This is a genomic window from Candidatus Neomarinimicrobiota bacterium (genome assembly GCA_017656425.1).
GTDB lineage: Bacteria > Fidelibacterota > UBA2242 > UBA2242 > B5-G15 > JACDNV01.
Window position 1 is genome coordinate 1 of the sequence record JACDNV010000011.1, and the last position, 57,671, is coordinate 57,671.

Here is a 57,671-nt window from a genome sequence, read left to right on the forward strand (position 1 = left end):
AACAAAATCATAATTGATAAAAGTAGAAAGTTCAACGTTAGGAAAGTTCAATGTTAAGAGAGTTCAATGTTAAATAGTTCAACGTTAAAAAAGTTCAATGTTCAACGTTAAAGAGTTCAACGTTCGACGTTTTAGAGTTCAATGTTACTACCTGCACAAATTTAGAACGTAAAACCCCGAACCTTGAAACCAGATCCTTGCTTGCAACAACCCCCGCGTGTCATTGCGAGGAGTCCCATTGGGACGACGAAGCAATCTGCTTCAAAAGAAGCCTGGCACTCAAAACATACCATAACCACCTCAACCAGGAGAGATTGCCACGCTTCGCTCACGCTCGCTCGCAACGACAGGATGGGATGATTTCTCCTTCATTCATCACCTATCAAAATCTCAATAGAAAATTTAACAGAACCAGGAGTTCGAGGTTAAAAGAGTTCAACGTTCGACGTTTTAGAGTTCAATGTTACTACCTGCACAAATTTAGAACGTAAAACCCCGAACCTTAAACATAGAACTTTGAACTTTGAACCATCTTCTGGTCATCTCCATCTTTCATTTCTCGTCGCGTCCCTGGCGGGAGGTACTAAGCCATATTCTCAGACTTCTAATTCACCCCATTAATACCTCTACAGGAATTCTTATATCCTCCCGGGTGGGATCGCTGATAAAATTCAATATCTCGAAACCTATCACCCTCCCATTTTTGTCTTTTACCAAAATCACTTCTGCTTCTGTTTCTTCTGAAAACATCTCTTTCTCAGGATCATCAAACCATACATTGAGAGTATTCCCTTTATGATCATAAAATATTCTTATTTTCTCCATAACTCCTCCCCAACTTTTATTTTATTAGTCAAATACGTTGTTATCACAAATCCTGTCGAATTTTCTATTTTCACCACAACGCATAAAAAATGTTTTACCAACCTTTTATAATAAAGTTGCACTGATTTGTCCCATTTACTTAGTCGCACCATATCCGGGTCCTTTCCTTTAAAGTATCTTTTATCTCTTGAAAATAATCGGCCATCACTGGATGTTTTTCGCTAATTATTCTATTCCATTGATTACTATCCAGTCTTACAGCCTTGTTCAGAGGGGTTTTTACTCTAAAAACTAACAAATAATCAATCCCGTTTTTATACTCTACATTTACAATTAGTGCTACTGGCGGGATTACCTAGATGTTAAGGAAAGTTCAACATCAAGAGAGTTCAACATTAAAAAGTTCAACGTTCAACGTTAGGAAGTTCAATGTTTTAAGAGTTCGACGTTCGACGTTTGAGAGTTCAATGTTACTACCTGCGCAAACTTAGAACGTAAAACCTTGAACCTTGAACTTTGGAACCTTGAACTTTGAACTTTGAACTTTGAACCTTGAACTTCGAACTTTGAACTTTGCACTTTGAACCTTGAACTTCGAACCTCGAACCTTGAAGAATCTGACCAATACTTTCCTAAATATTCCTTATTTTAAAGAAAATTTTATACCATATTTTCCTTATGAAAAGGAAATTTATGATAAAAGCCATTTCAACACAGAGACTACCTTTACCTTCTTATCTCCAATAATTTCCTCCGCTTCCCCATCTAAACTCACAATTAGCCCCTCTTTGATTCCAAATACATTCATCGTTTTCAATAACCCTGAAATCTCTCTTTCTCTAATATCCGGATTCCAGCTAAGCGTAACCTGCACCGGAACAAGTCGCTTAAACTCCTCAACCAGAAAATCACATTCAAAATTATTCTTATAGAAGTACACTTTCCCCCCTCTTCTGCAAAGCTCAGTAAAAACCATATTCTCGAGCAATTTACCTTTTTCATCTTCCAGAGAAATAGAATTTGCCGTATATAGACCATTATCATAAAAATAAATTTTTTTGTTGCTCATTTCCTGTTTAACAACTGAAGGCTCATATTTTCCTACCACTGCGGCAACATAGTTATCTGCTATATACTCTATAAACTCATAAAGAATATTTTTACCTATAGAAATTCCCCGAGATTTCAACTCATTAAAAATCTTATTCACCGAAAACTCTCTGGTAAAATTGCCAAACAACCTCTTAATCATATATTTCAGGATATAACTATTTCTGATCCGATACTTCTCTATTATATCCCTGTAGAGCATTAAGTTAAGATACTCCTGCAATACCCTCAGCTTCAAACTCTTATCAAAATTCACTATTTCCGGATATCCACCCCATAAAAGGTATTCCTCAAACATCCTGTTTACCTCTGAAATACCTTTACTCGAATATAAATCCACCTCAACTCCTTTAAATGTCAAAAACTCTCTGAAAGAGAGAGGCAGATTTTCAATCGTTATTGCTCTCCCCCTTAAGGACGCTGATATTTCTCTACTTAAAACTCTCGAATTTGAGCCCGTGATAAAAATATTCTTTGTTCTGGTATCATACACCCTTCGGACAAATTTTTCCCAGTTCTTCAGGTTCTGAATCTCATCGAAGAAAACAAAAATCTCAGCATCCTTTACATCATGATACAACTCTTTGTACGCGATAAAAATATCATCGTAATCAAAACTCTCAAGCAATAACCTCTCATCTTCAAAGTTTATATAAAGTATCCGTTTCTTCTCTATACCCCTACTTATCAAGTCCCTCATCGTCTGGAACAAAAGGTATGTCTTACCCGATCTTCTTGGCCCCGTTATTGAAATAATCTTACCTGTATCCACCGGTACAGCAACTTTTCTTCTTTTCAGCTCAGGAAAATCACCTACGTGAAACTCTCTGATTATTCTCTTCAAAATCTCTCTCATGGGGCTACCCCGTTTAAAGAGTTCGACGTTAGAAAAGTTCAACGTTCAACGTTATGAAGTTCAATGTTACTACCTGCGCAAATTTAGAACGTAAAACCCCGAACCTTGAACCCAGATCCTTGTTTGCAATAACCCCCGCGTGTCATTGCGAGGAGTCCCATTGGGACGACGAAGCAATCTACTTCAAAAGAAGCCTGGCACTCAAAACATACCATAACCACCTCAACCAGGAGAGATTGCCACGCTTCGCTCACGCTCGCTCGCAATGACAGGATGGGATGATTTCTCTTTCATTCATCACCTATCAAAATCTCAACACAAAATTTAACAGACCCAGGAGATCGAGGTTAAAAGAGTTCAACGTTCGACGTTTGAGAGTTCAATGTTAGATAGTTCGACGTTAGAAAAGTTCAACGTTCAACGTTATGAAGTTCAATGTTACTACCTGCACAAATTTAAAACCTTGAACCTTGAACTCAGCTGTGGCGTCACACCGTCCTCCACAATGGCGTGTTAAGCAGCTTTTTGAGTTATTAATTCTTTTTCAAATTCAACTGAATAAGATAGTACCGTCTTTAAATCCATTCTTTTCGAAGCGTTGAGAATTTCAATACCTACAATTCTATTGTCAGAGGTTGTATCTATATTGATACCCTCATCAATTTCTATAACCCCTTCTGGAGTTTCATCACTCAGCTTCAGATACAATGCATCTACTTCATCATCGTAGTATACTTTCATTTCTTTCTCCCTTTCTTTACAGGATAACTTGTTATTACAGTTACTATATCATCTTCCACAGAAACGACAATTTTCAATGGATATTTGAACCCTCGAACATATTCCACAATCTCTTGATTGCCCTGAATCAATTTCTTTTTCTCGAGAATTTCTTTGATTGTTCTTTCTGAAATCTTATACAATTTCCCCCTTCTCTTCGCATGACGAGAAAATTTAATCTTCACAAAGTACTATATCCCTCTTACTTTCTGTTCAACACTACTTTCAGAGTTCGATGTTTTAAAAGTTCAACGTTCAACGTTATGAAGTTCAATGTTACTACCTGCGCAAACTTAGAACGTAAAACATCAAACCTTTACTTTGAACTTCGGAACTTTGATCTTGGACCTTGAACTTTAAACTTTGTAACTTTGAACTCCGAGCTCAGGCATGGAACAAAACAGCAGTTATTCAGCGTCTTGATAAGTAAGCAATATATCAGTTTTATAAAAGTTGCTTGAACTCTTCAACAGTTAATCCAGCTCGTTTTATGATCTTTCGCAATGTACCCTTTGCTAACTCATGATGATCTGGAACAACAACTCGTCTATGCGGATACACAACTTGTCGTAAAACACTATGCGGCTGCCTTTTTGTCTATCTTTTTCATAACCTATCTTCCGCAAAGCTGCCACCACTTCACGTCCTGATATCCGCGGAAGCGTACTCATACAATAACATCTACAATTTCTTCATCTATGGGAGGTGGGATAGGTTCATCATGAGCCTTCAGACTTTCAATATAGACTTCTATCGCTTCTTGAATATTTTCCAAAACCTCTGCACGTGTCTTCCCTTGAGAAATACAGCCAGGTAGAGAAGTGACCTCCGCTACAAACATTCCATCTTCGTCCTGCTCAATAATGACTCGATACTTCATAACTTCCCTCTACTTATTACTATTGTCAGCAACCATACCCACCCGCCCTCTGAAGTATCTGCCTGCCAACAGACAGGTCAGCGGAGCAGATGGTTATGTATTTAAGCCTGTTTAACGTTACTGAGTTCAACGTTCGAGATTTTTTCCGCTTGCCCCGAAGGTTCGTAGAACTCCTTTGGAGGGTCTCTTTTCCAGAGGGATCTCTTTCCCATAGGGATCACTTTGAGATGAGATGAGATGAGACAGGCTTGCAGGCTGATAGGCTTGCTAGCTTGCTCTCTGGCTCGCTTGCCGGCTGAGCGTGGCAGAAACTTGAACTTCGAACATTGAACATCGAACACATAGAGTCACAATTTCCTTATAAACTTATCAACCGAAAGTCTTGCTTGTTTTAATATATGTGCTAATGTAGACCTCTTTATAGGCTTATGAGCAGGAACGATTAATTTTAATACTTTACTCCCTTCGCGTTTCTGCAGCCTAATATGATAACTCCTCCTCCGAACTATAACCCAACCATCTCTCTGTAACGCCTTTATAACTTTATCATAATTAAGACTTGGAACCTTGCTCATATAGCTAATTCCAATTCCTCGGCCCCCGAAACAGTTAATACATCATCCTCTACCGATTCCAGATATAGCTCGATTGCTTCTTTTATGTTTTTTATAGCTTCCTCTCTTGTGTCTCCCTCAGAAATACATCCGGGCAAAGAGGGCACTATCACAGTGTATCCACCATCCTCACTTGGCTCTAAATAAACTTTTATTTTCATCCTCTCCTCCTTTTAGCCCGATAAAACATCACAAGGAATTCGTTTTGAAAAAAGTTCAACGTCCGACATTATGAGAGTTCGAGATTCTTTCCGCAAGTCCCGAAGGTCCGTAGAACTCATTTTGAGGATCTCTTTTCCAGAGGGATCTCTTTCCCATAGGGATCTCTTTGAGATGAGATGAGATGAGATGAAACAGGCTTGCAGGCTTGTTCAACTAACTTCAACCTTATATTCTTAATTCTCAATTCTACATTCTCAATCATTTCACGCTGTTTGATGTTGTTTTTACTATTGATGACAATATCATACAGAGTTCCTCAACTCTTTCAAAAATTTCTGAACCATCAATATATCCAGAATCTTTCAATAACCTCAGCCAGTATCTAGTTTCTTTTGCTTCCTTTAATGCTATATTCATTTTAGCTAAAAAATCTCTCTTACTCTGCGCTGACTCAGCTTCCTCAACATTCGCACCTATTGATGTTCCAGACCTCAAAAGCTGCTTTGAAAGTACAAACTCTCTTCTATTCTCAACCAAAAATTTATAAACCCTTATCACCTCCAATGCAAACTCATAACTCTTATTCACTACCAGATTATCTCTCAACTACCTTCTTCCCCTAATTCTCAATTCTCAATTCTACATTTTACATTATCTTTTACGGCTTCGCCACCTCAGTCACAGGTGACTCAATTCAATTTAAACTATTTATCCCTTACAAACTTACCGCTTCTAAATCCTGCTCTATTTATCAATTACGACAATAATTTAATACCATATTCTCGTAAAAAAAATGTTGATTTTATATTTTTAGTCTGGGAAGATCAAAGCTGTGATTTATATCAAATAATTACACATTTTGTGATCTAAAATGAATTTTAATATATATTAAGACATTATAACTATATTGAAATAATTTCAAATATGAAAGAAAACCAAATAAATTCATTTTATAACAAGAATTTTCCTTACTACACTTATACCTTCTAAATCAATTCTTAATAAATACACCCCTGATTGCAAATAACCACAATCGAATCTAAATGTATTGGTATAAGAGGATAACTCCGTATTCGTAAGAAGTCTTATCAGACATCCTCTAATATCATATATTGAAATTGATACTCGTGACTGTCTTTCTAATTTTATATTCAAATTAAAAAATATATTTGCTGGATTGGGATATATTTCTATATTATATGAATTATCTATTGTGTTCGTATCATTGGATGGAACTACAATAGTTCGAACTATATCAATATACTTTGTTTCTTTGCCATCGTAATCAACACTGCTTAAAAGATAACTGTATGTACTACCTTTTGTAACATTTCTGTCAGTAAAAGTATAGTTATTTGGATATGAGCACGTACCATGTCCAGTAAGCTCATCATAATCAGCAAAACTTGCCATCATTTTAAATTCAGAATCATTTATACTCCTGTAAATTTTAAATCCTAAATTATCAATTTCTGACTCAGTTATCCATTCCAGTTTAATATCAGGTTCAATATATTTCACATTAAAATATGAGATCATTACAGGCAATGAACCGTCGGTATATATGAAATTTGCATAATAAATATCATCCAGATGAATACACGCTTTATTACCTTCACTACTTCCTCCATAAAACATCCATGAATCTATACTTGCACCATCTAAGAGCCCACCCTTAGGTAAGTCATCCCCGATAAGCTCGCCATTTACCCATAAATCATATTTATTAGGTGCAACAGCTTGTACTCCATTGTAGTTATAATTTTTTGTGCTGGATGAATTATTTCCCCATATTTCTATTACATAATTCGTATTTTGATTTAACGTTACCCCACTCAATTTTTTCCAGCTATCACTATCTCTGTAATATACACATACAGTACTATCAGTTATATAATCAAAACGAAGACCTGTAAAAACCATATCAGTAGAGAAACTGCTATTATTTGAATAACAATTTCCATCCCCCTGAAAAAAATACCACTTCCCACCGGTTCCACCACTGAAACGAATCAAAAATTTGATTGTGAAGCTATTCCCTGGTGAATAATTATAAACACTGAATTTGTTGTATGATGTAGAGCTGGAAGCTACCCCCTTTAGCTCGGATTCGGAGCCAAATCCTGCTATACCTGGATTTTCAAGATAAAATCCACCTCCACCACTACCAACTCTGACTCTCTCTGTTCCGCCATTTGCCCCGGGTGATGGTAAAAACGTGGTGTCTTCACCAGAAGTAAAACTTCCTGTATCAACTCCAAAACTATAATACCACACTTGAGCATGTAATAGTTGTAAAAATGAAGCATAAACAAACAATCCAATGATAATGAATCTTAAATATTTAACCATTTAATTAGCCGCTTTATCTTTATTCGCTAGTAAATTATTTAATGAATTTATTATAGTCAATTATTTTTTTTAATTCTTAAAAATAAAAAATAATTAATTATCTATGTTCTAAATCTGACTTCTTCAACTTTTGTATTTTCATCTATTTTTACTAGCTCAATACCCGCTATCTCAACAAAATCCTCTAAGTAGTTAATGTCAATTGCCTGACTGAAAACCGTATGGTGAGCTCCACCAGCGTAGATCCATGCGGTAGCAGCTGTCTTCAAATCCGGTTTTGGTATCCAGAATACCCTTGCCACAGGTAACCTAGGCATTGGTCTTGGCGGTTTTATTGTCTTTACTTCATTCACTATCAACCTGAATTTATCGCCTATGTCTATTAATGATGCATTAATAGCTTCACCCTCATCAGCATCAAAAATCAATCTTGGTGGATCATCCTTTCCTCCAATAGAAAGCGGATAAATCTCTATTCGAGGCTTTTCACTGGCAATTGATTCACATACCTCCAGCATGTGTGCTCCAAGAACAATCATATTCCCCGGCTCTAAGTGATACGTATAGTCCTCCATAAATGTTGTACCTCCGTTTAGACCATCTGACATCACTTTTACAGCTCTTACCATAGCCGCTGTCTTCCAATCTCCTTCTGCACCAAACCCATATCCCTTCGCCATTAATCGCTGGACTGCAAGTCCGGGTAATTGCTTAAGCCCATGCAAATTTTCAAATGTTGTTGTAAACGCTTTAAAATTACCATCTTTTAAAAACCTTTCCAGTCCTATCTCAATTCGAGCTGCATCTTTCAAATTCTGATACTTCTCTCCCCCTTCCAGAAGTTTTTGATCTATCTCGTACTGTTCTTTATACTCTTCAATTAGGTTCAGAATCTCTTTCTCATCTACATTATTAACATATTCTACCAGATCACCAACACCGTATCCATTTACCGAAATACCAAATACCTTCTCTGCTTCTACCTTGTCACCTTCTGTTACAGCCACATCTCTCATATTATCACCAAATCTTGCTATTTTCATCCCCTGCATGTCAGCCCAGGCAACGGCTACCCTCATCCAGATAGCAATCTTCCCCAGGGTCTCATCATCCTGCCAGTGACCGGTTACAACCTTCCTTCTTATTCCCATTCTTGTACAGATATATCCAAACTCTCTATCACCATGGGCAGATTGATTCAGGTTCATAAAATCCATATCTATCGTATCCCAGGGGATATCCCTGTTGAATTGCGTATGAAAATGAAGCATAGGTTTTTTTAGAATATTTAGTCCCCTTATCCACATTTTTGCAGGTGAAAATGTGTGCATCCAGAAAATTACCCCAACACACTCTTTTTGACTATTCACATCATGACATACCTTTTCTATAGCATCAGAAGTTGTAACTACCGACTTAAACAAAAGCTCAACAGGTAGTTTACTAGATTTATTTAACTCATTTACCATACTTTGCGAATGCTCTTCAACTTTCCTTAATGTTTCCTCACCGTATAAATGTTGACTACCTGTAACAAACCAAACTTTGAAATTCTTATAATCAATCATATCAAACCCCTATCATTTATCTATTTTTTTGACCATAATAAGAATCAGGACCATGTTTTCTTAAATAATGTTTTTTTATTACATATTCTGGTAAATCTTTTACATCTGGATTTAATAACATAGTTTTAAAAGCCATCTCAGCAATCTTTTCCAGTATTAAACTATTTTTAACGGATTCAATAGGTGTTTTACCCCATGTAAATGGGCCATGACCTGCGACAAGTATTCCTGGATTCGAATGTAAATCATACTTTTTCATTGTTTCGACAATTACCTTTCCTGTATTTCTTTCATAATCTTCAAAAACCTCTGCTTCGGTAAGATATCTGGTTAATGGGACTGAACCAAAAAAATTATCCGCATGAGTAGTGCCAAGGCATGGTATTTCCATATTTGCCTGAGCAAATACTACTGCATAAGTACTATGAGTGTGTGTAACGCCACCTATTTCTGGAAAAGATTTGTACAACTCAATATGAGTCTTTAAATCAGTGGAAGGATTTAATTTTCCCTCGACAACCCTTGCATCAAGAGAGACCACTACCAGATCATCAACTGTTAAATCATCATAGTCCACACCGCTTGGCTTTATGACAATCATGTTTTTTTCTCTATCAATACCACTAACGTTTCCCCATGTAAGGATTGCAAGATTATATTCTTTTATCAGTTTATTAGCTTTTAACACTTCTTCTTTTAACTTTTCAAGCATCGTTTACCTTCCTTATTGAGTCCCTTATTTCTAGAAGTTCCTTCATAATGCTATACAGATTACCTTCAAATTCTTTTGTACCAAACGCATCATGCAATTGACAATAGAGCTTATACAGCCTTTTATAAACTTTATTATTATCCACATCGGGATGATATACTTTACTAGTACCTGACATTTTACTCTGCGCTTCAAAGACAGAGTCATATCCACCCGCCTCGCTACCGGCTGCCACAGCACCAAAAATCGCAGCACCAAGGGCACAGGTTTGTTCGCTTCTCGTAACCTTCATTGGTCGACCAATAATGTCTGCATATATCTGCATTAAAAGTGGATTCTTAAATGCCAATCCTCCACAATTTATCACATCTTTAACTCCAACTCCATACTCTTCAAGCCTATCAATAATCCTCAATGCACCAAATCCAGTAGCTTCTATCAGCGCTCTATAAATTTCGTGAGGTTTAGTATGAAGAGTCTGTCCCACAAGGAGACCGGTGAGCCGAGCATCAACCAGTATAGTCCTGTTTCCATTATTCCAGTCAAGAGCAAGTAAGCCACTTTCACCAGGTTTTATCTTTTCCGCCATCATACTAAGAGTCTTGAATTTTTCAGCAGTTGTAGATCCATAACTCTCCGGGACCAGATTGTTTACAAACCATAAAAAGATATCACCAACACCTGACTGCCCGGCTTCTATTCCATAATATCTCTCTATTACAGAACCGTCAACAATACCACAAACGCCGGGAATATCAGCGAGCTCTCTATTTTTAGGATAAATCATAATATCACAGGTACTGGTTCCAATTATCTTTACTAAAGTTTCTTCTTTTATTCCAGCTCCCACAGCTCCCATATGAGCATCAAAAGCACCAACTGCTACAGTTACATTTTCACTTAGTCCTAATTTTTCCACCCAGTAACCTGACAGATTACCTATTCTATTATTCGATGTACACGCTTCTTCATAAAGGTTATCTCTTAATTTCTCAAGCCCGGGCGATAAGATCTTTAAAAATTCCTTATCAGGCAATCCTCCCCATTCCTTATTGTACATCGCTTTATGTCCAGCAGCACATACACTCCTTTTTATATTTCCTGGCTTTGTATCACCAACAAGATTGGCAGGTATCCAGTCACATATCTCCACCCAGCTATACGCAGCATCAAAAACCTCAGGATCAATGTTCTTGCAGTGTAAAATCTTGCTCCAGAACCATTCTGATGAGTACACACCCCCTATCTTGGCAAGATACTGAGGTCTATACTTTCTGGCAGTTTCTGTGATATAACCGGCCTCTCTATGACTTGTATGATCTTTCCATAACCAGACATATGCGTTGGGATTATTTTTAAACTTCTCATAATAACAAAGGGGGGCCCCATCTTCATCCACTGGCATTGGACTGCTACCGGTTGTATCAACACCTATACCTATAACATCTTCATTTTTAAAATTTTTATCATTTTCCTTGGCTATTTTTAAACTTTCTTTTATGGTATCCTCAATTCCTTTTAAATAATCATCGGGGTTTTGACGTGCAAGTTCAGGATTTTTTGAATCGATAATAACTCCATTTTCTCCAGATGGGTAATCATAAACGTATGTCGCTACCTCTTCGCCGTCATTGATGTTTACAATGACAGACCTGACCGAATTAGTGCCAAAATCCAGTCCGATTGAATACTTTGGCATTTTTATTCCTCTCCATCTTTATAAAAATATCAATTTATCCTCTAAAATAGAGATAAACCGCAAGTATAATTACTAATACCAACGCTGAAGCCAATACATCGCCCCATTTCCAGCTAGAACGAGACTCTTTTTTATGTTCTTCCGTCACAGTAGCATATGTTAGACCAGTTATTTTGCTTTCATTTGGTTTTTCCGTCAAATAACTTACCACAATCATTACTATCAAACTGACTAAAAAAATGAATAAGCTATAATATTGAAAGAATATATTATTAATAATCCATAAAAAGGAGCCCTCAGGGTATTCAAAACCAGGGATTAATTTTACTGGAGTATCAATTGCAAGTCGAAACAGACCAAGAAAAAATCCTACCCCAAGAGCGGCCAGGCAACCTTTAGCATTTAATCTTTTACTAAATATTCCCATAAAAAATACTACAAAAATAGGAGGTGCAAGATATGCTTGTACACCCTGCAAATAATCATAAAGTCCCTTGCTACCCTTTATAACAGGAAGCCATAATATACCTATCAATACCATAATTGTCGTTGCTATCCTACCAACCCATACAAGTCTCTCCTGAGATACTCCTCTTCTTATCCTTGAATAAAAATCCATCGTAAATAATGTTGAGCTGGCATTAAATACACCTGCGAGCGAACTCATCAAGGCTGCAAGAAGCCCGGCGACAACAATTCCTCTCACACCAACAGGTAAAATATTCGCTACCATTAATGGAAAAGCTTCTTGAGCCCTGTCCCTTATAATGTTTCCATTAGCATCAATTAAGTGCTGCTGAAATGCCGGAATTTTACCACTAACAGCTATAGCATAGCAGATAATACCCGGTATGATAAAAATGAAAACAGGTAAAAGTTTAAAAAACGCAGCAGCAATTGATCCACGTCTTGCAACCTTTTCATTTGGTGCAGTCAAAACTCTCTGTACAATATACTGATCTGTTGTCCAGTACCACAGACCAACAATGGGTGCACAGAAAAGCATACCAACCCATGGATAATTATCGTTAAAATACCATGCCATCCTTGTTACCTCTTTTACAGGTGCCCATGTAGCCTGCACACCATCAGGAACAATCGGTTTCCATAAATTGAACATCTCAGAACCGGCTATAGCTTTCATCTCTCCCCATCCACCAAGAAACTTCAAACCAAAAATTGTTACGAGTGCTGAACCAATTATCAGTATTATAGTCTGTATCGCTTCAGTATATGCTACAGCTCTCATACCACCTAAAACTGTATATAATCCAGTAATCAATATCACAAGAAGCGAACCAATATAAAAACTATCCAATCCAAGGAATCTTATTTCAGGCAATAAGACAGAAAATACAATACCTCCTGCAAAAATACCCACAGCTATTTTAGTCAATATATAAGCAATAAGAGAGATACCCGATAATACTGTTCGTGCAGTAGGAGAAAACCTTTTCTCAAGAAACTCAGGTGTTGTAAAGACCTTTGATCTCATATAAAAAGGAACCATAACCCATGCAAGAACCAGAAGACACCATGCATGTAACTCATAATGTGCCATTGCAACCCCATCGGTCGCACCAGTACCAGCCAGACCAACTATGTGTTCAGAGCCAATATTGGAGGCAAATATGGAAGCTCCTATTATGAACCAACCGAGGTGTCTACCGGCTAAGAAATAGTCATCGGCAGTTTTTTTCTGCCTTTTCATTACTACCCATGCTATACCAAGGATAAATGCAAAATAGGCAAATATAATTAACCAGTCAATGGGATATAACGCCTTCACTGTACACCTCCAGGTTTTTTTATGTTTTATAAACTACTTTACAGAAAATTTAAATATGGTTGTGTGAGTATATGTCTCTCCTGGTCTTAATACAGCTGATGGAAAATTTGGATGGTTAGGTGCATCAGGAAAATTCTGGGGCTCCAGACATAATGATGTTCTAAAATTATACTTCACACCACCTTTGCCTTTCTTCGTACCGTCCAGAAAATTTCCTGAATAAAACTGAATTCCAGGCTGGTCTGTCAACAACTCCATGTTAATTCCACTCTCAGGAGAATAAAGCTCGACTACTTTTCTTATCTGTCCGTTATAACTATTTAAAACCCAATTATGATCATATCCACCAGCAAATTTCAACGGTTCATAATCTTTATCAATATCCTGCCCGATTTGTTTTGGCTTTCTGAAATCCATCGGTGTCCCGGTAACATCTCTTAACTCACCCGTGGGTATAAGTTCCTTATTAGTTGGAGTAAAATAATCTGCATCTATCATCAATTGATGGTTTAGGATTGTATTATCAAACGAACCGCTTAAATTGAAGTACCCGTGACTTGTCATATTTACAATAGTAGGTTTATCTGTCGTTGCTTTAAATGATATTTTCAATTCATTCCGATCTTTAAAAAGAGAATATGTAACCTTCGCATGAAGATTCCCTGGATACCCCTCTTCGCCATCAGGACTATCGAGAGATAAAACCAAAGAGACACAGGAATCATCAGATACTGTTCTGGCATCCCATAACTTTTTCCCAAAATGATTTTTACCTCCATGCAAATGATTTTCACCATTATTTATTGTTAATTGATACTCTTTTCCATCAAGGGTAAACCGTCCTTTTTTAATTCTATTTGCAAATCTGCCAACTACGATTCCAAAAAATGAATCATCTGCTATATAATCATCCAATGAATCAAAACCCGCAAGAACATCTACCAACTTCCCATTTTTATCGGGAACAAAAATTGAAACGAGAATACCACCATAATTTGTAATCTTAACAGCCATATCATTGTTATTTTTCAAGGTATAAAGGAAAACATCTTTACCATTGAATGTCCCAAATTTCTCTTTCATAATATGCCTCCTATTTTTTTGACAACCAGTATAGAGTATCATAACTATTATAATAACAAAAAAATTGCATAACAAATAAATTTCCTTTCTCATTTTTCACCTCATTTATTATTCCCCACAAAAGCTCTGCATTTTTTCTTTAAAATAAGCAATTTTTCATGCACCGTAAAAATAAACATTTTGAATCTACCAAAGCAATGTTTTTTAAGTTACATAACAATATCTTTATAGTATGCTTGTTAACAGTTTATATTTACTCACTTTAATTTCCACAAAAATATCATTTTAAAATACTATGCGTTGCGGTTATAAATCTAACAAATCGAACTAACAATCTTTAAGGTTAATAAATACATAACCAGAACCCAGAGAAAACTCAAAAGCGTACCAATTAGAAAATACTCAGTCAGCCTCATCTTTGTTCTATTATCACCAGAAATATCTCCGAACCTATAGATTGCCTTCATTGTTAGCAAAAACCCTATCAGCGACCGCTCTCCCATTACTAAAAGAATAAAAATTAGAGTTCTTTCTATTATACCAATATACTTTCCCGCACTATCAAATCCCTTTGGTAGATCATTTATTTTAAATGGCCTCATTACTGTCTTCACAAAAAAAGAGCCTGCAAACGCTACTAGAAGCCATGCAACAGAATATATAAAATATTTTATTACCTGATCAGACATACTGCAACGCGTAAATTCAATCCAGCTTATCTTTTATCAATATAGTTTCTTTAAGTATCTCATATATTTCAACCCTATATGGTTAATAATACAATACTTAACCTTATATGGTTGAATTATTTAATAATCACATTGTCAATTGTAAATATTGAATCTATAATCTGCCTTATTGAATAGTTATTGATGTACTTATTTATTGATTCGGGGGACACTCTCTCAACATCAGCGACTTTTGTTATACTTCTTAATTGTTTATACAATACAAACCTTCGAAAGGTCAATTCGTCCCATCTCCTCAATATCTGAGACATCAATACAAGATTATTATTTATAAGGTCAATAAATTCCTCTTTAAAATCACCTTTAATTCTAAAATAACAATTTTTCTTTTTTATCTCATCTAAAGCTCTGCGAGCATATTCAAAGGCAGAACCCATCATCTCGCCAGGGTTTTCCCTGATTTCTGTATCAATCTGTCCTATACCAATTCCAAAGCGAAACACCAATGGATAAGTCTCAGCCAGTATGGTAAATGCTAATTCAATGGGACATGACATCAATACTCCCTGTATTTCATCACCCCTTGTTACCACAAAACCAGATATCGGTTTTATCTTCTTATTTATACTCTTTATCTTTCGCGGTAAATTTTTAATATAGTTCTGGTTTCCCTCATCACGAGATTTAATCACATCAGCAGTGATAACTATATACTTTCCTTTTATCGCCATAAAATAAATATCCTAATTTTCATTTACCTGTAGCCATTCATAATATTTCTTGATACCCTGTTCTAAAGGAGTAAATTTATCCTGATAACCAGCCTCTCTTAAATTAGTTAAATCTGCCTTTGTAAAACTCTGGTATTTTTCCTTTAGCCCTGGAGGAAATGGAACGTATTCTACTTCACCTTTACCCAATATGTTTTTCCAAATATTGAAAACCTCATTAAAACTCCTTGCTATACCAGTACCCACATTAAAAATACCTTTATACTTTTTGTTAGAATTTATTGCAAAAAATAGATTCACCTTTGCAACATCTTCAACATATACAAAATCCCTCAATTGTTCACCTGGGTCATACCCATCGGAACCTTCAAATAACCTCACTACCCCTTCCCCTTTTAACTGATTGTATATCTGGTATACCATCGACGACATTTCACCCTTATGTCTTTCTCCTGGGCCATATACATTAAAGTATCTCAACCCAACTAAGGTTATATCGACATTTTTAATGATCCTGCGCACATAATTATCGAACAAAAGCTTCGAAAATCCATAAATATTTACAGGAACTTCATTAACCCTATCTATTCTAGAATCTCTATTCTTTCCGTATACTGCAGCACTTGAAGCATATATAAAATCGATGCCTCTTGAAATTGCATAGTTTAATAACTTTTTCGAATAATTATAATTGTTATCTAACATATATTTTCCATTATATTCGGTTGTATCGGTACAAGCCCCCTGATGAAAGATTACTTTTATCTGATTGCCAGCTTTTTCTTTCTCAATGCACTCTATAAATTCGTCTTTGTCCATATAATCGAAAAATCTTGCCGTCCTTATATTCTCAAATTTAGATCCATCTTTTAAATCATCAACTATAATTATATTATCGATTCCCTCATTGTTTAGCAGTTTAACTATATTACTGCCTATAAATCCTGCCCCACCTGTTACTACATACATATATAGCCCTCCAGCGCATCAAGTTACATCTTTAAGTGCACCATTTTTCATCTCATTCATCAACTCGAATTGATTGACAGTTGCTGTACCTATTTTTCCAACTACTATACCAGATGCAAGGTTCGCTATTTCACCTGATATAAAACAGTCGCCAGTAATGGCGAAAACCGCCGAAAATGTACCAATAAAGGTATCTCCGGCCCCACTGACATCATACACTTCCTTTGCACGGGTTGGTATTCTCTTATACTCCCCATCTTTTTTCTGTATGAAGACACCATTTTCTCCAAGGGTTACAACTAATCCATCAAGCTCATATTTGTCTATTAATGACGTAGAAAACTTCTTAATATCATTAATAGTCAGATCAAGCTTCGAAACAGCCCACTTAAACTCATTAAAATTAGGCTTTATGATCGTAGCTCCAGTGTACTTGTTATAATTGTCACCCTTGGGATCTATCACAACCGGTACTTTGCCTCTTAACATCGAAATAATTTCTTTTGTGAGCTCAGGAGCCATTAATCCCTTTGCATAATCGGAAATAACAGCTACATCATGACCACCACTTATATCCTTAATAAACTTAATTATGTCATTTTGAATTTTATCTTCAACATAACGAACTTCTTCCTCATCGATACGCACCACTTGTTGCTTATGTGCTATAACCCTCGTCTTAACCGTTGTAATCCTTTTATCTCTAAATATTTTTGTCTTTATACCAGCTCTATCAAAAAGCTTCTTTAATATTTTTGAATTTTCATCATGACCTGCCAATCCTATACACATTACATTACAACCAAGTGCTCTCATATTCAAAGCAACATTACCCGCTCCACCCGGTCTATACTCAATACTCTCTACTTTAACAATAGGTACAGGTGCCTCAGGAGAAATTCTACTTACACTGCCCCAGATATATTTATCAAGTATAAAATCACCAATTATAAGTGCATTAACTTTTTCAAAATTTTTAACGATTTCTAAAAAATCCATCTTACTTGATCAACTTATCTATTAATGGATGGTCAAAACTTTTATCAACCCCCTCTGCTTTGGCGTTCCTTATTTGATAAACAAGCTCAATCGAAGGTCTTACACTATCAACACCAGGTCCTTCACCTTTTAGTATTTTCTCGTACATTATTGTATGTAAATCTTCAAAACCTGAAGAAAATTCTAATTCCTTTCCATCTATCTCAATTGATCTAAAACTCCTAATACCATCCCTCCTGACCACTTCAGGCAAGTCATTATAATCCAGAGAAAGAAACCATTTTACTCTCGCTCTTTCAAGTTCAAGAATCCCGACACATTTCTTCTCATTTGAAAGGAGCACTACTGTGTTTTCTGCTTTGCCAAAAATCCACAATAACATATCAAAAAAATGTATCCCGATATTCGTAGCCACACCTCCAGATTTTGATAAATCGCCCTTCCATGAGTAAAAATACCATCTACCTCTTGGTGTAATATATGTTAGATTAATATCGTGTTTTTTAATACCGCCACCCTGCTTTAACAAAGATGATTCAGAATCAATACGTTTTTTTAAATCTTTAATAGTTTTATGTTCTCTCAGCTGCAGAATTCCCCATACTTTTCTACCATATTCTTTTTCAAGCTCCTTTAAAGCATCGAGATTCCAGGGGTTCATAACCATGGGTTTTTCGCAGATCGCATCAGCACCGACACGAAGAGCAAAACGAATATGTGCATCATGCAAATAATTCGGTGAACATATACTGACGTAATGTATTCTTTTATCTTTTCCCAACCTTCTCAACTTTTCGACATGGCGATCAAATCTTTCAAACTCTGTAAAAAAATCCACATCAAAAAAATACCTATCCATTACACCAACTGCATCGTGAGGATCCAAAGCTGCAACGAGTCTGTTTCCCGTTTCCTTTATAGCTTTCATATGCCTTGGTGCTATATAACCCGCTGCCCCGATAAGTGCAAAATTCTTCATATTCACCTCAACCAAAAATCACAAAACATAAGGTTCTTTCCAAATTTCAATATTATCTAACATTTTTCAAAATTTTATAAGCTTCAGCATCAAGCATAATACCTGCTCTTATTATATTGTCAAAGGTACCGTATGGCCTATCTGTTAATAAAGAACAAACAGCTTCCCTGAATCTTAATAGTTCTTTTAACCTATCCCTCCACTTGACATCTTCTATCATATAATCCAGCAATACCAATGCTCCATATATATGCCTTTTTACCAAATTTAAATCTTTTTCTACAAAACGACTGGCTTTAATCAAATCACTTATTACATTAAGAATCTGAGATGCAGAGTCAAGCTGTTTATATCTATCCCCAATTCCCTCATACCAGTATTTCATCATCACCCAAAACATATTCATTGACAATATTCTTGATTTTCCTTTTTATCTCTTTATCGGCTATCTCCATACTTAAATTATTTAATTCAGGCTTTATATTAATCAAAGCGACATACTCTATCCTTTCCTCTGCTTTTCTAAAGGGATAGATATTTATTCCCCATATATTTCTATAATCTGAACCCTTCTCTATTAAAATCTCCTCAGAGTCAGAGTGCAAATATCCTCCAAGTGCTATGACGCCTTTTTCTATATCAACCGAAGCCTTTACCATATCGGAAAAATACATCCTACAATATTTTTTTAGTTCATCGGTGCTAACTTTCTTATTCAATATCTTTATTCCGGAATTACCCATTCTTAAATACTATAAATTGATTAACTTTTCACCATTATATTTATATTTCAATCCACATTTTGAACATGTATAGTTCTTAACCTCATCTGGTTTTTCCTTTTTCATAACCGATTCCTCAGGAAACTTCTCAAGAATATTACCACATTCGCAAACCCAACCCCTAATTCTTGATGGAACCCCTATCACAAATGCATAATCAGGTACATCCTTTGTCACAACAGCTCCAGCTGCAATAAACGCGTGTCGACCAATAGTTACCCCACAGATTATTGTAGCATTAGCACCAATAGAAGCTCCCTCCTTTACCAGCGTCTTAACATAATATTCAGAACCCCTTTGAGGATATTTACATCTGGGAAATTTTATATTTGTAAAAACCATACTTGGTCCACAAAAGACATAATCTTCCAGTTTCACACCCTCATATATTGATACATTGTTTTGAATTTTACAGTAATTACCTATTACAACATTCGGCCCAATATTCACATTTTGACCTAACGTGCAGTATTTCCCTATCTTCGCATTTCTCTGTACATGGGAAAAATGCCATATCCTAGTTCCTTCACCAATCTCAACGCCGTCATCAATATAACTCGACTCGTGGACGAAAAACTTTCCCTCTTTTTCCATACTTACCTCAATACATATTATTAGTTATCATAAAATTCATAAATCTTTTCCACTATATAATTTTGCTGCTCCCTTGTCAGACCTGGGAAAATCGGTATTGCCAGTGAATGTTTTGCCAGGTATTCAGATACTGGAAAATCTCCCTCCCTATAACCAAGATATTTAAAGCACTCCTGTAAATGAAAAGGTATGGGGTAATAGATTTCACACCCAATTTTATTATTTAATAGATAATCTTTCAATTCGTCTCTTCTATCGGGAACAACGATCACATATTGATTAAAAATATGAAAAGAAAAATCATAAACGACGGTTGGCGTTCTAATACAGCTGTTTTTAAATTTTTCATTATAGTATTTTGCATTCTCCTGCCTTATCCTGTGCCACTCATCCAGTTTTTTTAATTTAATTCTCAAAATTCCAGCCTGAATTTCATCAAGTCTAAAATTACCCCCAACCATAGTATGATAATATTTGGGATGAGCACCATGGTTTCTCAACTTTTTTATCCTATCTGCTAAGTCTCCATCGTTCGTCGTAACCAAACCACCATCACCCATACAGCCGAGATTTTTACTTGGGAAAAAGGAAAAACACCCTATAAGCCCAATAGAACCAGCTCTTCTAATACCATACTTAGATGGATATCTCGCACCTATTGATTGAGCAGCATCTTCTATAACAGGTATTCCATACTCTGATGCTATATCAAGAACCTCATCCATTTTACAACATTGACCAAAGAGATGTACGACGATAATAGCCTTTACTTTTTTTATTTTATCACTATTTTTCTCAAACCATTCCTTTAATTTTTCTGGATCAATGTTAAACGTATCTTTTTCTACATCGATAAATACCGGAGTCGCCGATAATCTTGCAATTACACCCGCTGTAGCAAAGAATGAATAGTTGCTGGTAATCACAATGTCACCATGACCCACATCAAGAGCCATAAGTGAAACTAAAAGAGCATCAGAACCAGAAGAGACACCAATAGCATATTTTGCTTCGCAGTAGTTCGCTATTTCTTTTTCGAACTCTTCAACTTCGGGACCTAAAATATAACGGCATGAATCAACTATTTTGGTTATCTTCTCCAAAAGTTGATCCCTTATCGGCTCGTTCTGAAATCTCAAATCCAATAAAGGTACCTTCATCTCTACCTCATAGTGTATAAAAAGCTTACAAATCCGATAAAAAATTTAATATAACAACATCATCCAAAATTGATGATTTACATATAGAATAGTAACCATGCTATAATTGTTACTGCAATACCGACAAAAATATTCATTAAAACGCCAATTTTTATAAAATCCATGAACTTATATCCACCAGGTCCATACACCATAAGATTTGTTTGGTATCCAATAGGAGTTGCAAAACTGGCTGACGCAGCAATAGCAAGAACAATGAAAAGAGGTCTTGGATTCATGCCGGCAATAGTCGCCGTCGAGTATGCTATTGGGAACATGATTGCAGCCGCGGCATTGTTCGTAATAAGCTCTGTATATATACTTGTCAGAAAAAATATTCCAGCTATAACACCAACTTCACCAAAAATTTGCAAATTTCCAATAATGCCCTTTGCAATGAGTTGTGCCAATCCAGAGTTTTCCAGCGCCTTCCCTATACCAAAAGAGCTTGCAATAATCAGTAGAACATTTAAATCCACAGAGTCCTTTGCTCTATCTAAACTGATAACTCCCACGCCAACCAGTAATACTGCAGCTAATGAAGCAGCCAGAATAAGCGGCAGGATTTTTAAACTCGCAACGATTATCATTAAAACAAATACAACCGCGGAAAAAATAATTTTCCACTTTGGTTTTGAATAAACATCAACACTTTTCGAAACCAGAGAAAAATCTGATTTATTATACCATTTCTTGTCAAAACCATCTTTGGCAAGAAGAAGTAAAGTATCACCGGCTCTTACTACAATATCACCAACCTTCTGCTTGATTCTCTCCCCGCTTCTATGAATTGCAAGTATTACAGCATCATAGACACTTCTGAAGTTACTTTCTCTTATATTTTTCCCAACAAGATTGGAAGATTGAGAAACCACTGCTTCATAAAGTTTTAACACATCGGAATCATAATTCGAAAGGTCAAACTCACTATCCTTCACAACTTCCAAACCAGGTATTTTCTGCAAATCAACAATAGTCTCAGGAAGCCCTGTGAAAAATAACCTATCTCCTTCATATATTTTTTCATCCGGTGATACAGGGGCAATTATTTCTCCCTGTCTTTCAATCTGAAATAAAAATAATCCCTTAAGATGACGTAATCCAGCGGCATGAATTGTCTTTCCGATATGTGGAAATTGAGAATTTACCTTCATTTCAGTAACAAATTCTCTGGCATTTTGGCCAAGGTTCTGAATTATATCTTTACGATCAGGAAGTACTCTTTTCCCAATGAATGCAACCCATAGAATACCCAATAATGCAATCGGCAACCCAATCTTGGTAATTTCAAAAAATCCAAAACCTTCTATTCCTCTTTGAATCATCATACCATGAACTACTAAATTTGTACTTGTCCCTATAAGTGTACATACACCACCTAAAATTGCTGCATATGAAATAGGTATTAAAATTCTGGATGGAGCAATATCATTTTTCCTTGCCCACCTTTTAACAGCAGGTATTAAAGCTGCAACAACAGGAGTATTATTTATAAAGGCTGAAATAAAAGAAACAGGGAACATAAATCTGATATATGTTCTGACTCCGATACCACCTCTGCCTTTTAATAAAATATTAATTATGTTATCTATAAGTCCAGATGCTTGTAGGGATGTACTGATTACATATAAAATAGCGACAGTGAGCATCCCTGTATTTGAAAAACCTGCAAAAGCTTCTCTTATATTAATTACACCACCTAAGGTTAATAAGATAAGGGCAGTAAATACCGTGTATGAAGGCTTAAAATATTCCTTTATAAGAAAAAATGACATTAAGATTAAAATTGTAGCTGTATAAATCAACTGGAAATTCATATTAGAACTGGTCAGGGTTTATAATCATATTGGCTTTTAGATAATCAATAATTTTCTTAACAGATTCGTTTACATCTAACCTATCAGTTTCGATTACTATTTCAGGGTTATCAGGTTCTTCATAAGGAGCTGATATCCCTGTAAATTCTTTTATCTCTCCCAATCTGGCTTTTTTATATAATCCCTTTACGTCTCTTTTTTCACATATCTCAAGCGGAGCTTTTACATACACTTCAATAAACTCACCTTCTTTTAAAAGATTTCTTGCTCTTTGTCTATCTTTTTTATATGGAGATATAAAAGAGGTAATGACAATAAATCCGGCGTCAGCAAAAAGTTTTGCTACCTCCCCAATTCTGCGGATATTTTCTTCTCTATCCTCAGGTGAAAAACCGAGGTCACTATTTAGCCCATGTCTTATATTATCACCATCAAGAATATAAACATTACATCCAGCATCAAAAAGTCTCCTTTGCAACTCAGTAGCAATGGTCGACTTTCCACTCCCCGAAAGACCTGTCAACCATATTACAACTGCCCTATGTCCGTTCCTTTTTTCCCTATCCTCCTTCATTATTTTGGTATCATGCCAAATCACAATCTTTTCATCTTTATTATTATTTTTCTGGTAATAATCCATCAAAATATCAGCCACCTCTTTTCTCATAACCCGTTCATCAATGGGTTTCCCTTCCTGCAATCTTTTACGAAGCTCCTTCCCAGATATTGAAATGATTTTATAACCTTTATCCTTGTATTCGTCAACAAGCCTCACCTTTCCCAGTTCTTCAAAATACGCAGCATATCCAACTCTAAAAGGTTTTATTTCAAGTTTTCCACGTAATTTATCAAACTTCTCTTGAGCCTCAAAGTCACCCCATATTGGAGTCCCATCGTCAAAGGGAGCGTCAGCATGTTTCCTCCCAATTATGATATCCGTAAACCCATAATTCTGCCTATAAATTGCATGCATAATTGCTTCTTTGGGACCAGCATAAAACATTTTCATATCCATTGCAATCAATATCACCTGATCCGTTAGATCATAGCCAACCTTTTTCCATAGCTCATCATCCTTGTCTCCAAGACCAAGTAATTTATTCTCTATTAAGGTAATATATGTTTCCATTCGTACTTCAGCTGGGACATCGTCACTTTTTGTTGCTCCTATCAGTGGGTTCAGTGCAGCTCCCGCAAAATATCCTTGTCTTGTAAGTTGCTCAAGCGCATATACTATTGTGTATTCATGTGCTCTGTGCAATGCATTTCTTGTCTGAAATGCTACAATCCTATCCCACCCTCTCTTTTTGAATAAATTCCTTGTCTGACGAGGTGACATCAAATATTTTTCATATTTATTTGATCTTGGCCTTCGGAACGCCCATATTTTTCCACCTATAAGGTAATCCCTTGGATCATCATTAAATATTCTTGCCCCTGGATGGTCAGTTCTTTCTGTTTGATAGACAATACAATTGTATTTCCTTTTATCAAAATAAAAAATGTCTTCAATTTTCAATAGACCTATTATTTCTCCTTTTTCTGTCCTTACCAGGACAGTATCCCCCTCCTGAAAATTTTCTATCTCTTCTGTCGAAGTAGGGAACGATATAGGAATTGTCCATGCGTATCTCTGTCCATTCCTTACTATCACCTCCTCATCTAAAACTCTATTAAACTCTTCAGAATTCATTGGTCCTTCAAGAGGTGATAAAACACCATCCGCAATTCTATAAAATATAGAAACATCAGCATCCGATATACTGTAAATCTTAAAATCTTTAGAATTTTTAATAATATAATCTTTCTCATAATCTGGCAGGAATCTATCTACAAGGCCACATCCTCCATGTGGTTTTGGTATCGTCTTGTATTCACGAAGTCGCCGAAGGCGATTTCCCGAAGGGCAAGCGAAGCGCAGAGTGAATACTTTGTTAGGAGCTGTGGCGTTCCTTCGTGAATACAACATTGCAAAATGAAGATTGCAATGTGCAAATTGCAAAGTCATTTTCCCCCTCCTTTCGCAGTGATTACCGATTTTGCAACAATTTTGATCAATTCGTTTGATTCAGCCAATAATGGTTGTAGCTCATTGCCAGAAATTAAGTCGCTTCTCTCCACCAGTTTCAGCCAATATAAAGACTCTCGTAATTCCTTCAAGACGAGTTGCATCTTATCTATAAAATCGGCTCTACTTTCTGCTCCACATGCCTCTTCATAATTTGCCCCAGAAGACGAAGCAGCTCGCATTAGCTGATTTGCTATGTACCGTCCCACAGCAGTCCTTTTAAGTCTAACTGTCAATTTAATGCTACTTGCTGCGAACTCTAATAGCCGTTCTGATAAATCGCTTCTATTTTTGCATTTTTCAATTTGCATTCTGCATTCTGCATTGAGACATTGCGCTTAACGACATTAAACTCCTCCGTCTATACAAAATAAGTTGTCTACAGTAAAGTATTTTAATTTCTTGTTAGGGTTTGTTATAGATCTATATAGCAAAATATAACTATACTACCTTTTGCTTTATCGAATCTTCGACCTAAATATATTCCTGGTTAGCTCACTGCCTGTCTTCTTCTTTCTTTTCTTTTTCTTTCCCCCGTCGCCATAGTAATGGTAGTAATAATAGTAGTAACTACCATATCCAGCCGAAACACTCACCTCATTCAATACTGCCCCTATGACATTACAATTAACGTGTGATAGTAATTCCATGGTACGTTGTAACGCTGCCGAATCAGTTTTGTTTGCCCTGACAACAAGTACAATACCATCTGTTATTTTCGCCAGAACGGTCGCATCGGTTACCGCTATTACTGGAGGTGTATCAAATATTATAATATCATATGTCTTTTTCAATTCTTCTAAAATCACCAGCATTCTATTTGAGGCAAGTAATTCAGATGGGTTTGGCGGTGTCTCACCACATGGAACTAAATAAAGATTATCTATTTCTGTTTCACTAATTACATTATTTAAAGGCACCATATCAAGAATTGCATGTGCTATTCCGGGTTCCTTCGATATACCAAACACCTTATGGAGTATTGGCTTTCTAAGGTCTGAATCAATCAATATTGTTTTTCTACCCAAATTGGCAAAAGTAATTGCTAAATTAGCTGCTGTTGTTGACTTTCCTTCACCGGGACCGGAACTCGACACAATCATCGTCTGAACGGGCTTGTCCGGGCTTGAGAATTGAATGTTTGTTCGCAGTGTTCTGTATGACTCAGCAACAGAGGATTTTGGATCGTAGTGCGTCACTAGCCTGGCTTTCAAACTCTCTCCACTTTCATAATCCTGCGATACCTTCTGAAATTTATCTAAAGCAGTTCTGACATCTATCTCAGGCACAATCCCTATCGCTGATAAACCATAATTTTGTAACTCCTCTGCGGTCTTTATAGATCTATCAAAATATTCCCTAACAAAGGCAAAACCAACACCTAAAAATACACCTACAAGTAACCCAAGTATAAGGTTTAATTTTTTATTGGGCTTTACAGGCTTTTCCGGTGGTATAGCAGGGTCAACTATTCTCACATTACTCATCTTACTTGCTTCAGTAATTCTTGATTCCTGATACTTTGTCTTTAGTAGCATATATAACTTATCATTTACCTGTCTTTCTCTATCAAGGCGAGCATACATTAAACTCTTCTCAGGGAGTTTATTAAATTCTTTGTTATATCTATCTACCATATTTTTATATTCTTTGGACTTTGTTTCAAGCTCAATTAACGCTACCTGATTAAAAAAAACATCCCTCACTAATTCCATCGATATTTTAGACTGGTCTTCGGTAGTTATACCATAATTGGTCATTCTCTGTGCTTCAGCAACTAATTTCTCTTTTAACTGATTTATCCTTTTGTCATATTCTCTTATCACATCACTATTTGGTTCATACCCGTGAGTAACAATTGCAGCTGCTTTCTCGGCTTCCACTTCCGCTATCACTTTTTTTAATTGCTCTATAAGAGGATTAGAAATATTTATTGCTTCCTGTACAATCCACTTCTCTCTTTCGTTCAATAGTCTTTGTTGATTATCTAATTTTTTTCTCAAAGCCTGAACCTGGGCTACAGTAGCATAGTATTCCGCTTCAATTGAGGTCATCTGGTCTATTAATGTCTTCGCAGCCTCCTCAAGTGCAAAGACACCCTGCTTTTCTTGAAATTCTTTTAACCTTTCCTCAGCTCTTTGCAAATCCCTTTCAACTTTTTTTAGTTGCTCTTCAAGAAAATTCTTGGTTTCTACTACCTCGCTCCTGTTAAACTCAAGGTCCATTTCATAATATTCCTGAGCAATCGTATTGGCGATTAGCGACGCCTCCACCGGATCAAAAGAACGCACTATAATGCGAATTGCCTCTGTCTCTCTAATAGGCTCTATCTTCATAGATTCGTGAAGCTTCTTTACAAAATATCTATCTAAGGTATCCTCTTCAGCTAGCTCTTCCCCAGCACCAAATATTCTTTTTACTGCATCTTTTAGACCAGCTAATCTTTCCATTATATTCAAGCCAGGTGTTTTAAGCTCTCTTGTTTCAAGAAGGTACAGACTATCAGAATATGGTGAATTCTTTAAAGATTTTATTACTCTTCTTCCAAGAGCAAAACTTTTCAATACCTCCACTTCATTATTTACCTTCAAATATTGACTGGGCATAAATGGTGATGTGAAAAGAGTAGCCTGCCCCTGAGGGGAAACAAGCATCACAAGAGCCTTCGCTTCATATTGAGGTGGAGCGGTAAATGTAAAATAAACAGTAGCAGCTAGAACAATTAATATTATCGTTATGATAATCCATCTATTCCTATATAAGACACTAATATAGTCCCTCAGACTTATCTCTTTCTCATCAAAACCATTCTGTGATTTTATATTTAAATTATCACCATTCATTTATATCCACCATAAATTTCCACATTTCTTAACCTTACGTTTAACTTAATAAAATAATACAATCCAAGCAACGTTAATGTGACAAATCCCACACCATGTAATACAATAGAAAATCCCTGGGAAACATCTCTCGAATAACCTAAATATAACATCACTCCTATTACTCCTGCATGAAAAGTACCAATATATCCGGGAGCAGATGGTATAGAAACTGCGATAGAAGATGCAAAAAACAATAAAATAATTTCTTTAAATCCAATATATATATTATACGATAAACCAATGGTATATATAAACAAAATACTCAGAAACCAAACCAAAAAGGAAAAAAAGGCTAAACTCACCTTTCTTTTAACCATAATCAACGATCTCAAACCACCCAATAATTTTAAAATTCTTTCCCCAATCCCTTTATCCAATTTATTGATTTGATTTACAATCATTGAGTAATTCTTCTCTCTTATAAACAAAAAAATATAACCTAAAACTAACAAAAACACAAATAATATCAATCCGTATATAGCAATAGTATTTATCCACACAGGTATATCATGTATTAACAGTAAAGCAAGTAAGAATATAGTTATAAACACTATCGTATCAATCGTTCTTTCTACAATAACCGTCCCGAATATCGACATTTTAGACGTATTTTCATTATCACCCAATACGTATGCGCGTAATATTTCACCCATTCTGAAAGGAAACACATTATTCCCAAAATAACCTATGGCAGTAGCACCAAAAACCTTACGCAAATCTATTACCTTGACTTCATCCAGAATTATCTTCCATCTTACTGCCCTAAAAAATATATTCACAATTTGTAATATTATAGAAAGTACAAGCATAAAAATATTTACATCTGATAAACTTTTAGCAAACTGTGAAAAGTCAAAATTCTTGAAACCCAGGTAAATCCCAAGAGCACTTATCATCAAACCGACTATAGTCCTAACAAAATTTTTGCTAATCTTTAACCTCTTAAATCAACAAGAGTTTTTATAAATAGATTTTTTGTATCGAATAAATCTTCAGGAACATTTGTAAATTGGGTTTTGTATATTTTCATAACATATCTTACATGTTCTATATCTATGTAGCTGATTTCCCGAATCTCGCTACTACCTTCATCAATCAAAACTTTTATGTCTTTAAAATATAGCTCACCATACCTATAGCTTAAATTTAAAACCCTATTATGTTTCATCTCTTCGATAGAAAGCAATCTAAAATTTCTATAGTTTCCGATAAATATATCATGCACAAGTCTTAATGCTGATGTGGTATCGAAATTTTCCACAACTAGTTGACTATCGTTATATGTGTAGGTATATAAATATTTACCATTACAAATAATTACCTGATCAGGAAAATCGATACGAAACTTATTCCGATTGATATACAGTAAGCACCTCTCAACAGAACTCGTATCATCGTTGTCTATTTGTATTGCCTCAATATCTAACTTCACATTGTTTTGAACAAAATACTTATTCCTAATTGACGAAAATTCCTTCTCCAATAGCTGAGATTGAGCAGATATCAAAGATACCATTAGAATAAAATATAAAAATACATATCCTTTTATAAAAAATTTGCCAATCATCTTATATCTAATATTTTATTAAAAATTATTTTCTTCTTTATCTTCGTTATCTAATCCTTCAAGATAATCCTCTCCTACAAGAACATCCCGTGGTTTACTACCAATCGCAGGTCCTACTATACCAGCCATCTCAAGCTGATCCATAATGCGCGCTGCCCTTGCAAAACCAATTTTCAATCTTCTTTGTAACAACGAAATCGAACCTTGCTGATGCATTATGACCAACTTCATTGCTTTCTCAAAGAGAGGGTCTCTCTCTCCGCCACCATAAAATTCTTCCTGTTCCTGATAATCGGGATTCTTCAGCTCCATTTCTTCAGGTTGAGGCTGCTTTATAATATGAGCAAGTATTCTTTCAACCTCATCAAGAGAGATAAAAGCGTTGTGGAGGCGCTGAGGTTCAGGATTTGTACTCGTAACAATCAACATGTCACCTCTACCAAGCAATTTCTCTGCACCATTTGCATCAATTATTGTTCGAGAGTCAACCTTCGATGCTACCTGAAAAGCAATCCTCGATGGAAAATTAGCCTTAATCAATCCAGTGATTACATCAACTGAGGGTCTCTGAGTTGCAATAACAAGGTGTATTCCAACAGCCCTTGACATTTGTGCCAATCTTGTTATCGGATCTTCCACCTCCTTTGATGACATTAGCATTAAGTCAGCCAGTTCATCTATTATTACAACAATATAGGGTAATAGTTCACCATCAAATTGCCCCAATTTTACTTTGTTATTGTACTCCTCTATATTTCGAACAACTGCATTGGCTAAAATATCATACCTTCTTTCCATTTCCGCTTCTACTGCACGCAATGCCACCAAAGCATTATCTGCACGCGTTATCACATCTTCATCAATATACTCGCAGGTCAACAAATGATAGCCCTTAAGAGCCCTGTATAATGATAACTCTAATTTCTTGGGATCTATCAGTAAAAATTTCACCTCATTAGGATAAGCTTTAAACAGAATTGAAGCTATTATTGTGTTTATACACACACTCTTACCAGATCCCGTAGCACCTGCAATCAATAAATGTGGCATTGTCGCTAAATCAAAAACACAAACATCTCCGGAAGTGGTTTTACCAAGTGCAATTGTAACTTTAGATTTTGCTTTTTGAAATTTTTCTGAGCTGATTATCTCACGTAAATAGACCAGAGCTGGTTTCCGATTTGGAATTTCCACTCCAACCACTGAAGTCCCAGGAATTGGTGCTACTATCCTTATTCGCTTTGCTTTTAAAACTCTTGCTAAATCATCTGCAAGAGCAGCTATCCTGCCTACACGAACTCCCGATGCAGGCTCTACTTCATATCTCGTAATGATAGGACCAGGGGACACATTTACTACCTTACCACTAAGGCCAAAAGTCTCTAAGGTTTCTTCAAGTATTCTTGAATTTTCTGTTATTTCTTCTTTTGAAATTAATTTTTCTTCTCCCTTAGGCTCATTTAAAAGTTCTATCGGTGGTAATTTATAATTTGCTTTAGTTTCATCACTTCTTACAGCTTCTATGTCTTTCTTGTGCTCAGCTACTACTTTTGGTTCATATTTTTCAACTATCTTTTCATTTTCTTTGGATATTAATTGCTCAATAGTTTCACTTCTTTTCACATCAACATCTTTGTTGATTATTTGATCCTTAAACTCAGTTTTTCTGACCTTTTTTTCTTCTCTAATCTTTTTCAATTTTGCTGGTCTTTCGTACCTCCTCCAGAAAATTAACTTTTCAATTGGACTATAAAAACTCCAGCTAAAATATCCTCTTATATCAACAAGTACAACAATCACAAGAAATATTATAGTGCCTATAAAACCAAGAAAATCATATATCATTCGACAAAGCATTCCTCCCAATAATCCACTATATCTAAAACCAACAAGCCCATATATTCCACTCCTAACAGATGGTAAGGACAAAAATATTGATGTGACAAGCGCTAATATCAAGATATAAACTGTAAATCTTAGAAGGCTTTTAAAATTTCTATTCGCAAAGACCCACCATCCCCACAGTATGAGCAACAATGGTATTACATAACTCGCTACACCTATAGTATACTTAATAAGGTAATGTGAAACATAGACACCAAGTATCCCCATCCAATTGTGTATCCTTACGTCTTTTGGAATTGATGGTTCTTCTAAAGGATCATACGAAATAAGACTAAGGAAAAGGAAAATCCCGAGTGCTATTAAAAGAATTCCTAATATTTCCTGTCTTCTTCTATCCATATGTCCGGGGCTTCATAAAAGGCGGTTTAACCACCTCCATCTCTAACCTTTTACCCCGGTAATCTATATAAATTTTATTTCCAATTCCACTATATTCTTTTAAAACATAACCAAGTCCTATTGGCTTATTCAAAACCGGCGATATGCTACCACTTGTCACAAAGCCAATTTCTCTATCATCTATATAAATCTTATAACCGTGTCTTGGAATACCTTTATCTTTTACTACAAAGGCAACCAGTTTCCTCTTTGGACCATTTTCCTTCTCTTTTATGAGAATTTTTCTCCCAATAAAATCTCCTTTATTAAAATCAACAATCCATCCGAGTCCAGCTTCTATAGGATTGGTATTCTCATCTATATCATTACCGTAAAGGCAGTATTTCATTTCTAATCGAAGTGTATCTCTGGCACCAAGTCCTGCCGGTTTCAGACCATATTTTTCCCCTACATCAAGCAGCACATCCCATATCTTACAACTGTCCTCAATATTATGAAAAATCTCATAACCTACCTCTCCCGTATAACCCGTTCTTGAGATTATTACATCCACACCGGCAACCCTGCCATTACAGAAATGGTAATAATTCAGTTCCTCAAGATTTATATCGCTAATTTCCCCAAGTATATACGTTGATTTTGGACCCTGAACAGCTATTAAGCCTGCCTTATCGGATATATTTTTTAATTCAACCCCACTTATCAAATTTTTTTGAAGCCATAAGAAGTCTTTATCTATATTAGAAGCATTAACCACCATTAAAAAATAATCATTAAATCTGTATACAATAATATCGTCAACGATTCCAGAGTTCTCATAACACATTGCACTGTATTGAGCCTGACCAGGGATTAATTTAGAAACATTATTGACAGTAATATAATTTAAAAATTCCTCACTCTTTTCACCCGAAATATAAAATTCTCCCATATGAGATACATCAAATAAACCTGCATTATTTCTCACATTTAAATGTTCATCAACAATACTTGTATACTGAAGGGGCATCAAAAATCCGGCAAAGGGGATCACTTTAGCTCCCAGTTCAACATGCCTATCGTAAAGAGCTGTTTTCTTTAACTCTTCTATCATAGCAGCCCTAATTTTCAAGCCATTCTTTTAGTCTATTCAATCCCTCTCTTATTTCATCTTTTGTAACACCTGAATATGCAATTCGAATATAGTATCTTTTTTCATCAGGTAATCTTCTTCCAAAATGTGACCTCGTTGTAAATGCCACACCGGTATCGGCTATAGCCCTGAATACAAGTTCATCGAGAGATTTGATACCCTTCTTATCCATTGCTTCGGTAACGTCAGGAAAAAGATAAAATGTCGTATCTGGTTTATATACCCTAACTCCATTAATTGAATTTAATATATCACATGCTATATTGCGTCTTTCTTCTAATTCTTGAATCATGTTTTTATAATCTTTATCAGGGCCTTTAATTGCAGAAATTCCAGCATATTGAACGAAATGGTTTGTACATGATTCTATATTAACATTCAATTTATTTATAACGTCAATTATCCTTTTTGGACCTATCGCAGCACCAAGTCTCCAGCCTGTCATAGCGTACTTCTTAGAAAAGGTATACAAAATAATTGTCCTATTTTTTAAGCCAGAGAATGAAACGATGCTGCGAGTTTTACCCCTATATCTAATATCAAAATATGCTTCATCAGAAAGAACATATAAATCATTTTTTAAAATTAATTCAGAGAGTGCTTCCATTTCACCATCTGAAGATTCTACACCAAGTGGATTATGACAATTATTATAAATTATTGCTTTTGTTTTTTTGGTAATCAGAGACTCAAGATTTCCTATATCAATTTTAAATCCTTCGTTGGTTTCTAAAAATCTATAAGGCTTCGGTATACCTCCGAAATATTCAATCTGAGATTCATATATTGGATAGCCAGGTGACGGATATAGAACCTCATCCCCTGGATTTATCACTGCCTGTATAAACTTACCAATAACCGGTTTACCTCCGGGTTGTATAGATACCTCATTATAGTCATATTTAACTCCTCTTGAATTCGTAACATCTTCAGCAATAGCATCCCTTAATGCTAATATGCCTGGACTTGGCGAATACCCTGTTTTCCCATCTTTTATAGCTTTAAATGCAATATCTACAATATGTTCTGGAGTTGGGAAATTCAAATCACCGATATGAAAGGGATAAATTTTATATCCTTTGTTCTTCCATTCAAAAGTCAGTTCCGATATTTTAAAAGCAGTCTCCGTACCGAGATTTTTAAGCCTTTTTGCCAAACTCATCATTTCCTCTTATAGACTTTTTAACGCTTCCTTTATCAATTCCTCGACGTTTGCCCCACTCCCAAGTTTTTTATATGCCTTAAAAACCAAATTTTTCGCCTCATTCTTTTTATATCCAAGCGTCATTAATGCAATAACTGCCTCTTCAATTTTCCCAGAAATGAAAAAATTTAAGTCTTCAATATCCGCTTCTTTATGAAGTGAAGCAAACTTTTCCCTCAATTCTACAATAATTCTATTTGCAGTTTTTATGCCAATTCCGGGTATCATCGTAAGCGCTGATATATCCCCAGCACCTATCCTTTCCTTAAACTGCTCAGGTGAAGTACCTGACAATATAGTTATAGCCATTTTGGGTCCTATGCCAGAGATACTTATTAATTGTAAAAATAGTTCTCTTTCCTCTTTTGTATAAAAACCATATAGAGATCTTACATCATCGCGTACATACAGATGAATAAAAAGCTTTACAATTTCACCAGTTGAAGGAAGTCTTTCGTAAGTAGATATCGGTATGGATATCTTATAACCCAAGCCATTTACATCGATTACAACCTCTGTTGGTCTTTTTTCAATCAACTTACCAGTTATATAATCATACATTTATCCCTCTCTCCATTTATTTTGATTAAAATAACATATAGCTATTGCCAGCGCATCACTTTCATCATAATCGAGCTTACTTTTTTCAAGATCAAGAATTCTCTTAACCATAAAATTAACCTGGTCCTTAGTAGCAGAACCGTTCCCTACAACTGATACCTTTATTTTAGCAGGGGAAAATTCCTCTATAGCAAGTCCATGCAATTTACCTGCAAGAAGCACAATCCCTCTTGCCTGACCCATTTTCAATGCTGTCTGAATATTTTGTGCATATATAGCCTGCTCTACAGCCATTACATTCGGCTTCCACTTCTTTATTACTTCTGTTAAACCATTAAAAATTGTCTTTAATCTATCCGGGAAAGAGTATTTTGATGATGTTATAATCTGTCCTGAAGTTATATATTGAAGTCTGTTTTCTCTAACTTGGAGAATCCCATATCCAGTTTTAAAAACCCCTGGATCAACACCAATAATCTTAATAGAATTACCCATTAAAAAGAACTGGTTACTTTCTTAAGAATCTCTTCATCTATATCAAAATTTGCATAGACTTTCTGAACATCATCATGATCTTCGAGTGTCTCCACAAGACTCAGTATCTTTTGCGCATTGTTTTCATCTACATTAACGGTATTTTTTGGAATCATGGATATCGCAGATTCAAGTATTGGAACATTTTTTTCTTCGAAGGCTTTTTTCACACTTTCTAAATTTGAAGGATCAGTCGTTATTTCATATGCGTCCTCAGTTATATTTATATCTTCAGCACCGGACTCAGTGGCAATTATCAAAATATCATCTTCAGAAAATGCATTTTTTTTAACTGTTATAGTACCTTTTTTTTCGAACATCCACGAAACGCTGCCTGAAGTTGCCAAATTACCGCCATACTTTGATAAAATATGCCTTATTTCAGATACCGTTCTATTTTTATTATCAGTCAAGACCTCAATATAAATGGCAACTCCGGCAGGACCATATGCCTCGTAAACCACCTCTTCATAATTAACACCTTCAATTTCACCACAACCTTTAGCAATAGCCTTCTCTATATTTGACATAGGCATATTATGTGCCTTTGCTTGCTGAATAGCCTGCCTTAATCTTGGGTTTGAATCCTCGTCTGGACCACCCAATTTAGCCGCTACCTGTATTTCCCTTATTAATTTGGTAAAAATCTTGCCTCTTCTTGCATCATTTACAGCTTTCTTTCTTTTTATTTGTGCCCATTTGCTATGTCCAGCCATTAATCACTCCTACTTAATATTTCTTTATATTTTCTTTTACTTCTATTCTTGTTCTTATTATCCAAGCATCTTTCAATCCCGATTCTATCGCAATTTTTAACAATCGCTCCGCTTCTTCTCGAGTCAGGCAATTACCTACTCTTATTTTATAATAAGGAGAATTGAATACTTTTTCAACCTCTTCATTTGGAAACAATTCTTTGCAGTATCTAAATAGCGAATCAGCAAGATAAAAATCATCAGCAGAGAATACCTGAACCTTATACCCAACTGTCTCTCTGACTCTCACACTATCGACTCTAATCTCCCCTTCATTAGTTCCCGTAAATATCTCATAAATCATTACTCCATCAAAAATTGAAATTGGTGGCTCATTAAGTTTCACTGGATCAAATGATTCATCTTGGACTATAGTAGAATCAGGCAGACCAGTAGCAAATTGAAATAAAATCACTAATAAAGTTAAACTATATAACATCTTTCGCATAATCACAACTCATTATATTAAATTTAAAGACATTTATATTCAATTAAAACGCTATTATTAAATAATACCAATAGTATTCTCTCTTACCCACCCCTGCTTTCCATCGGGTAGTTCAATCCTCAACCATTGGTCTTCTTTATAAAGCACTCTGACTTTTAGCCCTTCATGAATAATAAACAAAACTACACTACCTTCCTGAGGTGCTGATAAACATTCAAGTGATGGAATCAAAACTATACCATAATTATTTGTATTCTCATCACAAAACTTATCTATCAATAAAACTAAATTAATCAACAACAAAATCGCAACTACAGCGATTATAAATTTTAAAACCCTCTTAATTACAGTAGAACTGATAAAATTATAACCAACAAATATAAATGATAACAATAGCATCCAGAAAGATAAAATTTTAGCCCAACCACTTGAAGAATATATATTTTTTAGATTTCTGTACCATTCTATTAAGAAAAATGGAGGTGGTACTTCTATTCTGTCCTTAATCCTCAGATTAGCTAACTTCAGATTGAACCTAGCATCACCATTTTTAGGATTCAATTTTAACGCTTTTTCATAATAAAGAATTGAATATCCCAGCTTTCCCATTCGATAATAGGCATTCCCTATATTATAATATATTTTATCGGACTCATAATCATTATCAATAATTTTCTTATAAATCTCTATACTTCCAGGATAATCACCAGAAATGTATTTTTTATTAGCATCTTCATATAGCTTTTGAACACTCAATACATCTGGCAACACAACTTCTACTAATAATAATATGATAATCAATTCTGACAAATGCCTCATATGGTCTCCGAAAGTAGCGTCAACACCCTCTCCGTCTCGTTAACTAACTCTCTTATATTTTTACCTAATGAAATTGGTGAAAAACGCATCTCATTTAATTGGGATAAAAGCTCAATAACTGTCTTCACATCCTCTTCTCTCAATCTCCCATTTATCGCATTTAAAATAACTTCAATGTCTGGTATTCTATTTTCAAGGAGTAATCGATCAGATACAAAGCGGGCAATTACCATATATAGTTCTGTAGCTATTAGCTTTTCTGTCCCTGTCTCTAACTTAGTTTTTATCTCTTCCAGCCTCTTTTTAGCAACCTGGAGTGCCTTTCTTCTACGTAAAACTTTTTCATTTTTAAAAATATTTATTTTATAATACTTGAGTCCATAAGAAATGGTGATATTGAATATTGAAATACCGAGAATAAGCCAGAACCATAAACTTTTTATAAATGACTCACCTACTCTCTTTAAATGTATATTACCTGTATATATAAACCTAATATCTTCACTTAATAGCATTACTTCATCTTTCGACATACTTGCATATGAATCTGTTAAAACTCCAGAAGTAGGGACAACCTTTACCCAATGAGACATACTTTCAGTTACTTCATATTTTTTTGTCACAGGATTAAAATAATGCAGTTTGATAGAGGGAATGTAGAAATCTTTACCAGCTCTTGGGATCAGCACATACTCATAAACAACTCTGCCTCTAATCCCGTCTCCGCTATTGTCGGTGGAACGTTCAACCTCTGGCTCAAAAATATCAACATAATCAGGCAGGTTTGGTGGATTCAATTTTACAAGATTGATATTACCAATTCCATCCACGATATATCTAAGAGTAACGGCTTGATTCTGCTTCATGATGTTGGAATCTACCATCGAATATATTTTGAATTTACCAACAGCTCCGGAGAAATCGGCTGGTTTACCAGCTTCCGGCAATGGTTTGACATTGATTTTTATAGGCTTTGAAGATACTGATATCACTTTTGTCTGCGTGAAAAATGGGCTATCAAAAAAAGGATCATTAAAAAAATCATCAAATATTGACCCTGACCTTTTTCGCGGAACAACTACCTCACAACTGATGACCATGGGATCTATTGTTAGCTCACCTGATATTGTCGGAAAATAAGCAATCCTCTGTAGCTCCGCTTTTTTATATCTGACGCCTTCGATTATTTCTGATTCTATTTCTGGATTGTTACTAGCAGGAAAAGCCTCCGCCCAAAAACCTCTTGCATCAGGTAGTTTATCTCTTGAAAATGTTCTTATGCTTGTTCTAAAATACAGTACAAAAGAAACATTAACTTCCTCACCGATATAAGCTTCTTCTTTGCTAGGAATAGCTTTTAAAAACACAGTCATGGACTCAGTTAACTGCTGCTGGCTCTTATCTGCAGGTTTTTTAGCAGTTCCTGATCTTGCAAGAACTTTCACTGTAACTTTATTAGTCGAATACGCTCGTCTACCTATTTTTATAGTAATTGGTTTTATTGTAATCTCGCCTATTTTGGTAGGAGCTAATCTCCAAGTCACAGATTTATATGAGCTCACTTTCCCATTGATAATTTGAATCTGACTGGATTGTGACGGACCTGATATAACTACATAATCATTTGATCTTGGTAAATTTATTTCAGGAAAATAGTTCGCCCCTTCTAATTCTACAGTAAAATCAAAAACTTCATCTTCGTATATAGTATTCTTATCAACATACGCTTTTATCTTTACCTGTGCAGAAAAGGAAAGTGAAAAAATTAATAGGTTTAATAGTAATGCCCTTTTCATATGTCCCCTACCAGTCTTTATCTCTTTTTATGCCTGGTGCTCTCATCCTTAACTTTTCTTTTAAATATTCCTTTTCCTTTTCACCCAATGCATCAAGAATTGGTTTGTACTGTTCCTTTTTATTCTCTTTTTTCCGTTCGTTTTTACTTAATTGTTCTGATACAGATTGTTTCTGGTCTTTCTTCTTATCCTTCTGATTTTGTTGCTGACTTTTATCTGTTTGCTGCTTCTGCTTTTTTTTATTTTTATCCTCTTTATTATTTTCCTTTCGGGACTTTTTCTGCTGATTTTTCATTAATAAGCTGTTAACCAATTCATAGTTATGCTTGGCATCATAGTCCATTGGATTTAAGAGTATTGCCTTTCTATAAAACTGCAAACTTTCCTGAAGTTTACCAGATTTAAAAAGAGTGTTCCCTATATTATAATAAACTGCAGATTTTTTTATGGAATCCTTAATAGTAATCGATTTTTCAAATTCTCGCAATGCATCATTATATTCACCCATCTTATAAAGCACATCTCCCTTCCCGAAATGGGCCTCTTCCATATCGGAATTTTTATTTAACACAATTTCATATTTTTTTAAAAGATCTTTATATTTGCCCTTTTTATAGAGATTTATTTCACCTTTGGCAAATAAAAATTCTATTAAAAGAATGATCACAATAAGCGTTAGAATTAATTTGCCCCTTCTCACCTCGATACCTTTTTCTCCAGTATAAAAAACTCGCTTAATATCAATAACAATCCTATTATAAGGAAAATCTGATACCTGTGCTTAAACCCAGAATATTCATGCGTCCACAATTCTTTCTTATCAAGTTTAAAAATATCATCATAAATATTATTAAAAACAGTAGCTTCTGTTCCCAAATGATAGTATTTTCCTCCGGTCTCCACTGCTATCTTCTTCAAAACGGCATCCGATAAATGAGTTATTACAATTTTACCATCTTTATCCTTTTTAAAACCAGTCTTATTACCGTGCTTATCATATATTGGTATAGGTGCACCAGAATACGAACCGACACCAACAGTATAAACTATTACATTGTTATTTCTGACCTGCTCTATTGACTTTTCAATATCACCTTCATGATCTTCACCATCGGAAATTAAGATAACAACTTTACTTTTAGTCCCACCGGATTCTTTACTTTTATCAAAAATATTAAAGGCTGTATTTAACGCTTCGGCAATAGCTGTGCCCTGTACTCCAATTATATCGGTATCTATAAGATCAAGGAAAAGTTTCGCAGCACTATAGTCAAGCGTCAAAGGACAAACCGGATAGCTTATCCCGGCAAATGCCACAAGACCAACTCTATCACCTTTTAGTTTATCGATCAGTTTACTCACCTCATATTTTGCTCTTACAAGTCGATTTGGAGTTACATCTTCTGCCTTCATACTCAATGAAGTATCAAAACATATAACAATATCTACTCCCTTCCTTTTCACAAGTTGGAGCTTTGTACCAATCTGTGGTCCAATAAGGGCAATTATTAGAAAAAATATACCACAAATTATAAGTACATCTTTTATTTTTCTTCTCTTGATTCCCTCACCATCTATAATTCTTTTAAGAGTATCACTATTTGAAAATCTCTTCAAGTAGACTTTATTCATCCGATAATAAATAAAAACTGATAAAATCAAAATTAAAATGGTAATAAATGTCCATAAGTACTGAATGTTAGCAAACTTTATCATAATTAAGGTCCTACTCTCCACACATTCCGTTCAAATATAAAACCCATAACAAATAACATAATTGCTGGAAATAGAAACAGATGGTACAAATCTTTAAAGTTCATATATTCTTTAACTTTTATATCTGATTTTTCAAGGCTATTTATCTCATCATAAATTTTTTCGAGACTTCTTTCATCAGTCGCCCTAAAATATTTTCCACCAGTCATTTCCGCCATTTTCTGTAATAATTCCTCGTCTATCTCTACATCTACCATTCTATATTGAATAGACCCGTCAGGTAAAACCACTGGATATGGTGCCTTTCCTCTTCTTCCAGCCCCAATAGTGTATACCTTAATTCCGTATGCTTGCGCCATGTCGGCAGCAGTTAATGGATCAAGCTCTCCAGCATTATTTCTACCATCAGATAGTAAAATAACTATTTTACTGACAGATTGACTTCCCTTTAGTCTATTTACTGCATGCGCAAGCGCCATCCCAATTGCAGTACCATCGTATTTTTCGTCAACAAAAGTAACTCTATTAAGTAACTCATTCAATATACCATAATCTACCGTAAGAGGACACTGCAGGAAACTCACTGCACCAAATACAATCAACCCTATTCGATCATTGTGTCTCTCATTAATAAACTTGCGGGCAACTGCTTTTACAGCTTCAAGTCGATTTGGCTGAAAATCTGCAGCTCGCATACTTCCTGAAATATCAACCACAAGCATTATATCTATACCTTTAGTTATAAATTCTTTTTCTGTCAAACCCTTTTGTGGTCTTGCTAACGCTAATATTAAAAGGACAATTGAAAATAGTTTTATGCCTTTTAATAAATATACCTTCCTTTTAGCGGAATCTATGCCGACTATTTCTCGTAAAGATTTAAAATTGGAATATTTAATGGATGTATAAAGAACTCTATCTTTCCTTCTTGTCCAGAGGATGATGAATGGAATTATTAATAAAAAAGCAAGAAAATACCAATCGGTGAATATTATCATAATATCTTCTTTTCGAATAATCAAAAGCCAATTTCTGACTCTATATAATGACCAACCTGAAAAATTGTTTCTTCTTTAAAATAATCAGCAATAAGCTGAATTCCTATAGGTAGACCATCCTTGGACTTACCTGCAGGGATATTCATAGCAGGCAATCCGGCAAGGCTTGCAGATGTAGTATAAATATCACTAAGATACATAGATAGAGGATCCTCAACCTTACTACCTATCTCAAATGCCGTTGTTGGGCTTGTTGGTGTTAATATAATATCCACATTTTTAAATGCTTCCACAAAATCGTCTTTAATCAGTTTTCTTACACGCTGAGCTTTATTGTAATATGCTTCATAATAACCAGCTGAGAGTACATACGTACCTAGCATAATACGTCTTTTTACCTCATTACCAAAACCATCATGTCGTGTATCATTATACATGCTAATTAGATTACCTTTCCTTACGCTCAGTCCATATTTGACACCATCATAACGCGCAAGATTGGAAGATGCTTCTGCTGTTGCAATTATATAATAAGTTGCTATTGTATATTTTGTATGGGGAAGGCTAATATTTACTATCTCAGCGCCTCTTTTCTCCAATTCATTTATATAATATTTAATCCTATCCTCTATTTCTTTATCCAGCCCTTCTTCAAAATACTCTTTTGGCACGCCAATTTTTATTCCATTAATATCCCTCTCCAAATTTTCTATATAATTATCGACAGGAACATCCACGCTTGTGGAATCCATTACATCATATCCTGATATTATTTGCAGTAGCAATGCCGTATCATATATATTTTTCGCAAACACTCCTATCTGATCCAAACTGGAAGCAAAGGCAACCAAACCATATCTCGATACCCTCCCATAAGTAGGTTTTATTCCCACTACTCCACAAAATGAAGCAGGCTGTCTTATAGAACCGCCAGTATCAGAACCAAGTGCCATATCAACAAGTCTTCCTGCAACCGCGGCAGCTGACCCACCACTTGATCCACCAGGAACCATCTTTTCATTTACAGGATTTCTTGTAGGACCGAAATAAGAGTGCTCCGTTGATGAACCCATTGCAAATTCATCAAGATTCGTCTTACCTATAATAAGTCCATCCTCAGCTATTATTTTTTCCACGACCGTCGCATTATACGGCGGGATGAAATTCTCCAGTATACGGGAGGCACAAGTTGTCGGATAACCTTTTACACATATATTATCTTTTATACCAATAATCTTGCCAGCTAACTTACCAGCTTTTCCTTGAGTGATTTTATTTTCTATCATGGCTGCAATTTCAACAGCATCATTTACTACATTAATAAAAGCATTGTATGGATTATTTTTCCTTATTTTTTCAATTATATTAATAGTTCTTTCCCGTAGAGAGGACTTAGTCATTTCTTTCATTCCGTTTCTCCCTGAAATTTTATTCTTTTTTCTCTGACTCTTTCTCTTTCTTTGGTGGCTCTATATACTTATCTTCCTTGATCGATTCGTTTATCTCTTCTTCAATTTCCTTTGTGGCTTTTTTAAACTCTTTTAAGCTCTTACCGAGCCCTCTCGCAAGTTCTGGTAATCTCTTTGCACCAAAAAGCAATAGCAGTACTAAAAGTATCAGCAATATCTCTCCAAATCCAAGGTTTCCAAACATTGCTCACCTCCAAATTATCTCCAGAACCTTAAAAGGTAATAGGCCACTAAAAGACCAATTATACCTATAAGGTTCAATTTTAAAGTAAAGCCAATTGTTAGAGAAAATAAAACCAGATCAACTACACTCGGACCAAGCATGATATCAATAGACCTCAAGAATACATCCTTAACGACACCGTCAGGTAAAGCATATTTTATAATTTCTCCAAATAATGAACCAATCATCAAACCAATTAACAAAATACCGAGCGCAAATAAAACGCTAAATCTACCTCTTGACCTTTCCACTTAATTCTTCCCAATCAAAGATTTAAAAATTCCCAACCCATCATCAGAACCAAGTATTTTTTCCGATGCTCTTTCGGGATGTGGCATCATACCAAGTACATTACCCTCTTTATTTAGTATCCCTGCAATATTCAAGATTGATCCGTTTGGATTCGCCAGATCAGTGACGTTTCCGTCACTGTCACAGTACTGAAATACTATTCTGCCATTATCCTGTAATTCCTTTACAGTATTATCATCTGCGAAATAATTACCGCTATAGTGAGCAATAGGCATTTTCAATACCTGTCCATCTTTTAGATTTCTTGTGAAAATAGTATCTTTATTTGAAACCCTTATATATACCTCTTCACATCTAAATCTCATTCCATTATTTGGAATTAATGCACCAGGAAGCAAACCTGCCTCAAGCAATATTTGAAATCCATTACATATACCCATAATTGGATTCCCACGCTTTGCCAGTCTCATAACTTCCTGCATTACAGGGGAAAACCTCGCTATAGCGCCTGCCCTAAGGTAATCACCATAGGAAAATCCACCTGGTAATATAATTGCGTCGTAACCACGTAAATCTGATTCCTTATGCCATATTAGATTGGTTTGAACCTTTAATATTTTCCTAAAAACGTAATAAGAATCATAATCGCAATTTGATCCAGGAAAAACCACAATTCCTACTTTCATTTCCCTTCCTCAACAACTTCAAATTCATAACTCTGAATAACGGGATTAGCAAGCAGCCTATCACAAGCATTCTTTGTAACCTCTTTTGCTTTATTAACATCTATACCTGACCCAAAACTCAACTCGAAGTATTTACCTGTATGAACTTCCTCAATTCCCTCAAATCCCAGCGACTTTAAAGCATTATTTATTGTTTTCCCTTCCGGATCCAGTATTCCAGGTTTGTATCTGACTATAATTTTAGCTTTAACCATTTCTTTCTCCCCTTCTTCTCGCAATAACAATCCTGGGTTCTTCATATCCATTCATCCAATTTATTATATGATATACGATGAATAGAGTGAAAAATGGAAATATCACAAAACCAGGTTTAATAACCATAGAAATAAAAATTAATAAAATAATAGCCGATCTAATAGAATAATGAATACTTCTCTTAAAACTTATATGTGGAAGCAGGCTAAATCTAATTTTGCTCACCATAAGAAATGAAAGAGTAACAACCATCGGAAGAAGTATCCTCGGATCACCGTAATTTTTATAAATGCTATAATTGAACCACAGGTAAGAAGTCATAGTAATCGCACTTACTGGCACCGGCAAACCAAGATAATAGCTTTTTCTTCCTGTTGACTGAGCAATAACATTGAAGCGAGCAAGTCTAATAGCCCCAAAAAGTAGAGGGAAAAAGGCTATCATTGCACCAACTATCTCGAGTTCGGACAAATACACATTATAAATCAATATAGATGGAGCGAGACAAAATGAAACTATATCAGCAAGAGAGTCAAACTCTATCCCAAACCTTGAATCTTTCCCAATTAATCTGGCTACCTTACCATCCAGAGCATCAAAAATTGAAGCAAGTATTATCAATATGATTGCAGAAATATAAGCTCCCTCAATCACCTTTGTAATAGCAAAAAAGCCCGAGAATAAATTCAATATAGTAAATAAACTGGGTATAAATGAGGTCTTAAGTCTCAATTTATTTCTCCTATAATAGTTTGACCTGCTTTTACTTTCTGACCTATACTTACATTAATGCTCGAAGTAATAGGAATTATCAAATCGACTCTCGATCCAAACATAATCATACCGATTCTCTGCCCCTTCAAAACTTTATCATCCTCACAAACATAACTTACAATACGTCTTGCAATTACACCAGCGATTTGTTTAACTACAAAATTGTACTTTCCATTATTGAAATATATTACGTTTTTTTCATTTTCTTTATCAGCCTTTTTTTTATAAGCAGCAATGAATTTCCCTTCCTTATATTCTATTTTTTTCACGGTTCCAGGAAGAGGTGCCCTATTAACATGAACATCGAATAAAGACATAAAAATCGAAATTAAAATCGAATTACCGCAGAAGTGGTCATTAACCTCTTCAATTTTTATTATTCTCCCATCAGCAGGAGATACTATAATTTTGTCCCCACCAGGTATAATTCTCTCAGGGTCACGGAAGAAATAAATGGTAAAACCAAATAGGAAAAGCGAAATGATAAAAAGAACATTTATAATATCCGATTTTATAAATATCATCAGTATAGCAAGAGTAAACGACAATAAAAAAGAAGGAAAAATTATTTTAACACCCTCTTTAGCAATTTTCATAAAATAGCCCTCTACGAATTCCCTAAAACATTCTCATAAATATAATCAACTTTTTTAAGAATTCTACTCTCATTAAAAACTTCCTTTAGTTCATCCTTTTTAATCCTAGCTCTAACATTACTATCCTTCAGTAATAATTCTAAAAAATCTTTCTTTGTTCTCCATGCTTCCATTGCATTTTTCTGAACTATTTCGTATGCTTGTTCTCTTGTAAATCCCGCCTCTACTAATTTAAGAAGTACCCCCTGTGAGTATATAAGTCCTTTTGTAAGATTCAAATTCCTCTTCATATTCTCGGGATATACAGCAAGTCCAGATAGTATTTTTATCATATCATTTAGCATAAAATCTATAACTATGCACGCATCTGGAATTATCACTCTTTCAGTGGATGAGTGCGATATATCCCTCTCGTGCCAGAGAGCTATATTCTCCATTGCAGTCAGGCTATACCCTCTTAATAATCTAGATAATCCACAGATGCGCTCACACATTACGGGATTTCTTTTATGTGGCATTGCTGAAGAACCTTTTTGTCTTCTACCAAATGGTTCCTCTGCTTCTAGTACCTCTGTTCTTTGCAGATGTCTTATTTCAAGAGCAATTTTCTCCAGAAGTGCTCCTATTAGTGCTATCGTATTTATAAAGAAAGCATGCCTATCTCTTTGTAATACCTGATTTGATATTGAGGCAGGTTTTAGTCCTAGATTCTTACATACCCTTTTTTCTACCTCATGGTCAATATAAAAATATGTACCAACTGCACCTGAGATTTTCCCAAAACTTATCTGCTCTACTGCAAGTTTAAATCGCTCAATATTTCTTTTCAACTCCTCATACCAAATTAAAAATTTCAACCCAAATGTTATCGGTTCTGCATGTATACCATGAGTTCTCCCAATCATTATCAAGTTTTTATATTTAAAAGCTTTCTCTTTCAGAATTTCTAGGAGTTTGTTAAGTCTTTTTTGAATCAACTCTGATGCCTCTTTAATTTGAAGTGAAAGAGCTGTGTCAAGCAAATCTGATGAGGTCATCCCCATATGAATAAATCTTGAAGAGGGACCCACATATTCAGCTACATTGCTAAGAAATGCAATAACATCATGTCTTACCTCTTCCTCTATTTGCTTTATCCTATCAACGTTAAAGTTTGCTTTCTCTTCAATAATCCTGAAATCTTTTTCTGGTAACTTGCCCATATCTTTGTATACTCGACATACTTCAACCTCTACCTTTAACCAGGTACGAAATTTGTTCTCCTCACTCCATATATTCCCCATTTCAGGCAAAGTATATCTTTCAATCATGCCAACTCCTATTCAAGCACTAATTGAAATTCTATCCTTTTTCCATCTCTGATACCAACAAATTTTACAATGTCTCCTCTCTTATAAAAATTCTCCTGTATCTCATCTATTATATCATACTTGTTTTTTATTTTCCTATTGTTTATTTGTATTAATATATCGCCAATTTTTATTCCCGCTTTTTCAGCTGAGCTTCCCTTTTTTACATTGGTCACGATCACTCCAGCCACTTCTTCCAGCCCAAGATACCTTGCAAGAAAAACATCTATATCCTGAACAGTCAGACCTGTTCTGAATGATCGGTCCACTTTCCCATATTTCTTCAATTCTTCCACAACTACCTTGACTCTATTTATAGGAATTGCAAATCCAATCCCTATTGATCCTTCGCTCAAAGCACTTCCTGTAAAAATGAAAGTATTTATTCCAATTACCTCACCATTCACATTAACAAGGGGTCCACCGCTATTGCCCGCATTTATAGATGCATCTGTCTGTATCATATCCTGATAGACTCTTCCACTTTCCTGCTTTCCAAAATCAATGTCCACGCCAGAAACTATACCAACAGTTGCTACAGGATTGTGAGCAACATTAAAAAGTCCAAAGGGATTGCCTAGTGCCACGACCCATTCACCAACAATTATATCGTCGGAATCACCAAGCTTTGCGTATTTAAAATTTTTACCATCTATTTTGAGTAGTGCTATATCCGTGAGATTATCCACCCCGACTATCTTTGCTTCAAATTCTCTACCTCCCACTAAGGATACAACAACTTTTTCCGCATTTTCTATTACATGTGCATTTGTTACTATATAACCATTAGAACTTATTATAAATCCAGAGCCCAAACTTTGAACTCTCCTTCTTATGATTTGCTCCGGGAACAAAAACCGCAATAGTGGATCATCAAAAAATGAACCTGTCACATACTCCTGGATAGCTATAACATTTATCCCCGCAACAGCTGGACCAACATCTTCAATAGCACGAGTTATTGCATTTCTTCGAGAACAGTCTATATCACTCTGGGCATAAACTAAAACTATTAGTACAAATATGTTAATTAAAATCTTAAATTTCATTTTCCCACTTTTCTCCAGTCTTCAAGGAATCTATTTATACCCATATCTGTCAATGGATGCTTTATCATCTTCTCCAGCACTGTAAATGGAATAGTACAAATATCAGCTCCAATTAACGCAGCTTCAACAATATGAAGAGGATTTCTAATACTTGCTACTATAACCTGAGTTTTAAAATTATAATTTCTATAAATCTGTACTATCTGTTCTACTAACTCCATTCCTATATGACTTATATCATCCAGGCGCCCCACAAAAGGTGATACATATGTCGAACCAGCTTTTGCAGTAAGTATTGCCTGCAGAGAAGAAAAAACAAGTGTCGTGTTTGTTTTTATTCCTTCTGAAGTGAGAATTTTTATAGCTTTTAACCCCTCAAGAGTAATTGGAATTTTTATGACTATATTATCACCTATTTTTGCCAGCTCCCTTGCCTCTTTTACCATTCCTTCTGCATCAAGACTTACGACCTCAGCACTTACAGGACCATCAACTATACCGCAAATATCCTTCAAAATCTCCCTGAAATTACCTTTTTCCCTACTTAATAAAGTAGGATTTGTCGTCACACCATCAAGTATACCCCATGATTGGGCCATTTTTATCTGTTCAATATTCGCAGTATCGATAAAAATTTTCATCTCCCCCCTCTTTTTCTAATAAACTACCTCTTTCAAGAATAAACCTCTGGCTGGTGCACTTATAACTTGCACTCTATTATCCTTATTTTCAAGTAGATTTTTGAAGTCCTCAATTGTATAACGACCTCGGGCAACTTCAATCATTGTTCCAACCAACATTCGTACCATTGTCTGTAAGAATCTATTTGCTGAAATTGTATAAATGAAAAAATCACCTTCATCTTTCCAAAAAGATTCAATAACATTACATTCTTTGTTTTTAACTACACAGGTAGATTTGCAAAATCTTTCAAAATTTCGCCTACCTAATATCATATCACTACAGATTTTAAGCTTATTGAAATCAAACTCGAAATGTGGCTTCCAGCTATATATTCTTTCAAAAGGACTATAGTTTTTAGTTATTTTATAAATATAGGTCCGCTTCTTTGCCGAAAAGCGGGCATGAAACTTCTTATCTACTTCCTCACAGGACTTTACATTTATATCTGGTGGTGTTCCAGAGTTGATTACTATTCTTACCTTTTCAACCGATAAATTAGTATTAAGATCAAAATGTGCTACCTGTCCGAGAGCATGCACTCCTGCATCAGTTCTTCCCGCCCCTACCACGTTCACCCTTTCCCCACTACCAAGAGGTTGTAATGCATCTTCTATTGCCTGCTGGATTGTTCTTGAGCTTTTTTGCCTCTGCCATCCAGCATAATTTGTACCGTCGTATTCGACTATTATTTTAAACCTTTTAGACATATATGATTGTAATTGCAAATGAAGTGATCAATAAAAATAAAATCCAATCCTTTAAAACAAATTTCAATCTTTTATAATAAGTACGCTTTCCCTTTCCATATCCTCTAATGTACATCGATAAAGAGAGAGTATCTGCTTTTTTCAAGATATACACCATCAAAGGAGATAGGATATTTTTAAACTCTTTGATTCTACCAATTACCGTACTGTTCCGATCAACATTAAAAAAATTCCTATAACTCTGGTCAATATCCTTCACCTCCCTTTTAACTATAGGAAAAAATCTAATACCAATAAAAATTATCATGAAAAGATCATCAACTGGAAACTTCAGCTTCTTTAATGGACACAATATAGAATAGACCGAATCAATCAGTTCAATTCCATTTATCCAGTTGAACGCAAACCCGGATACTAAAAATAGATTTAATAATCTGATTGTAAACATAATGGAGACTAATAATCCTTCATAGCTAAAGGTAAATCTAACCCCTCCTATTGAAAAATTAAGTGAGGTAAAAATCACATGTATAGTCAGTGTCAACGGAATAAATACCAGAAAAAGCCTGACTGAATCTATGACTCTATTTAAATATTTACTTACGATTAAAAACAGTACAAATAAAAGCAAAATAATGGATTGGAATAATAAATTTGTCTTTACAAAAATAATTACCAGCAAAGCAATAATTATGAAGAGCTTGACTCTGGGATCAAATTTTACCATTTCAAATCCAGACTAATTGAGGTTACAACCCCTGGTAAATGGTAAAATCGTGGTCTCAAAGATAATTCGGGTTCTTCAAGCCTTTTTCTAGTTATAGCAATAATATCTATTGCACTTACTATTCTATTAACCGCAAGCCCAGCAAAAAGCATTGATGCGTTACGATAAAATATACCACTTCTTATTCTGTACTTATCAAATCTTTTCTTATTGGCTTCACTATCCCATGCCCAGAAGTATTTCTCATTCAAGGGATATACCAAGTCTATCTGCCTATTCCTGAGCTTTTGCTCATTGTATTCATATATATTCAGGTAATTTCCTACATCTGTAAAATATTGCATATCTTTGCCATCAGGATCTATCTCAGCGTGTGACACAGCAAAAGCTACTACTGTATTATAATACAATCTGCCGTAATATCTTGACAATACATATCCAGCCATAAGACCCAAATCAGCAAGGTTCAGTAAATATCCTCTCTGGTGTCTACCCAATGTATGCTCCCCCCAACCAGGAAATATCAAAGATTTTAAAAGAATAACCCTTGCTTCACCAAAACTTAATTTTTCTTCCTCCTGAGCAGTGATAGTGCTTACCACAAGGATTATCGCCAAAGAAAAAACCAATAACTTTTTCATCGATTCTCTTCCTTCCTCTTTATAAATATAGCAACAATCAACACAGCCAAAGTTATTGTATTGAGTATAGAAAACCAATCCCCTATTTTAGTATTCAAACTTCCTGTACCTGTTAAAACATCAGCTACTAAATAACCTTTCTTATTAAAACCTATCTTTCTCTTAACCTTTCCATCTGGCATTATAATCATTGATACCCCAGTATTCGCTGCTCTTACCACAGGAATTCTATTCTCAACAGCTCTAAATCTGGATATTTCAGCGTGGAGATAAGGAGCTGAAGTCATACCAAACCAAGCGTCATTTGATATGACTACAAGCATTTCAGAACCTTTTTTTACCCCTTTTCTTACAATATCTGGAAATGATGATTCATAACAGATAGCAACAGTGAACTTCACCTCACTTTTACTGTTGGTGTCTGATGTATTACTAGTATTTATTTTAAATATAGTAATACTATCACCCGATTCAAAATTACCCTGTCCAAAATTTATATTTCCTAACTCTGGGAATACACTTGATAAAGGGATATATTCTCCAAGAGGAACCAGCCTCAATTTACTGTAAGTAGGAATACTTCCCTCATCAGGTGGTATAAGGAAAGCAGAGTTATAATATTTGTACTCTCCGCCTATTCTTTTAAAATCAGGTACACCAGTCAATAAATAAACCTTATGCTCTTTCATTTTATTTCTAATTCTTACCATTTCACCGTGCTGGTTTAGACGCAGATATACAGGAACTGCAGTCTCAGGCCAGACTACCAGATTCACATTATGCTCTGCAACCGAATCCGTGTAGTTATATAAAGTATTCATAACATCATCGTAATAAATTTTAGTCCACTTTTCGTTTGGATCAATGTTCGGCTGTACAATCCCAACTCGAATGAATTTCCCTTTGTTCGATTTTTCAGAATACATTGATATTCTGATGATTCCATAAATAAAAACTATGGCGAAAGAAATGCAAATAAAGCTCAGAAGAATTTTCCTTGCTCTAAGACTAATATTCTTAAAAAACAAAAGATATAATATAGAATTAACCATTACCACAAAAAAACTCAATCCAAATGACCCAAAAATATCAGAAATCTGGATTAATGGTAAAAAATACAACTGCGTATAGCAGAGATTATTCCATGTGAAACCGAACCTTCCCAGCGACCTCAAATATTCAATGCTAACCCAGATGACGGGAAGCAGTGCAATAGCTTTAATCGCACCAAGCTTTTTTCCTAGCAGACCAAAGATAAAGCCTATCATAGCATAATTCAATGAAAGGAAAAGCACAGCAGAAATCATAGATAGCACCGCCCAATACCATTCTGTACCTTTATTTAATGAAAGCCAATATAATATTCCAAGATTCAACATTACTCCGAATAAAAATCCCTTTTCAACCCCTAGGTTGAATTTATCTCTTTCAAAAGCATAGATTAAGGGAATCAATGCCATATACGATATAAAACCAAGCTTGAGTGGAGGAAATCCAGTAATGACAAGAATTCCAGATATTATTACAAGAATGTTTGGATGCAGCCTGTTAAAAATCTTCTTCACTATCATTGGAATGCTTTGGATATCCTCCCACTTTACCCCTCGAATCAAGATAGGTCTGCAAGATTAGTGAAGCAGATATCATATCAACTTTATGTTTATTATGCCTAATTTTTTCACCTTTGAAATGCATGGTTCTCATCGCTTCAGCAGTAGTCAGTCTCTCATCTATAATAAAAATCCCGATATCAATAACCTTTTTTAGTTTATCAACAAACTCTCTTACCTTTATAGTTTGCTTAGTGTCACCACCACTCATTGACAAAGGCATACCAACAATAAGAGCCTCAACATTATTTTCTTTTATCTCTCTTAATATTTCATCAAAAATATTATCTCCATTATTGATGATCACCTTATACGGTGATGCAATAATCTTTAACTCATCGGATAAAGCTATACCTATTCTTTTATCACCATAGTCTATTCCCATTAATCTTCCCATAACTGTCTCTTTTTTTATTTTTTCTATATATTTTTATAAAAATAATATGGCTAAAAAGAAATATTATCTCCTTTCAATGCTTATTATACCAGGGACTCTATAAACCCTTTCAATAACTTTATTTAAATGATCAATGTTACCGACCTGTATCAGCAATGACACGTTAGCAAGCGATTCATCCACCTTGCCTTCAACACCCACAATATTGGTATTTGTGTAGGTTATCGCATCCATTATGTCGCGAAGTAGACCTTTTCTCTCCTGAGCAAGTATCTTTATTGGAACCGTAAACTGTTGTCCCTTACCAACATCCCACTCAACATTAATAATCCTATCGGTCGAATCGATCATTGCTGGTATATTTTTACAATCGTTTTTATGAATTATAATACCTCTACCTCTACTGATAAATCCCAGAATTTCATCACCCGGGATTGGATTGCAACACTTTGCAAAGGACACCATCATGTTTTTTATACCATCGATTTTAACACCTCGTATGGAGGTAATAGTTCTTTGATAAATGAGCTTTTCGTAATCCTCTTTTTCAATTTCCTCTTTTTTATGAGGAAAAAGCTTTGAATATATGCTGTGAACAGTTATAATTCCGCTTCCTACCGCCTCATAAAGTTTGTTTATATCTTTGTAGCCAAAAACATCCAGATTTTCACAAATGGTTTTTAAAAATTTTATATCCTTATGCCTTCTATCCTCTTTTTCTAATATTTCTTTTCCGAGCTTTATGGACTCATCCTGCTGAATCTTCCTTAACCATCTTTTTATAGAACCGATCGCTTTCCCTGTCTTTACAAACTTAAGCCAGGCATAGCTTGGTCTCTGATTCTCAGAAGTCAAAATTTCTACTGTTTGACCACTTTTAAGCTCCGTATTCAACGGAACAATCCTGCCGTCTACTTTTGCACCAATACACTTATAACCAACTTCTGTATGCACAGCGAAAGCAAAATCAACAGGTGTAGCACCCTTTGGTAATCTAATAAGATCTCCTTTTGGAGTAAAAACAAAAATCTCATCTTTGAATAAATCTATCTTCAATGTTTCAAGAAACTCTCTTGGATTCCCTGACTCTGTTTTCAATATTTCAATCAAATCCCTAAGCCAGCTAATGTATTTGTCTAACTCATCTGGTTTATCCTTTGACTCCTTATATCTCCAGTGTGCTGCTACACCCTCCTCGGCAACCAGATCCATCTCCTCGGTTCTTATTTGCACCTCTACCACTTTTCCATCTGGACCACGTACCGTTGTATGAATCGATCTATATCCATTGGTTTTAGGATTTGCAATATAATCTTTAAATCTTTCCATAATCGGGGTATAGATACTATGAACAATACCGAGTATCGAATAACAATTTTCTTTTGTATCGGTAATTAATCGAATTGCCATTAGATCATAAATTTCCTCGAAAGATTTATGACGCACCTGCATTTTTTTATATATTGAATAGTAATTCTTCGTCCTTCCTATTATCCTCGCCGGAATACCCTGTTCCTTCAAAGCTTTCTCTATCGGAATGGAAAACTTATTTATATATTCTTCCTGAGCCTTTTTGCTTGCCTTTAATTTCTGGTGAATATATCTGTAAGCATCATAATCAAGCGTTTTTAAAACTAAATCTTCCAGCTCTGATTTAATTTTGAACATTCCAAGTCTATGGGCAAGAGGTGCATACACATCACGAGTTTCAGTAGCTATCCTCAGTTGCTTAACAGAAGGTAAATACTTCAAAGTCTGCATATTATGTAATCTATCAGCAAGTTTAATAATTATTACCCGTATGTCATCTGCAACACTTAACAATAATTTTCTAAAATTATCAGCTTGCTCTTCCTTTTTGCTGATAAAAGAAATTCCACTTATTTTTGTAACACCCTCTACGAGATTAGCAACATCCTCACCGAATACTTCTTTTATATCATCATAAGTTATATTAGAGTCTTCAATCGTATCATGAAGGAGACCACCCATAACTGTAGCTACATCCATACCGAGTTCTGCAAGAGTCATTGCAACTCTATAGCAATGCTCAAAATATGGTTCTCCAGAAAGTCTTTTCTGCCCCTTATGAGTAGACTTCGCAAATTTATAAGCAGTCCACAATTTCTCATAATGCTCGGTAACATCATGGCCACTACTCATAATGGCATAAATAAGGTCTATAAACTTCTTTGGTCTTTTCTCTACGGTTTTCTTTTCTACCTTGACCTCTGCCATAAATTATCTTTATTTGTATTTTAAAAGGTATTTGATATTGCTTCCTCCCGAGGAGGTGAATAATCTTCAAATCTAGCGTATCTATCAATAAAAACTGCTTTTACGGTGTCTATTGGACCATTTCTTTGCTTTGCAACAATAATTTCAGCTTTCTTTTCCTCATCATGGCTTATCCCCTCTTTTTCCCTGCTCTTCTTATACATTACAGGTCTATAGACAAAAATTACCACATCCGCATCTTGTTCTATTGCTCCCGACTCTCTTAAATCAGATAGTTGTGGACGGTGATCACCACCTCGCTGCTCAGGTGCTCTTGACAATTGTGACAATGCTACCACAGGAATATCAAGCTCTTTTGCCAGTGCTTTCAAACCCCTTGAAATCTCAGCAATCTCCTGCTGTCTACTATCGGAAGCTCTTGTGGCTCTGATTAATTGAAGATAATCAATAAAAATTACCTTTACATCCTTTTCAGCCTTTAATCTTCTTGCTTTTGCCCTGATTTCAAGCATTGTAGGAGAGGGAGAATCATCTATGTAGATAGGAGCCTTTGCCAGTTCACCTGATTTTACACTCAGCTTCGACCATTGTTCACGAGGTAATCTCCCGGTTCGCACAAGATGGCTATCTACTCTTGCTTCCGCACAAAGCAATCTCATGGCTATCTGATAATCAGCCATTTCAAGGCTGAAAAAGCCAACGGGAATTCTCCATTCCACCGCCGCATTTCTTGCGATAGTCAGTGCCAAGGCTGTCTTACCCATACCCGGTCTACCAGCAATAATAACGAGATCCCCGTTGTGGAATCCTGATGTAAGACTGTCTAGGTCTGATAGCCCTGTTGGGACACCTGTTGTATCCCACTTTTTATTATGAATCGCATCAAGATATTCAAAAGTTTCAGAAAGCACATCTTCAAATTTCTTAAAACCAGCCTTTAGTCTTCTTTCTGATAGAGCAAATATTCTCTCTTCAGCTCTATCTAATATGTAAAATACATCTTCTTTTCCCTCATATGCTTCTGACTGGATTTCGTTAGCTGCACTGATCAATTTTCTTAAAGTGGATTTTTCAAGCACAATCTGGGCATAGTATTCTATATTTGCAGCTGATGGGATAGACTCCACGAGCCCGGTTATGTAATAAGCCCCACCAGCCAATTCAAGCTTATTATCTCTTTTCAATCTATCTATTACACTAAGCTGATCGACTGGCTGAGCTTCGTTAAAAAGCTCCACCATTGCGCCAAAAATAACTTGATGTTGTGTGCTGTAAAAATCACCTTGCTCAAGATATTGGAGAGCTTTACTAACAGCCTCTTTTTCCAGCATCATAGCTCCGAGGACCGCTTGTTCCACCTCTATAGAATGAGGTGGAACTCTCAGCACTTCACTAATGCCCACATCAGAACTATTTCTTTTGTCATTTGACTTACTCCTTGCCATTTCAATCCGCCTCTTTTAAATAAATTTCTTTTATTTTTTCAAAATCCTCAACTATTGCCTTTTCCAGATTTGGATTTCTAAGTACAGCAGCAGGATGGTAAGTTACCATTAAATCTATATTATGATATTTAAAAATAGAATGTCTGAATTGACCAAGCGTATACTCCATTTTTAATAAAGCCTTCGCCGCGGTTAATCCAAGGCATACAATCAATTTTGGATTTATCAATTGTAATTGGGCAATCAGATAGGGCTCGCACTGTGAAATCTCGAAAGAACTTGGTGTACGATTATTCGGTGGTCGACATTTCAACACATTACCGATAAAGACTTCATTTCTGTCAATTCCAACCATCTTAAATAGTCTATTAAGTAGCATCCCCGCTCTTCCAACAAACGGCTTGCCCTGTAGATCTTCGTCCCGCCCCGGAGCCTCGCCAATAAAAACTATATCAGCTTGCAGATTGCCAGATCCAAAAACTGTATTTGTTCTTGTCTTATGCAAATTACATTTCTTACAATTTTCTACGGCTTTTTTTATCTCGTTTAATTTTTCTATTGGATTTATTATCACTTTACCAGGTTCTTCAGTAAGAATTAACTCATCACCAAACAGTTCCATTTGTTGTTTTAAATATTTTTCAACCACGTTC

General features: G+C 35.4%; 59 protein-coding genes and 1 pseudogene. All 60 read right to left on the bottom strand.

The window, feature by feature from the left end; translation table 11 throughout:
• Positions 1-609: 609 nt before the first annotated feature.
• The 60 genes and pseudogenes from H0Z29_08465 to H0Z29_08760 all read right to left on the bottom strand — a co-directional run bounded on the left by H0Z29_08465 (position 610) and on the right by H0Z29_08760 (position 57,640).
• Positions 610-825, bottom strand: coding sequence for a DUF2283 domain-containing protein (locus H0Z29_08465; GenBank protein ID MBO8131530.1), 216 nt, complete (start codon positions 823-825; stop codon positions 610-612).
• A 691-nt stretch (positions 826-1,516) separates the two neighbouring features.
• Positions 1,517-2,791 carry an ATP-binding protein gene (locus H0Z29_08470; protein ID MBO8131531.1) on the bottom strand — a complete coding sequence of 425 codons (1,275 nt, stop codon included), beginning with the start codon at positions 2,789-2,791 and terminating at the stop codon, positions 1,517-1,519.
• A gap of 513 nt (positions 2,792-3,304) precedes the next feature.
• On the bottom strand, positions 3,305-3,532 hold the full coding sequence (locus tag H0Z29_08475) for a DUF2283 domain-containing protein (protein MBO8131532.1): 228 nt from the start codon (positions 3,530-3,532) through the stop codon (positions 3,305-3,307).
• Positions 3,529-3,756, bottom strand: coding sequence for a DUF4258 domain-containing protein (locus H0Z29_08480; GenBank protein MBO8131533.1), 228 nt, complete (start codon positions 3,754-3,756; stop codon positions 3,529-3,531). The genes H0Z29_08475 and H0Z29_08480 overlap by 4 nt, the downstream gene beginning before the upstream one ends.
• Positions 3,757-4,015: 259 nt before the next feature.
• Positions 4,016-4,242, bottom strand: a pseudogene (locus tag H0Z29_08485) (type II toxin-antitoxin system HicA family toxin).
• Positions 4,239-4,451, bottom strand: a complete 213-nt coding sequence (locus H0Z29_08490) for a type II toxin-antitoxin system HicB family antitoxin (protein ID MBO8131534.1) — start codon at positions 4,449-4,451, stop codon at positions 4,239-4,241. Before H0Z29_08490 ends, H0Z29_08485 begins: the two are co-directional and overlap by 4 nt.
• A 347-nt stretch (positions 4,452-4,798) precedes the next feature.
• Positions 4,799-5,026 carry a type II toxin-antitoxin system HicA family toxin gene (locus H0Z29_08495; protein MBO8131535.1) on the bottom strand — a complete coding sequence of 76 codons (228 nt, stop codon included), beginning with the start codon at positions 5,024-5,026 and terminating at the stop codon, positions 4,799-4,801.
• The gene (locus H0Z29_08500) at positions 5,023-5,226 is read right to left on the bottom strand and encodes a type II toxin-antitoxin system HicB family antitoxin (protein ID MBO8131536.1); all 204 of its coding nucleotides are present in this window, start codon (positions 5,224-5,226) and stop codon (positions 5,023-5,025) included. The genes H0Z29_08495 and H0Z29_08500 overlap by 4 nt, the downstream gene beginning before the upstream one ends.
• A gap of 259 nt (positions 5,227-5,485) precedes the next feature.
• Positions 5,486-5,833 carry a four helix bundle protein gene (locus H0Z29_08505; protein ID MBO8131537.1) on the bottom strand — a complete coding sequence of 116 codons (348 nt, stop codon included), beginning with the start codon at positions 5,831-5,833 and terminating at the stop codon, positions 5,486-5,488.
• Positions 5,834-6,172: 339 nt separating this feature from the next.
• Positions 6,173-7,579 (bottom strand): T9SS type A sorting domain-containing protein, encoded by a 1,407-nt coding sequence (locus H0Z29_08510; GenBank protein ID MBO8131538.1) that lies wholly within the window; start codon positions 7,577-7,579, stop codon positions 6,173-6,175.
• 101 nt (positions 7,580-7,680) lie between these two features.
• Complete coding sequence (araA, locus tag H0Z29_08515) at positions 7,681-9,147, bottom strand: L-arabinose isomerase (protein MBO8131539.1); 1,467 nt, start codon at positions 9,145-9,147, stop codon at positions 7,681-7,683.
• Between the two features lie 16 nt (positions 9,148-9,163).
• A complete protein-coding gene (gene araD / locus H0Z29_08520; GenBank protein ID MBO8131540.1) occupies positions 9,164-9,859 on the bottom strand; it encodes an L-ribulose-5-phosphate 4-epimerase AraD in 696 nt (231 codons plus the stop codon).
• The gene (locus tag H0Z29_08525) at positions 9,852-11,558 is read right to left on the bottom strand and encodes a ribulokinase (protein MBO8131541.1); all 1,707 of its coding nucleotides are present in this window, start codon (positions 11,556-11,558) and stop codon (positions 9,852-9,854) included. Before H0Z29_08525 ends, araD begins: the two co-directional genes overlap by 8 nt.
• A gap of 34 nt (positions 11,559-11,592) precedes the next feature.
• A complete protein-coding gene (locus H0Z29_08530; protein ID MBO8131542.1) occupies positions 11,593-13,269 on the bottom strand; it encodes a sodium/solute symporter in 1,677 nt (558 codons plus the stop codon).
• 111 nt (positions 13,270-13,380) lie between these two features.
• Positions 13,381-14,523 carry a galactose mutarotase gene (locus H0Z29_08535; protein ID MBO8131543.1) on the bottom strand — a complete coding sequence of 381 codons (1,143 nt, stop codon included), beginning with the start codon at positions 14,521-14,523 and terminating at the stop codon, positions 13,381-13,383.
• Positions 14,524-14,744: 221 nt separating this feature from the next.
• A complete protein-coding gene (locus H0Z29_08540; protein ID MBO8131544.1) occupies positions 14,745-15,119 on the bottom strand; it encodes a hypothetical protein in 375 nt (124 codons plus the stop codon).
• A 116-nt stretch (positions 15,120-15,235) separates the two neighbouring features.
• The gene (locus H0Z29_08545; protein ID MBO8131545.1) at positions 15,236-15,850 is read right to left on the bottom strand and encodes a hypothetical protein; all 615 of its coding nucleotides are present in this window, start codon (positions 15,848-15,850) and stop codon (positions 15,236-15,238) included.
• Between the two features lie 12 nt (positions 15,851-15,862).
• Positions 15,863-16,819: an ADP-glyceromanno-heptose 6-epimerase gene (gene rfaD / locus H0Z29_08550; protein ID MBO8131546.1), complete on the bottom strand. Its 957-nt coding sequence runs from the start codon at positions 16,817-16,819 to the stop codon at positions 15,863-15,865.
• An 18-nt stretch (positions 16,820-16,837) separates the two neighbouring features.
• On the bottom strand, positions 16,838-17,818 hold the full coding sequence (locus H0Z29_08555; GenBank protein ID MBO8131547.1) for a D-glycero-beta-D-manno-heptose-7-phosphate kinase: 981 nt from the start codon (positions 17,816-17,818) through the stop codon (positions 16,838-16,840).
• 1 nt (position 17,819) lies between these two features.
• On the bottom strand, positions 17,820-18,797 hold the full coding sequence (locus H0Z29_08560) for a Gfo/Idh/MocA family oxidoreductase (GenBank protein MBO8131548.1): 978 nt from the start codon (positions 18,795-18,797) through the stop codon (positions 17,820-17,822).
• Between the two features lie 52 nt (positions 18,798-18,849).
• Positions 18,850-19,182, bottom strand: coding sequence for a hypothetical protein (locus tag H0Z29_08565; GenBank protein ID MBO8131549.1), 333 nt, complete (start codon positions 19,180-19,182; stop codon positions 18,850-18,852).
• Positions 19,166-19,471: a hypothetical protein gene (locus H0Z29_08570; protein ID MBO8131550.1), complete on the bottom strand. Its 306-nt coding sequence runs from the start codon at positions 19,469-19,471 to the stop codon at positions 19,166-19,168. Before H0Z29_08570 ends, H0Z29_08565 begins: the two co-directional genes overlap by 17 nt.
• Positions 19,472-19,549: 78 nt before the next feature.
• Complete coding sequence (locus H0Z29_08575) at positions 19,550-20,173, bottom strand: N-acetyltransferase (GenBank protein MBO8131551.1); 624 nt, start codon at positions 20,171-20,173, stop codon at positions 19,550-19,552.
• A 20-nt stretch (positions 20,174-20,193) separates the two neighbouring features.
• The gene (locus H0Z29_08580; protein MBO8131552.1) at positions 20,194-21,333 is read right to left on the bottom strand and encodes a DegT/DnrJ/EryC1/StrS family aminotransferase; all 1,140 of its coding nucleotides are present in this window, start codon (positions 21,331-21,333) and stop codon (positions 20,194-20,196) included.
• A 77-nt stretch (positions 21,334-21,410) separates the two neighbouring features.
• Positions 21,411-23,189: an SLC13 family permease gene (locus H0Z29_08585; protein ID MBO8131553.1), complete on the bottom strand. Its 1,779-nt coding sequence runs from the start codon at positions 23,187-23,189 to the stop codon at positions 21,411-21,413.
• Position 23,190: 1 nt separating this feature from the next.
• A complete protein-coding gene (gene cysC / locus H0Z29_08590) occupies positions 23,191-25,197 on the bottom strand; it encodes an adenylyl-sulfate kinase (GenBank protein MBO8131554.1) in 2,007 nt (668 codons plus the stop codon).
• A complete protein-coding gene (locus tag H0Z29_08595) occupies positions 25,194-25,568 on the bottom strand; it encodes a four helix bundle protein (protein ID MBO8131555.1) in 375 nt (124 codons plus the stop codon). Before H0Z29_08595 ends, cysC begins: the two co-directional genes overlap by 4 nt.
• Before the next feature lie 147 nt (positions 25,569-25,715).
• Complete coding sequence (locus tag H0Z29_08600) at positions 25,716-28,100, bottom strand: polysaccharide biosynthesis tyrosine autokinase (GenBank protein ID MBO8131556.1); 2,385 nt, start codon at positions 28,098-28,100, stop codon at positions 25,716-25,718.
• Positions 28,097-29,038, bottom strand: coding sequence for a flippase-like domain-containing protein (locus H0Z29_08605; protein MBO8131557.1), 942 nt, complete (start codon positions 29,036-29,038; stop codon positions 28,097-28,099). Before H0Z29_08605 ends, H0Z29_08600 begins: the two co-directional genes overlap by 4 nt.
• A 38-nt stretch (positions 29,039-29,076) precedes the next feature.
• Positions 29,077-29,709: a hypothetical protein gene (locus H0Z29_08610; protein ID MBO8131558.1), complete on the bottom strand. Its 633-nt coding sequence runs from the start codon at positions 29,707-29,709 to the stop codon at positions 29,077-29,079.
• 18 nt (positions 29,710-29,727) lie between these two features.
• The gene (locus H0Z29_08615; protein ID MBO8131559.1) at positions 29,728-31,953 is read right to left on the bottom strand and encodes a DNA translocase FtsK; all 2,226 of its coding nucleotides are present in this window, start codon (positions 31,951-31,953) and stop codon (positions 29,728-29,730) included.
• Entirely contained in the window at positions 31,946-33,046 is a 1,101-nt protein-coding gene (gcvT, locus tag H0Z29_08620; protein MBO8131560.1) for a glycine cleavage system aminomethyltransferase GcvT, read from the bottom strand. Before gcvT ends, H0Z29_08615 begins: the two co-directional genes overlap by 8 nt.
• 7 nt (positions 33,047-33,053) lie before the next feature.
• A complete protein-coding gene (locus H0Z29_08625; protein MBO8131561.1) occupies positions 33,054-34,247 on the bottom strand; it encodes an aminotransferase class I/II-fold pyridoxal phosphate-dependent enzyme in 1,194 nt (397 codons plus the stop codon).
• Positions 34,248-34,256: 9 nt separating this feature from the next.
• Entirely contained in the window at positions 34,257-34,850 is a 594-nt protein-coding gene (ruvA, locus tag H0Z29_08630) for a Holliday junction branch migration protein RuvA (protein ID MBO8131562.1), read from the bottom strand.
• Positions 34,851-35,345 carry a crossover junction endodeoxyribonuclease RuvC gene (gene ruvC, locus H0Z29_08635; protein ID MBO8131563.1) on the bottom strand — a complete coding sequence of 165 codons (495 nt, stop codon included), beginning with the start codon at positions 35,343-35,345 and terminating at the stop codon, positions 34,851-34,853.
• Positions 35,345-36,100, bottom strand: a complete 756-nt coding sequence (locus H0Z29_08640) for a YebC/PmpR family DNA-binding transcriptional regulator (GenBank protein ID MBO8131564.1) — start codon at positions 36,098-36,100, stop codon at positions 35,345-35,347. Before H0Z29_08640 ends, ruvC begins: the two co-directional genes overlap by 1 nt.
• Positions 36,101-36,113: 13 nt before the next feature.
• Positions 36,114-36,587, bottom strand: a complete 474-nt coding sequence (locus tag H0Z29_08645; GenBank protein MBO8131565.1) for an SPOR domain-containing protein — start codon at positions 36,585-36,587, stop codon at positions 36,114-36,116.
• 57 nt (positions 36,588-36,644) lie between these two features.
• Positions 36,645-37,406, bottom strand: coding sequence for a tetratricopeptide repeat protein (locus tag H0Z29_08650; GenBank protein ID MBO8131566.1), 762 nt, complete (start codon positions 37,404-37,406; stop codon positions 36,645-36,647).
• Complete coding sequence (locus H0Z29_08655) at positions 37,403-39,202, bottom strand: protein BatD (GenBank protein ID MBO8131567.1); 1,800 nt, start codon at positions 39,200-39,202, stop codon at positions 37,403-37,405. Before H0Z29_08655 ends, H0Z29_08650 begins: the two co-directional genes overlap by 4 nt.
• 7 nt (positions 39,203-39,209) lie before the next feature.
• A complete protein-coding gene (locus tag H0Z29_08660; protein MBO8131568.1) occupies positions 39,210-39,902 on the bottom strand; it encodes a tetratricopeptide repeat protein in 693 nt (230 codons plus the stop codon).
• Positions 39,899-40,918, bottom strand: a complete 1,020-nt coding sequence (locus tag H0Z29_08665) for a VWA domain-containing protein (protein ID MBO8131569.1) — start codon at positions 40,916-40,918, stop codon at positions 39,899-39,901. The genes H0Z29_08660 and H0Z29_08665 overlap by 4 nt, the downstream gene beginning before the upstream one ends.
• Before the next feature lie 2 nt (positions 40,919-40,920).
• A complete protein-coding gene (locus H0Z29_08670) occupies positions 40,921-41,916 on the bottom strand; it encodes a VWA domain-containing protein (protein MBO8131570.1) in 996 nt (331 codons plus the stop codon).
• 20 nt (positions 41,917-41,936) lie between these two features.
• Positions 41,937-43,325, bottom strand: coding sequence for an Asp-tRNA(Asn)/Glu-tRNA(Gln) amidotransferase subunit GatA (gene gatA / locus H0Z29_08675; GenBank protein MBO8131571.1), 1,389 nt, complete (start codon positions 43,323-43,325; stop codon positions 41,937-41,939).
• A 19-nt stretch (positions 43,326-43,344) separates the two neighbouring features.
• Positions 43,345-43,569: a twin-arginine translocase TatA/TatE family subunit gene (gene tatA / locus H0Z29_08680; GenBank protein MBO8131572.1), complete on the bottom strand. Its 225-nt coding sequence runs from the start codon at positions 43,567-43,569 to the stop codon at positions 43,345-43,347.
• 14 nt (positions 43,570-43,583) lie between these two features.
• Positions 43,584-43,796, bottom strand: coding sequence for a DUF4321 domain-containing protein (locus H0Z29_08685; GenBank protein MBO8131573.1), 213 nt, complete (start codon positions 43,794-43,796; stop codon positions 43,584-43,586).
• Positions 43,797-43,859: 63 nt separating this feature from the next.
• Positions 43,860-44,546, bottom strand: coding sequence for a phosphoribosylformylglycinamidine synthase I (gene purQ, locus H0Z29_08690; protein MBO8131574.1), 687 nt, complete (start codon positions 44,544-44,546; stop codon positions 43,860-43,862).
• Positions 44,543-44,800 (bottom strand): phosphoribosylformylglycinamidine synthase subunit PurS, encoded by a 258-nt coding sequence (gene purS / locus H0Z29_08695; GenBank protein ID MBO8131575.1) that lies wholly within the window; start codon positions 44,798-44,800, stop codon positions 44,543-44,545. Before purS ends, purQ begins: the two co-directional genes overlap by 4 nt.
• Positions 44,793-45,533, bottom strand: coding sequence for a CDP-diacylglycerol--serine O-phosphatidyltransferase (gene pssA, locus H0Z29_08700; GenBank protein MBO8131576.1), 741 nt, complete (start codon positions 45,531-45,533; stop codon positions 44,793-44,795). The genes purS and pssA overlap by 8 nt, the downstream gene beginning before the upstream one ends.
• Positions 45,530-46,171, bottom strand: coding sequence for a phosphatidylserine decarboxylase family protein (locus H0Z29_08705; GenBank protein ID MBO8131577.1), 642 nt, complete (start codon positions 46,169-46,171; stop codon positions 45,530-45,532). The genes pssA and H0Z29_08705 overlap by 4 nt, the downstream gene beginning before the upstream one ends.
• A gap of 11 nt (positions 46,172-46,182) precedes the next feature.
• A complete protein-coding gene (locus H0Z29_08710) occupies positions 46,183-47,481 on the bottom strand; it encodes an adenylosuccinate lyase (protein ID MBO8131578.1) in 1,299 nt (432 codons plus the stop codon).
• An 8-nt stretch (positions 47,482-47,489) separates the two neighbouring features.
• Positions 47,490-48,569 (bottom strand): trypsin-like peptidase domain-containing protein, encoded by a 1,080-nt coding sequence (locus tag H0Z29_08715; GenBank protein MBO8131579.1) that lies wholly within the window; start codon positions 48,567-48,569, stop codon positions 47,490-47,492.
• Positions 48,566-49,210 (bottom strand): fructose-6-phosphate aldolase, encoded by a 645-nt coding sequence (gene fsa / locus H0Z29_08720; GenBank protein MBO8131580.1) that lies wholly within the window; start codon positions 49,208-49,210, stop codon positions 48,566-48,568. Before fsa ends, H0Z29_08715 begins: the two co-directional genes overlap by 4 nt.
• Positions 49,211-49,225: 15 nt before the next feature.
• Positions 49,226-49,960 carry a tRNA pseudouridine(38-40) synthase TruA gene (truA, locus tag H0Z29_08725; protein ID MBO8131581.1) on the bottom strand — a complete coding sequence of 245 codons (735 nt, stop codon included), beginning with the start codon at positions 49,958-49,960 and terminating at the stop codon, positions 49,226-49,228.
• Positions 49,953-50,687, bottom strand: coding sequence for an energy-coupling factor transporter transmembrane protein EcfT (locus tag H0Z29_08730; protein ID MBO8131582.1), 735 nt, complete (start codon positions 50,685-50,687; stop codon positions 49,953-49,955). The genes truA and H0Z29_08730 overlap by 8 nt, the downstream gene beginning before the upstream one ends.
• Complete coding sequence (locus H0Z29_08735; protein MBO8131583.1) at positions 50,681-51,328, bottom strand: hypothetical protein; 648 nt, start codon at positions 51,326-51,328, stop codon at positions 50,681-50,683. Before H0Z29_08735 ends, H0Z29_08730 begins: the two co-directional genes overlap by 7 nt.
• Positions 51,325-52,899 (bottom strand): apolipoprotein N-acyltransferase, encoded by a 1,575-nt coding sequence (gene lnt, locus H0Z29_08740; protein ID MBO8131584.1) that lies wholly within the window; start codon positions 52,897-52,899, stop codon positions 51,325-51,327. Before lnt ends, H0Z29_08735 begins: the two co-directional genes overlap by 4 nt.
• Positions 52,877-53,335, bottom strand: a complete 459-nt coding sequence (gene ruvX / locus H0Z29_08745) for a Holliday junction resolvase RuvX (GenBank protein ID MBO8131585.1) — start codon at positions 53,333-53,335, stop codon at positions 52,877-52,879. The genes lnt and ruvX overlap by 23 nt, the downstream gene beginning before the upstream one ends.
• A 63-nt stretch (positions 53,336-53,398) precedes the next feature.
• Entirely contained in the window at positions 53,399-55,573 is a 2,175-nt protein-coding gene (locus tag H0Z29_08750) for a bifunctional (p)ppGpp synthetase/guanosine-3',5'-bis(diphosphate) 3'-pyrophosphohydrolase (protein ID MBO8131586.1), read from the bottom strand.
• Positions 55,574-55,593: 20 nt separating this feature from the next.
• The gene (dnaB, locus tag H0Z29_08755; protein MBO8131587.1) at positions 55,594-57,018 is read right to left on the bottom strand and encodes a replicative DNA helicase; all 1,425 of its coding nucleotides are present in this window, start codon (positions 57,016-57,018) and stop codon (positions 55,594-55,596) included.
• A gap of 1 nt (position 57,019) precedes the next feature.
• Positions 57,020-57,640 carry a uracil-DNA glycosylase gene (locus H0Z29_08760; protein MBO8131588.1) on the bottom strand — a complete coding sequence of 207 codons (621 nt, stop codon included), beginning with the start codon at positions 57,638-57,640 and terminating at the stop codon, positions 57,020-57,022.
• Positions 57,641-57,671: the final 31 nt, after the last annotated feature.

What these genes read in the sequence shown, in the direction of transcription:
- H0Z29_08750 (MBO8131586.1), bottom strand. Translation starts at nt 55,573, where the DNA reads ATGGCAGAGGTCAAGGTAGAAAAGAAAACCGTAGAGAAAAGACCAAAG.
- lnt (MBO8131584.1), bottom strand. Translation starts at nt 52,899, where the DNA reads ATGATAGTGAAGAAGATTTTTAACAGGCTGCATCCAAACATTCTTGTA.
- H0Z29_08665 (MBO8131569.1), bottom strand. Translation starts at nt 40,918, where the DNA reads ATGATAAAGTTTGCTAACATTCAGTACTTATGGACATTTATTACCATT.
- H0Z29_08710 (MBO8131578.1), bottom strand. Translation starts at nt 47,481, where the DNA reads ATGATTGAAAGATATACTTTGCCTGAAATGGGGAATATATGGAGTGAG.
- H0Z29_08735 (MBO8131583.1), bottom strand. Translation starts at nt 51,328, where the DNA reads ATGAAAAAGTTATTGGTTTTTTCTTTGGCGATAATCCTTGTGGTAAGC.
- purS (MBO8131575.1), bottom strand. Translation starts at nt 44,800, where the DNA reads ATGGTTAAAGCTAAAATTATAGTCAGATACAAACCTGGAATACTGGAT.
- H0Z29_08465 (MBO8131530.1), bottom strand. Translation starts at nt 825, where the DNA reads ATGGAGAAAATAAGAATATTTTATGATCATAAAGGGAATACTCTCAAT.
- H0Z29_08615 (MBO8131559.1), bottom strand. Translation starts at nt 31,953, where the DNA reads ATGGATAGAAGAAGACAGGAAATATTAGGAATTCTTTTAATAGCACTC.
- H0Z29_08650 (MBO8131566.1), bottom strand. Translation starts at nt 37,406, where the DNA reads ATGAGGCATTTGTCAGAATTGATTATCATATTATTATTAGTAGAAGTT.
- cysC (MBO8131554.1), bottom strand. Translation starts at nt 25,197, where the DNA reads ATGACTTTGCAATTTGCACATTGCAATCTTCATTTTGCAATGTTGTAT.
- H0Z29_08535 (MBO8131543.1), bottom strand. Translation starts at nt 14,523, where the DNA reads ATGAGAAAGGAAATTTATTTGTTATGCAATTTTTTTGTTATTATAATA.
- H0Z29_08585 (MBO8131553.1), bottom strand. Translation starts at nt 23,189, where the DNA reads ATGAATTTCCAGTTGATTTATACAGCTACAATTTTAATCTTAATGTCA.
- H0Z29_08545 (MBO8131545.1), bottom strand. Translation starts at nt 15,850, where the DNA reads ATGGCGATAAAAGGAAAGTATATAGTTATCACTGCTGATGTGATTAAA.
- H0Z29_08625 (MBO8131561.1), bottom strand. Translation starts at nt 34,247, where the DNA reads ATGAGTTTGGCAAAAAGGCTTAAAAATCTCGGTACGGAGACTGCTTTT.
- H0Z29_08600 (MBO8131556.1), bottom strand. Translation starts at nt 28,100, where the DNA reads ATGAATGGTGATAATTTAAATATAAAATCACAGAATGGTTTTGATGAG.
- H0Z29_08565 (MBO8131549.1), bottom strand. Translation starts at nt 19,182, where the DNA reads ATGAAATACTGGTATGAGGGAATTGGGGATAGATATAAACAGCTTGAC.
- ruvX (MBO8131585.1), bottom strand. Translation starts at nt 53,335, where the DNA reads ATGGGAAGATTAATGGGAATAGACTATGGTGATAAAAGAATAGGTATA.
- H0Z29_08595 (MBO8131555.1), bottom strand. Translation starts at nt 25,568, where the DNA reads ATGCAAATTGAAAAATGCAAAAATAGAAGCGATTTATCAGAACGGCTA.
- fsa (MBO8131580.1), bottom strand. Translation starts at nt 49,210, where the DNA reads ATGAAAATTTTTATCGATACTGCGAATATTGAACAGATAAAAATGGCC.
- H0Z29_08490 (MBO8131534.1), bottom strand. Translation starts at nt 4,451, where the DNA reads ATGAAGTATCGAGTCATTATTGAGCAGGACGAAGATGGAATGTTTGTA.
- H0Z29_08500 (MBO8131536.1), bottom strand. Translation starts at nt 5,226, where the DNA reads ATGAAAATAAAAGTTTATTTAGAGCCAAGTGAGGATGGTGGATACACT.
- H0Z29_08495 (MBO8131535.1), bottom strand. Translation starts at nt 5,026, where the DNA reads ATGAGCAAGGTTCCAAGTCTTAATTATGATAAAGTTATAAAGGCGTTA.
- H0Z29_08540 (MBO8131544.1), bottom strand. Translation starts at nt 15,119, where the DNA reads ATGTCTGATCAGGTAATAAAATATTTTATATATTCTGTTGCATGGCTT.
- purQ (MBO8131574.1), bottom strand. Translation starts at nt 44,546, where the DNA reads ATGAAAGTAGGAATTGTGGTTTTTCCTGGATCAAATTGCGATTATGAT.
- H0Z29_08605 (MBO8131557.1), bottom strand. Translation starts at nt 29,038, where the DNA reads ATGATAAGTGCTCTTGGGATTTACCTGGGTTTCAAGAATTTTGACTTT.
- H0Z29_08475 (MBO8131532.1), bottom strand. Translation starts at nt 3,532, where the DNA reads ATGAAAGTATACTACGATGATGAAGTAGATGCATTGTATCTGAAGCTG.
- H0Z29_08760 (MBO8131588.1), bottom strand. Translation starts at nt 57,640, where the DNA reads ATGGAACTGTTTGGTGATGAGTTAATTCTTACTGAAGAACCTGGTAAA.
- H0Z29_08530 (MBO8131542.1), bottom strand. Translation starts at nt 13,269, where the DNA reads ATGAAAAGGCAGAAAAAAACTGCCGATGACTATTTCTTAGCCGGTAGA.
- gcvT (MBO8131560.1), bottom strand. Translation starts at nt 33,046, where the DNA reads ATGATAGAAGAGTTAAAGAAAACAGCTCTTTACGATAGGCATGTTGAA.
- H0Z29_08580 (MBO8131552.1), bottom strand. Translation starts at nt 21,333, where the DNA reads ATGAAGGTACCTTTATTGGATTTGAGATTTCAGAACGAGCCGATAAGG.
- H0Z29_08715 (MBO8131579.1), bottom strand. Translation starts at nt 48,569, where the DNA reads ATGAAATTTAAGATTTTAATTAACATATTTGTACTAATAGTTTTAGTT.
- ruvC (MBO8131563.1), bottom strand. Translation starts at nt 35,345, where the DNA reads ATGGGTAATTCTATTAAGATTATTGGTGTTGATCCAGGGGTTTTTAAA.
- H0Z29_08730 (MBO8131582.1), bottom strand. Translation starts at nt 50,687, where the DNA reads ATGGTAAAATTTGATCCCAGAGTCAAGCTCTTCATAATTATTGCTTTG.
- ruvA (MBO8131562.1), bottom strand. Translation starts at nt 34,850, where the DNA reads ATGTATGATTATATAACTGGTAAGTTGATTGAAAAAAGACCAACAGAG.
- H0Z29_08655 (MBO8131567.1), bottom strand. Translation starts at nt 39,202, where the DNA reads ATGAAAAGGGCATTACTATTAAACCTATTAATTTTTTCACTTTCCTTT.
- H0Z29_08570 (MBO8131550.1), bottom strand. Translation starts at nt 19,471, where the DNA reads ATGTATTTTTCCGATATGGTAAAGGCTTCGGTTGATATAGAAAAAGGC.
- H0Z29_08645 (MBO8131565.1), bottom strand. Translation starts at nt 36,587, where the DNA reads ATGCGAAAGATGTTATATAGTTTAACTTTATTAGTGATTTTATTTCAA.
- rfaD (MBO8131546.1), bottom strand. Translation starts at nt 16,819, where the DNA reads ATGTATGTAGTAACAGGTGGGGCAGGATTTATAGGCAGTAATATAGTT.
- gatA (MBO8131571.1), bottom strand. Translation starts at nt 43,325, where the DNA reads ATGAAAGAAATGACTAAGTCCTCTCTACGGGAAAGAACTATTAATATA.
- H0Z29_08685 (MBO8131573.1), bottom strand. Translation starts at nt 43,796, where the DNA reads ATGATTGGTTCATTATTTGGAGAAATTATAAAATATGCTTTACCTGAC.
- H0Z29_08705 (MBO8131577.1), bottom strand. Translation starts at nt 46,171, where the DNA reads ATGAAAATTGCTAAAGAGGGTGTTAAAATAATTTTTCCTTCTTTTTTA.
- tatA (MBO8131572.1), bottom strand. Translation starts at nt 43,569, where the DNA reads ATGTTTGGAAACCTTGGATTTGGAGAGATATTGCTGATACTTTTAGTA.
- H0Z29_08470 (MBO8131531.1), bottom strand. Translation starts at nt 2,791, where the DNA reads ATGAGAGAGATTTTGAAGAGAATAATCAGAGAGTTTCACGTAGGTGAT.
- H0Z29_08525 (MBO8131541.1), bottom strand. Translation starts at nt 11,558, where the DNA reads ATGCCAAAGTATTCAATCGGACTGGATTTTGGCACTAATTCGGTCAGG.
- H0Z29_08610 (MBO8131558.1), bottom strand. Translation starts at nt 29,709, where the DNA reads ATGATTGGCAAATTTTTTATAAAAGGATATGTATTTTTATATTTTATT.
- H0Z29_08640 (MBO8131564.1), bottom strand. Translation starts at nt 36,100, where the DNA reads ATGGCTGGACATAGCAAATGGGCACAAATAAAAAGAAAGAAAGCTGTA.
- H0Z29_08575 (MBO8131551.1), bottom strand. Translation starts at nt 20,173, where the DNA reads ATGGAAAAAGAGGGAAAGTTTTTCGTCCACGAGTCGAGTTATATTGAT.
- dnaB (MBO8131587.1), bottom strand. Translation starts at nt 57,018, where the DNA reads ATGGCAAGGAGTAAGTCAAATGACAAAAGAAATAGTTCTGATGTGGGC.
- H0Z29_08510 (MBO8131538.1), bottom strand. Translation starts at nt 7,579, where the DNA reads ATGGTTAAATATTTAAGATTCATTATCATTGGATTGTTTGTTTATGCT.
- H0Z29_08560 (MBO8131548.1), bottom strand. Translation starts at nt 18,797, where the DNA reads ATGAAGAATTTTGCACTTATCGGGGCAGCGGGTTATATAGCACCAAGG.
- araD (MBO8131540.1), bottom strand. Translation starts at nt 9,859, where the DNA reads ATGCTTGAAAAGTTAAAAGAAGAAGTGTTAAAAGCTAATAAACTGATA.
- araA (MBO8131539.1), bottom strand. Translation starts at nt 9,147, where the DNA reads ATGATTGATTATAAGAATTTCAAAGTTTGGTTTGTTACAGGTAGTCAA.
- truA (MBO8131581.1), bottom strand. Translation starts at nt 49,960, where the DNA reads ATGTCTAAAAGGTTTAAAATAATAGTCGAATACGACGGTACAAATTAT.
- H0Z29_08555 (MBO8131547.1), bottom strand. Translation starts at nt 17,818, where the DNA reads ATGGATTTTTTAGAAATCGTTAAAAATTTTGAAAAAGTTAATGCACTT.
- H0Z29_08670 (MBO8131570.1), bottom strand. Translation starts at nt 41,916, where the DNA reads ATGATAATATTCACCGATTGGTATTTTCTTGCTTTTTTATTAATAATT.